Origin of the sequence: Streptomyces sp. DH10 (assembly GCF_029813805.1) — a bacterium.
In the GTDB taxonomy this organism is placed as follows: Bacteria; Actinomycetota; Actinomycetes; order Streptomycetales; family Streptomycetaceae; genus Streptomyces; species Streptomyces coeruleofuscus.
The window spans coordinates 57,672-98,281 of sequence record NZ_JARVKU010000028.1; the positions used below are offsets into that span (position 1 = coordinate 57,672).

Consider the following 40,610-nt stretch of genomic DNA (forward strand, 5'->3'; position numbering starts at 1 on the left):
TATCTTCAGGTCGGCGCGGCACGGAGCGCCGGGAATCTCCCGGAACGCTCGCGCGTTATGCCCGGTGACGGAAAGCTCGCAGCGCTCCGTCGCCGTAAACGGTTTCCCAGCTACGTAAGGATCCAATGACCTCCTCTTCTTCCCCTTCCCAGGACACCAAGCGCTTCGCGCACAGCCACCCCGAGGGTCTTCGGGCCGATGCCCTGATGGAAGAGGACGTCGCCTGGAGCCACGAGATCGACGGAGAGCGGGACGGCGATCAGCTCGACCGCTCCGAGCGCGCGGCTCTGCGCCGTGTGGCGGGCCTCTCCACCGAGCTCGAGGACGTCACCGAGGTCGAGTACCGCCAGCTCCGCCTGGAGCGGGTCGTGCTCGTCGGCGTCTGGACCACGGGAACCGCGCAGGACGCGGACAACTCCCTCGCGGAGCTCGCCGCCCTCGCGGAAACGGCCGGCGCGCTGGTGCTCAACGGTGTGATCCAGCGCCGCGACAAGCCCGACGCGGCGACCTACATCGGCTCCGGCAAGGCCGAGGAGCTGCGCGACATCGTCCTCGAATCGGGCGCGGACACCGTCATCTGTGACGGTGAGCTCAGCCCGGGCCAGCTGATCCACCTCGAGGACGTCGTCAAGGTCAAGGTCATCGACCGGACCGCTCTGATCCTGGACATCTTCGCCCAGCACGCCAAGTCCCGAGAGGGCAAGGCGCAGGTCGCGCTCGCGCAGATGCAGTACATGCTGCCGAGGCTGCGCGGCTGGGGTCAGTCGCTGTCCCGGCAGATGGGCGGCGGCAAGGGCGGCGGCCTCGCCACCCGTGGTCCCGGTGAGACCAAGATCGAGACGGACCGGCGGCGGATCCGCGAGAAGATGGCGAAGATGCGCCGGGAGATCGCGGACATGAAGACCGGCCGCGAGATCAAGCGCCAGGAGCGCAAGCGCCACAAGGTGCCCTCGGTCGCCATCGCGGGCTACACCAACGCCGGCAAGTCCTCGCTGCTCAACCGCCTCACGGGCGCGGGCGTGCTGGTCGAGAACGCCCTGTTCGCGACCCTCGACCCGACCGTCCGCCGGGCCAAGACCCCGAGCGGCCGGCTGTACACGCTGGCCGACACGGTCGGGTTTGTGCGCCATCTGCCCCACCACCTGGTCGAGGCGTTCCGCTCCACGATGGAGGAGGTCGGCGAGTCCGACCTGATCCTGCACGTGGTGGACGGTTCGCACCCGAACCCGGAGGAGCAGCTGGCCGCCGTGCGCGAGGTGATCAGGGACGTCGGCGCCACCGGCGTACCCGAGATCGTCGTGATCAACAAGGCCGACGCGGCCGACCCGCTGACGCTCCAGCGGCTGCTGCGTGTCGAGAAGCGGTCCATGGCCGTCTCGGCCCGCACCGGCCAGGGCATCGACGAGTTGCTCGCGCTCATCGACAACGAGCTGCCGCGCCCGTCGGTCGAGATCGAGGCGCTCCTGCCGTACACGCACGGCAAGCTGGTCGCCCGTGCCCACGACGAGGGCGAGGTCCTCTCCGAGGAGCACACCCCGGAGGGCACGCTGATCAAGGCGCGGGTGCACGAGGAACTGGCGGCGGAGCTCGCGCCGTACGTTCCGGCGCCGGCGCTCTGACGGCTTCGGCGTGAGCGAGTCGTCTGCGTGAGCGAGCCGTCGGCTTGGCGCGTCTCAGTCTGAACGCGTGGAGGCCCGCTCCCTGTCCGCAGGGAGCGGGCCTTCAGCATGTCCCGGTCACCGACCGCCGTACGTCTTGCTCATGTTCTGGTAGAGCGCCTCGGCATCGCGGCCCAGCTGCGGACCGGCCAGCCAGCTGTTGTCGGCCGGGCCGATCGAGGTGTTGGACACGAGGACGGACTTGCCGTTCACCACCCAGAACCAGCCGCCGCCGGAGGAACCGCCGGTCATGGTGCAGCCGATGCGGTACATCGTCGGCAGGCTCGGGCTGAGCGAGAACCGGCCCGGGACGTCGACGCACTTGAACATCTTCAGGCCGTTGTAGGGCGGCGCCGCCGGGTAGCCCCAGGCGCCCATCTTGGCGGCCTCGGCCGCGGACGGCGCGGAGAAGTCCACGTCCAGCGCGGCACCGACCGTCTCCTCCAGGGACTTGGCGCCCTGCTCGGGCTTCACGTGCAGCACGGCGTAGTCGTACGCGGCGCCGTCACCGCCCGTCTCCGAGCCGCCCTGGATCCACTGGTTCGAGGTCGAGGCCCAGTCCGCCCACCAGTTGCCGTACGGCGCGACCTCCGCCGGGTTCGCGTTGCTCAGCTCCGCCTCGGACTTGCCGAGGTCGTTGTAGGCCGGGACGAACACGAGGTTGCGGTACCAGCCGCCGTTGCCGCCGGCGTGCACGCAGTGGCCCGCCGTCCACACCAGGTTGGACTCGCCCGGGTGGTTGACGTCCTTGATCACCGTGCCGGAGCAGACGGCCGGGCCGTCGGGGGAGTCGAAGAAGACCTTGCCGACCGGGGCGGCGTTCCGGTGGTACGGCGTCCTCTCGGCCTGCGCACGGACGGGCGCCGGGGCCGGATCGCTGACGCCCTGGCCGGCCGACGCGTCCTTCGTCGTGACCGTCTTGTCGGCCTCCTGCGCGGACTGCATCCGCTCCGGCTTCCAGAGGCCCTCGATCACCGGGTTGACGAAGTCCTCGGCCTCACTGAGCCAATTGTCCTTGTCCCAGTCCTTCCAGCCGCCGTCCTTCCACCGGTCGACGTCGACACCGTGCTCCTCGAGCCTGCCGGCGAGGTCGGCCGGGATCTTGACCTTGCCGGCGCCGTCCGCGGCCTGCGAGGTGGTGGCGTCGGGCTTGTCGCTCGCCGAGTCCGCCGAACCCTCACAGGCGGTCGCGGTGAGCGCCAGGGCGGCGACGAGCCCGGTTGCGGCGAGAAGGGAGCGCCACCCGCGCCTCGGTGCCGCGGGCGTACGTGTGGAACGCATGGTGCGATGACCCCCGTTGGTGCATAACCGTGTGCTGCTGCGTGTGCATGTCATACCTGGCGCCGGAACCCCCGGCGCAACACCCCACTACGCCCGTGGAGTTGAGGGCGTACCGGGGTGGGGCAGTGAAGGTTTCCGTGAGCCCACGGGCCATCGCTCCAGGTGGGCACGGGCACGGGCCCGGGTCACCGCCCCACGGCCGAAGGTGTTCAGCGGGCCGTCACCGGCCCGCGAACTTCTCGCTGACCGAGTCGTACACGCCCTTCGCCGCCTCGCCCAGGCGCGGACCGGCCAGCCAGCCCGACGTCACCGGGCCGATCGAGGTGTTGGACACCAGCGCCGGCTTGCCGTCCGAACCCTGCGCGACCCAGCCGCCGCCGGACGAACCGCCGGTCATCGTGCAGCCGATGCGGTACATCGTCGGGTCCGAAGCGGTGACCGACAGCCGGCCCGGCCGGTCCTGGCACCGGTACAGCTTCTGCCCGTCGTACGGAGGCGCGGCCGGGTAGCCGATCGCCGTGACGCTCTTCACCTTCGGTACGGCGGGAGCCTTGAAGTCCACCGGCAGCGCCGAACCGACCGTCTCCTCCAGCGACTTGCCGCCGCTGCCCTTCTCCGGCGTCACATGGATGACCGCGAAGTCGTAGGGTGCACCGTCCCCGCCGGTCGAGCCGCCCTGCTCGATCCACTGGTCCGAGGTCTGCGCCCAGTCTCCCCACCAGACGCCGTAGGGAGCGACGTCCTCCCTGGTGGCGTTCTCCAGCTCCGCGACCGGCTTGCCGTCGTCGTTGTACGACGGGACGAACGCGATGTTGCGGTACCAGCCGCCCTTCTTGCCCGCGTGCACGCAGTGGCCCGCCGTCCACACGAGGTTGGACTTGCCCGGGTGGGCCGGGTCCTTGACGACCGTCGCCGAGCAGACGGCCGAGCCCTTGGGGGAGTCGAAGAACACCTTCCCGGCCGTGGGCGCGTTGGCGTGGTACGACGGCGGCACGGTCTGCGCTCGAACCGGCTCGGGGGTGGGATCGGTCACGCCCTGGTCACCGATGAGGTCGCTGTCGTCCACGCCCTGGTCGGGCTCCTCGGCCTCCCGCATGCGGTCCGGGTCCCAGAGCCCCTCGATGATCGGGTTGATGTACTCGTTGGCCTCGCGCAGCCAGTCGTCCCGGTCCCAGTTCTTCCAGGCGCCGTTCTTCCACTTGTCGATGTCGATCCCGTGCTCGCGCAGCCGGTCCCTGATGTCGTCCGGGATCCTCAGCTTGCCGTCGTCGGAGGCGCCGGCCGACGCGGAGGCCTCACCGCCCGCCGCGGCGTCGCCCGACTCACAGGCGGTGGCGGTCAACGCGAGCGCCGAGGCGAGGGCGACGGCGGCCAGCACGGGGGAGTTCCTGCGGCGCGCCCTCCCCTCTCGACTGGCGATGGACGACGGCCGTGTGGATCGCATGATGTGACTCCCCCTGATGTGGAACGAACATGGACGAACCGGTGCTTCAGCCCTGCTTTCCGCCAGTTGATGGGGAGTTCAGGCCAACCTCACGGCGTCCGGGAACGGCACCACACACTATGCGGTGGCTGTGGGGGCGGCCCGACGGAACCGCAACAGTTCCGTCACGGAAAGGATCTTGAGGCAACCCGTAACCCGGTGAGCGGATCGGGGTTGGTAGCGGTTGGGGGCCTGCTGTCTGTGTGCGGTCCTCTGTGCCCGTGCCCAGTGGGAGGTCAGGGAAGTCGTGACGGAATCCACCCAAGGGGGATGTGCGTCCGAGGAGGCCGCTGTGGGGCGTATGCCGGTGAGGGCCCTCCCAAGTGCCGTCGACGACACGGCGCCGGGAGCGCGCGCCGCGCACGAGGGAATTCTGCGCCGCCAGTCCGCGCGCGAGTCCGCCGCCCGCACCTACGCCCGCGCCCTGCCGATCGTGCCGGTGCGGGCCAGGGGGCTGACCATCGAGGGCGCGGACGGCCGCCGCTACCTGGACTGCCTCTCCGGCGCCGGCACGCTCGCCCTCGGGCACAACCACCCGGTCGTCCTGGAAGCCATCCGCAGGGTCCTCGACTCCGGCGCGCCCCTGAACGCCCTCGACCTGGCCACACCCGTCAAGGACGCCTTCATCACCGAGCTGTTCCGCACCCTGCCCCCAGGGCTCGCCGACCGGGCGCGCGTACGGTTCTGCGGACCGGCCGGCAGCGACGCCGTGGAGACCGCCTGCGAGCTGGTGCGCGCGGCGACCGGCCGGACCGGCCTCATCGCGTTCACCGGTGCCTCCCACGGAAGGACGGCCGGGGCACTGAACGCGTCCCCCGGTGCCCACGCCGTACCCGTCGCCCGCCTGCCCTACCCGCAGGACTACCGCTGCCCCTTCGGCGTCGGGGGCGAGCGCGGGGCCGACCTCGCCGCCCGCTGGACCGAGTCCGTCCTCGACGACTCCGGGCCCGGCGCTCCGCTCCCCGCCGGGATGATCGTCGAGCCCGTCCAGGGCGAGGGCGGGGTGATCCCCGCACCGGACGTCTGGCTGCGGCGCATGCGGCAGCTCACGGCCGACCGGTCCGTCCCCTTGATCGCCGACGAAATCCAGACGGGCGTCGGGTGGACCGGCGCCTTCTGGGCCGTGGAGCACAGCGGAGTGACCCCCGACGTGATGGTTCTCTCCAAGGCCATCGGAGGAAGCCTGCCGCTGGCCGTCGTGGTCTACGACGAGGACCTCGACGTCTCGGAACCCGGCGCCTCCGCCGGCACCTTCCGCGGTAACCAACTCGCCATGGCCGCCGGCACGGCGACCCTTACCCACGTCCGGGAAAACCACCTCGCCGAGCGCGCGGCGACGCTCGGGGCACGCATGCTGAGTCAACTCCAGGGACTGGTCGCGGAGTTTCCGTGCGTGGGGGATGTGCGGGGGCGGGGGTTGATGATCGGGGTGGAGTTCGTGGATCCCGAGGGAGAGGCCGGGAGAGCCCGGCAGGTGGTCGAGGCGGCGGGGACGCCCCTCCCCGCCGCCCCCGAACTGGCGGCCGCCGTCCAACGGGAGTGCCTGCGGCGCGGCCTCATCGTCGGACTCGGCGGCCGTCACGCCGGCGTCGTCCGGCTGCTGCCGCCCCTGACGATCACCGACGAACAGGCGGCCGCCGTGCAGGACCGCCTGGCCGACGCCGTCCGGGCGGCGGCTCGGTGTGACGGGCGCGCGGCAGTGGAGCCGCTCGCACCGTGAGCCTTGCCCGTGACTGCTCAGGCCCTGTGCCTCCGCACAACGAGTTTTGACCCCGCGAGCCCGTGTAGCCCCCCGCTCGCGAACCCCCAGCGCACGTCCCGGAACCACCCGACGAGGTACCTGTCTTGAACGCCGTCTCCGAGCCCGACGACCACGCCACGACACCGGGACGAGGCTCTGCTGACGTCCGGGACTCGGAGGCGGCGGTGAACCCGGTGGCCCCGGCGGTGCCGTGTCAGAGGCACGGGGTGGCGCAGCTCGCCGAGGTCCAGCCCGCCGCAGTGCAGGGCGGTGAGGTGAGGGACGGTGAGGCGCAGGATGGCGCGTTGAGGGCCGGAGGAGCCACCGCCGACCTCCTGGAGCATCCCGACCCGCACACCGCCGCCCAGGCAGCAGCGGTGGAGACGCTGCTCCGCTGCTGGGTGCGCGAGACCAACCAGCCCGCCCCCGGCGACGGCATTCTCCGCATCCCCCTTCCCGCCAGCGGCACGGCCCTGCTCGTCCCCGTCCCCTACTGGTCCCCGACGGGCTGGCACCGCTTCGGCCATCCGCGTCTGGCCGATGCTCCCGACGACGCCCCACCGGCCGACGCCGTCACGGTCGCCGCTCTACTCTCCAGGGAAACACTCGCGGACAGGAACGGCCGCAGCCACGGCAACCGCGGCAGTAATGGCAACCGCGGGAGTAACGGCGACTGCGGCAGTAACGGCGACGGCGTCGGAGTCGTCGCGGGCGTTGCCGATTCTCTCCGCCGCGTCACCTCTTTCCTCAGCGACCGCCGTGAACACCCGGCCGACGGCCCCGACCTCTTCCTGGCCGCGGAGCAGTCACTCGTCCTCGGACACCCCTTGCACCCGACCCCGAAGAGCCGCGAGGGCCTCACCGAGGCCGAAGCACGGCTGTACTCGCCCGAGCTGCGCGGATCCTTCCCCCTGCACTGGATGGCTGTCGCCCCCTCTGTTCTCGCCACCGACTCCGCCTGGACCGAACGCGGTCGCCATGTCGCCGCGTCCCGGCTCACCGCCCGCCTGGCGGGTAACGGCCTGCCGTCACCGGACGGTTACGCCCTACTGCCCCTGCACCCCTGGCAGGCACGCGAGATTCGGCACCGCCCCGGGACCGCTGCCCTGCTCGACAGCGGACTGCTCCGCGACCTCGGCACCCACGGCACCCCCTGGCAACCCACCTCCTCCGTACGGACCGTCTACCGAACCGGTGCCCCCGCGATGCTCAAGCTGTCGCTGGGCCTGCGCATCACCAACTCCCGTCGCGAGAACCTCCGTAAGGAGCTCCATCGCGGTGTCGAAGTCCACCGCCTGCTCCGCAGCGGACTCGCGCAGCAGTGGCGGGCCGTGCATCCGACCTTCGACATCGTTCGGGACCCGGCCTGGATCGCTGTCGACGGATGCGATGGCTACAGAGGGTCCGACGGCGTCCCGTTGCCCGGATTGGACGTGGTGATCCGCCACAACCCGTTCAGCCCCTCGGACGATGTCTCCTGCGTCGCCGGACTCGTCTCGCCGCGTCCCTGCCCACCTGCCCGGCCGGGAACCGCTCCCGACCACCCGGAGACCCATGGCCCGGTCCTTCGGTCCCGGCTCGCCGAGGTCGTCACGCGTCTCGCCCGCCGGACCGGCCGGCCCCGCGGAGCCGTCGCCGCCGAGTGGTTTCTGCGCTACCTTGAGCACGTCGTGCGTCCCGTCCTGTGGCTGGACGGTGAGGCCGGCATGGCCCTGGAGGCTCACCAGCAGAACACTCTGCTTCTGCTGGACGCCGAGGGGTGGCCAAGGGGCGGCCGCTATCGCGACAACCAGGGCTACTACTTCCGCGAGTCCCGGCGCGCGGACCTCGACGCCCGGCTGCCCGGTATCGGAGAGCGGAGCGACACGTTCGTCTGTGACGAGGTCACCGACGAGCGGCTCGCCTACTACCTGGCGGTCAACAACGTCCTCGGCCTCATCGGAGCGTTCGGCTCCCAGCGACTGGCCGACGAGCGGCTGCTGCTCGCCGCCTTCCGCCGTTTCCTCGGAAACGTCGCCTCCGGACCGGCCAGGCTGCACTCCGCGCTGCCGGCCCGGCTGCTGGACTCACCCGTACTGCGCTGCAAGGCCAACCTGCTGACCCGGCTCCACGGCCTCGACGAACTCGTCGGCCCGGTCGACACCCAGTCCGTCTACGTCACCATCGCCAACCCCCTGTACCGCTGATCGCCTTGACCGTCCCTGACCACGACCGACCTCCTGCCTCCCTGAGGACCTCCCTCAACCCCCCTTCCTGAGAGGAGCGTTTGGTGCCCTCCGCCGACCCGACCGCCCACACCGGTACCGCTGACCCCGCCACGGCCGACGTCGACGCCGGTACTGGCTCCGAGGCCCACTTCCGTGCCGGTTCCCACGCGGGCCCCAGCGCGGGAGTCGACGCGGACCTGGGTGCGGATGCCGGTGCCGGCGGTCTCGGCGAGGACACCATGGACCTACGGCTGCCGGACGAACTCTTCGCCCTCATCGCGGACGAGTCGTCCGACGATCACGGAGCACGGCGGGCAGACCAGGGCACGGCACAGCCCTCCGTCTCCATCGCCACGACCCGTGCGGCCTCCGGCCCCTCGTTCCCCTCCCTTGTCCCGGCCGAGGACGATCTCCTCGACCGTGTCGCCGACTGGGGCCCGGCCGACACACCCGTGGGTGTCTTCCAGCTCGTCCCCGTGCGCGTCGAACGTGATCTTCCGCTCATCAGCCGCTGGATGAACGACCCCGCCGCTGCGGCGTTCTGGGGGCTGTCCGGACCCCAGAACGTGACCGAGGGCCATGTGCTGACCCAGCTAGCCGGCGACGGGCGCTGCGTGCCGTGCATCGGCGTGTTGGACGGAACGCCGATGAGCTACTGGGAGATCTACCGGGCGGACCTGGATCCGCTGGCCCGCCACTACCCGGCCCGGCCTCATGACACGGGGCTTCACCTTCTGGTGGGCGCTGTAGCCGACCGAGGACACGGTCTCGGCGGTCTGCTGCTTCGCGCAGTAGCCGATCTCGTACTCGTGCGGCGGCCCTCCTGCGCACGCGTCATCGCGGAACCCGACATTCGCAACACACCCTCCATCGCCGCATTCCTGACCGCCGGCTTCCGGTTCTCCGCCGAGGTCGACCTGCCCGACAAGCGAGCCGCCCTCATGGTCCGAGACCGGGCCATTCGGCATCTTCTGTAGCGCTGTGTCACCGCGCCATCACTCATTGAACGCGGCGCGTGCCGCCGCGGTTCCCACTCGTGCCGCAGAGATTTCTCGAGCCGCTCGCCGGCCCACCCGTGCGGCCGCAGTGCGGGGCCGGCCGCTCCCACCCCGCCCACGCATTCCGCTCGCGCCACGCCGCCGTGTCAGCCCGATCCTTCCGGCAGCTCGTGCCGCCCGGCCGTATCAGTCCGCCCACGCCGACAGCTCGCGCCGCCCCCCATGCCAGCCCGTCCTTGCCGCAGCCCGGGCCACCAAGCCGCGCCGCCCACAGCCCGCGCCACCCCACCCCTCCCGAATGGTCCGAACCGGTCTGTCCCCCGGGCCCCGCCACACGTCCGCTCACCCGACCCACCCCACCGAGGAGCCAAGGTCTTGATCCCGTCCCCCGTCCCCGCCTTGATCGCCCGTTTGTCAGTGCTGGGTCGTAGGGTGGTCGCGCTATGACGAAGCCCTCACTCCCCGAACTCCTGCATGCTGCCGTCACTGCCGTCGGCGGTACGGAGCGCCCCGGTCAGGTGGCCATGGCCGAAGCCGTCGCGGAAGCGATCGACGACGGCTCCCACCTGCTGGTCCAGGCCGGCACCGGCACCGGCAAGTCGCTGGGCTACCTGGTGCCCGCGCTCGCGCACGGGGAGCGTGTGGTCGTCGCGACCGCCACCCTCGCGCTTCAGCGCCAGCTGGTGGAGCGCGACCTGCCGAGAACGGTCGAGTCGCTGCACCCGTTGCTGCGCCGGCGCCCGGAGTTCGCGATGCTCAAGGGCCGGTCGAACTACCTGTGCCTGCACCGCCTGCACGAGGGTGTCCCGCAGGACGAGGAGGAGGGCCTCTTCGACCAGTTCGAGGCGGCGGCGCCCACCAGCAAGCTGGGCCAGGACCTGCTGCGGGTGCGCGACTGGGCCGACGAGACCGAGAACGGCGACCGGGACGACCTCACGCCCGGCATCTCGGACCGGGCCTGGGCCCAGGTGTCGGTGTCGTCGAGGGAGTGCCTGGGCGCCTCGAAGTGCGCCTACGGCGCGGAGTGCTTCGCCGAGATGGCCCGCGAGCGCGCCAAGCTCTCGGACGTCGTCGTCACCAACCACGCACTGCTCGCGATCGACGCCATCGAGGGCGCCCCGGTCCTTCCGCAGCACGAGGTTCTGATCGTCGACGAGGCCCACGAGCTGGTCTCGCGCGTCACCGGAGTCGCCACCGGCGAGCTCACCCCCGGCCAGGTCAACCGGGCGGTGCGCCGGGCCGCGAAACTCGTCAACGAGAAGGCCGCGGACCAGCTCCAGACCGCTGCCGAGGGCTTCGAGCGGCTGATGGAGCTCGCGCTGCCCGGCCGCCTGGAGGAGATTCCCGAGGACCTCGGCTATGCCCTCATGGCTCTGCGCGACGCGTGCCGCACGGTCATCTCCGCCATCGGCACGACCCGCGACAAGTCCGTCCAGGACGAGGACGCGGTCCGCAAGCAGGCCCTGGCGGCCGTGGAGAACGTGCACGACGTGGCGGAACGGATCACGAACGGCTCCGAGTGGGACGTGGTCTGGTACGAGCGCCACGACCGCTTCGGCGCCTCCCTGCGTGTCGCCCCCATGTCCGTCTCGGGGCTGCTGCGGGAGAAGCTCTTCGCGGACCGCTCCGTGGTCCTGACCTCCGCGACGCTGAAGCTGGGCGGGGACTTCAACGGGGTCGGCGCGTCCCTCGGGCTCGCACCCGAGGGGACCGAGGGCGATGACCTCCCGCAGTGGAAGGGCATCGACGTCGGCTCGCCCTTCGACTACCGCAAGCAGGGCATCCTGTACGTCGCCAAGCACCTGGCGCGCCCCGCGCGGGACGGCGACCGCGGCGACATGCTCGACGAGCTCACGGAGCTCATCCAGGCGGCGGGGGGCCGGACCCTGGGGTTGTTCTCCTCCATGCGGGGCGCCCAGCTGGCCGCCGAGGAACTGCGTTCCCGGATCCCGGAGTTCCCGATCCTCCTCCAGGGAGAGGAGACCCTCGGCGAGCTCATCAAGAACTTCGCGGCCGACCCCAAGACCTGCCTGTTCGGCACGCTCTCGCTGTGGCAGGGCGTGGACGTCCCCGGCCCCAGCTGCCAACTGGTCGTCATGGACAAGATCCCGTTCCCACGCCCCGACGACCCTCTGATGAGCGCCCGCCAGAAGGCCGTGGAGGACGCGGGCGGCAACGGCTTCATGGCGGTCGCCGCCACGCACGCCGCGCTCCTCATGGCCCAGGGCGCCGGCCGTCTCGTACGGGCATCGGGCGACCGCGGTGTGGTCGCCGTGCTGGACCAGCGTCTGGCGACCGCCCGGTACGGCGGCTATCTGAAGGCGTCACTGCCCGACTTCTGGTACACCACGGACCGGAACCAGGTGCGGAAGTCGCTGGCGGCGATCGACGCGCTGGCCAAGCAGACGGAAGACGATTGAGCCTCGGGGCCGGTCTGCGGCGGAGAAGCCGCGGGCCGGCCCCACTCGTGCACCGGGCCCGGACAGCGCAGGGCCCCGGAACCGGCGCAGGGGTCCCGGGGCCCGGTCAGAGGGCGGGCCGACTGGGCCCGCCTGACGGGGTGCGCGGTGTCAGACGCGGCGCAGTACGGCCACCACCTTGCCGAGGATGGTCGCGTCGTCGCCGGGGATCGGCTCGTAGGCCGCGTTGTGCGGCAGGAGCCAGACGTGGCCGTCCTCGCGCTTGAACCGCTTGACGGTGGCTTCTCCGTCGAGCATCGCGGCCACGATGTCGCCGTTCTCGGCGACCGGCTGGCGGCGGACCGTGACCCAGTCGCCGTCGCAGATGGCGGCCTCGATCATGGAGTCGCCGACGACCTTCAGGACGAACAGCTCACCATCGCCGACGAGCTGGCGGGGGAGAGGGAAGACGTCCTCGACGGACTCCTCGGCGAGGATCGGTCCACCGGCGGCGATGCGGCCGACCAGCGGGACGTACGAGGCGGCCGGCTTGCCCGCCGTGTCCGTGGGCTGCACGGAGGCGGCCTGATCGGAACCGCGCACCTCGTATGCGCGCGGGCGGTGCGGGTCACGGCGCAGGAAGCCCTTGCGCTCCAGTGCCATCAGCTGGTGTGCGACGGAAGAGGTGCTGGACAGGCCGACGGCCTGGCCGATCTCGCGCATCGACGGCGGGTAGCCGCGCCGCTGCACCGAATCCCTGATGACCTCGATGACGCGACGCTGGCGGTCGGTGAGTCCGGAACTGTCCGCCCGGATGCCGGGAGGTCGTCCCGGCAGAGAGCGCTTGTGCCCCTCCGGGTTCGTGGCTTCGTTCATCGCGTGCACCGGCTCCAGTCGGCCCTGGGAGCGCTCCTGGGCAGTGATGGCGGCACTGTCTGCGGTGGTGGTCACGTCGGCCCCTCTCGATGGTCTCCCTGCTGGACAACGGTAGTTGCTTTCGAAAGGTTGCGCCAAACACACGTTCGAGTGAAAAATCGCGAATCGGCTGACGCGATCATGTGTCCGGGTGTATTGGCTACCGCTCCACCTGGCGGGCAAATGCGCCCATTGCTGTACTCTTCACCGCCGGGGTGATCGCCTCGGGGGCTGTTGCCCCAGTCTGCCATCCGGCATTCCCCTGCCCCGGGACCAGCCCTCATCTGTGCGGGAGTCCCACCTCCCCTCCTCGCGGCGCCCACGGTATCTCCGCATGTGCCGCAGCGATACGGCTGTGCGTGTACGGATGCCGCCGGCGGGTGTGGCGGACAGTGCCCGGCGGTGCCGCCGCGGGCTTACGAGGTCGACGCGGCGCGGTCGGTCGCGCGTCACCTGCGTCTACGCGCGCGACACGCGTGTACGACGTGGATGTATGAGCCAATCCCCACATCTAGTGGTTGGATTGCAGCAGCAGCCCACAAGTTGTGGTCCCCCGGGTCTCCGCGCCCATGGTCATCGCCTATGCTGGGGGCTGCTTCGTGGGGCGCAAGAGACCCAGCGAGGCTATTGAGTCTGCTGTGAGGAGGGTTGGAGTTCATGCACTGCCCCTTCTGCAGGCACCCCGACAGCCGTGTCGTCGACAGTCGTACGACCGACGACGGCACGTCGATCCGCAGGCGCCGCCAGTGCCCTGACTGCTCCCGTCGTTTCACGACCGTGGAGACGTGCTCGCTCATGGTGGTCAAGCGGTCCGGAGTCACCGAACCATTCAGCCGCACCAAGGTCATCAATGGTGTGCGCAAGGCGTGTCAGGGGCGGCCCGTCACCGAGGACGCGCTCGCCCAGCTCGGCCAGCGGGTCGAGGAGGCGGTGCGGGCCACCGGAAGCGCCGAGCTGACCACCCACGACGTGGGGCTGGCCATACTCGGCCCGTTGCAGGAGCTCGATCTCGTCGCCTATCTGCGATTCGCCTCCGTCTACCGGGCGTTCGACACGCTCGAAGACTTCGAGGCGGCCATCGCGGAGCTCAGGGAAGAGGCGGGACCCCCCGGCACGGACGACGGAGACCGCGAGGGCGCAGGGGCGGGGAGCCAGGAAGACGACCGCGGGCCCGGAGGGACGTCACACGTCCCCGAGCCCGCAGGCGCCGCCGACTGACCGGCGGGCCGGACCCGGACGGCAGCTCCGGGCCCGGCCGGGCGGCGGCGATGTGAAGACCTGTTGCGGGCGAGGTGAGTGGGTGCCCGCAACACCAGACAGAACAACGTGCCACGGGAACATCGGGGCACTTCAGGGCGTTTTCGCCCGTACAGGGAGGCGGCATGACAGAGACGGCGAGTGGTCCGGCACGGAGTTCCCGCGCCAAGAGCACCAAGGCGAGCAAGGGCCTGCGTATCGAGCGCATCCACACCACCCCTGGGGTCCACCCGTACGACGAGGTGGCCTGGGAGCGCCGTGACGTCGTCATGACCAACTGGCGCGACGGCTCGGTCAACTTCGAGCAGCGCGGCGTCGAGTTCCCCGACTTCTGGTCGGTGAACGCGGTCAACATCGTCACCAGCAAGTACTTCCGCGGTGCCGTCGGCACCCCGCAGCGCGAGACCAGCCTCAAGCAGCTGATCGACCGCATCGTGAAGACGTACCGGAAGGCCGGAGAGGACCACAAGTACTTCGCCTCGCCCGCCGACGCCGAGATCTTCGAGCACGAGCTGGCGTACGCCCTCCTGCACCAGATCTTCAGCTTCAACAGCCCTGTCTGGTTCAACGTCGGCACCAAGCAGCCCCAGCAGGTCTCCGCCTGCTTCATCCTGTCCGTCGACGACTCCATGGAGTCGATCCTCGACTGGTACAAGGAAGAGGGCATGATCTTCAAGGGCGGCTCCGGCGCCGGCCTGAACCTCTCCCGGATCCGTTCCTCCAAGGAACTGCTGTCCTCCGGCGGCAACGCCTCCGGTCCGGTCTCCTTCATGCGGGGTGCCGACGCCTCCGCAGGAACGATCAAGTCCGGTGGCGCCACCCGCCGCGCCGCCAAGATGGTCGTCCTCGACGTGGACCACCCGGACATCGAGGACTTCATCGAGACCAAGGTCAAGGAAGAGGAGAAGATCCGCGTCCTGCGCGACGCGGGCTTCGACATGGACCTCGGCGGCGATGACATCGCGTCCGTCCAGTACCAGAACGCCAACAACTCGGTCCGTGTGAACGACGAGTTCATGACGGCCGTCGAGCAGGGCGGCCAGTTCGGCCTGCGGGGCCGGATGACCGGTGAGGTCATCGAGGAGGTCGACGCCAAGTCGCTCTTCCGCAAGATCGCCGAGGCCGCCTGGGCCTGCGCCGACCCCGGCATCCAGTACGACGACACCATCAACAACTGGCACACCTGCCCCGAGTCCGGCCGGATCACCGCGTCGAACCCGTGCAGCGAGTACATGCACCTGGACAACACGTCCTGCAACCTGGCCTCGCTGAACCTGATGAAGTTCCTGAAGGACGACGGCAAGGGCAACCAGTCCTTCGAGGCCGAGCGTTTCCAGAAGGTCGTCGAGCTGGTCATCACCGCGATGGACATCTCGATCTGCTTCGCGGACTTCCCGACCCAGAAGATCGGCGAGAACACGCGCGCGTTCCGCCAGCTCGGCATCGGCTACGCCAACCTCGGCGCCCTGCTGATGGCCACCGGCCACGCCTACGACTCCGACGGGGGCCGCTCCCTCGCCGGTGCCATCACCTCCCTGATGACCGGCACGGCGTACCGCCGCTCCGCCGAGCTCGCCGCGGTCGTCGGCCCGTACGACGGCTACGCCCGCAACGCCGACGCCCACAAGCGCGTCATGAAGCAGCACTCCGACGCCAACGACAAGGCCGTCCGCATGGACGACCTGGACACTCCGGTGTGGGCCGCCGCCAGCGAGTCGTGGCAGGACGTACTGCGCCTCGGTGAGAAGAACGGTTTCCGTAACTCCCAGGCGTCCGTGCTCGCCCCGACCGGCACCATCGGCCTCGCGATGTCCTGCGACACCACCGGTGTCGAGCCCGACCTCGCGCTGGTCAAGTTCAAGAAGCTGGTCGGCGGCGGCTCGATGCAGATCGTCAACGGCACGGTCCCGCAGGCCCTGCGCCGCCTCGGCTACCTGGAAGAGCAGATCGAGGCGATCGTCGCCCACATCGCCGAGCACGGCAACGTGATCGACGCGCCCGGTCTCAAGCCCGAGCACTACGAGGTGTTCGACTGCGCCATGGGCGAGCGGGCCATCTCCCCGATGGGCCACGTCCGCATGATGGCCGCGATCCAGCCGTGGATCTCCGGCGCCATCTCCAAGACGGTCAACATGCCGGAGACGGCGACCGTCGAGGAGGTTGAGGAGATCTACTTCGAGGCCTGGAAGCTGGGCGTCAAGGCGCTCGCGATCTACCGCGACAACTGCAAGGTCGGTCAGCCGCTCTCCACCAAGAAGTGGGAGGAGAAGACCGAGGAGCCCGCCGCCGTAGAAGCCAAGGTCGAGAAGGTCGTCGAGTACCGCCCGGTCCGCAAGCGCCTTCCGAAGGGACGTCCCGGCATCACCACGTCCTTCACCGTCGGCGGTGCCGAGGGCTACATGACCGCCAACTCCTACCCGGACGACGGACTTGGTGAAGTCTTCCTGAAGATGTCCAAGCAGGGCTCGACCCTCGCGGGCATGATGGACGCCTTCTCCATCGCGGTCTCCGTCGGCCTCCAGTACGGCGTCCCCCTGGAGACGTACGTCTCGAAGTTCACGAACATGCGCTTCGAGCCGGCCGGTATGACGGACGACCCGGACGTGCGGATGGCGCAGTCGATCGTCGACTACATCTTCCGCCGCCTGGCGCTTGACTTCCTGCCGTTCGAGACGCGCTCCGCGCTCGGCATCCACTCGGCCGAGGAGCGTCAGCGTCACCTGGAGACCGGTTCGTACGAGCCGAACGAGGACGAGGTCGACGTCGAGGGCCTGGCCCAGTCGGCGCCGCGGGCCCAGGAGCTGAAGGCCGTCTCCGCGCCGAAGAACGAAGAGGCGGTCAAGCCCGCCCCGCAGCAGGCCCACACCAGCGCCGAACTGGTGGAGATGCAGATGGGCATCCAGGCCGACGCCCCGCTGTGCTTCTCCTGCGGTACGAAGATGCAGCGCGCCGGTTCCTGCTACATCTGCGAAGGCTGCGGTTCGACCAGCGGTTGCAGCTGAATGTGAGCGCTTTTCAGGCGTGAAGTGAGTGCCAGAGGGGGAAGTCGGCGAAATGCCGGCTTCCCCCTCGGCTGTCGTGTTGTCAACGCTTCATGTCCCCCGGTGCCCCGAGTGCTCTTGCTATGAGGTCGGTATCGCAGTACTCGGTCAGTGCTCGCAGATTTCCGTCTTCGATGTGGCAAACCCAGCAGTACGTGTTGTGATAGGGCTTTCCATCCGTGGTTGTGGCGCGACCTCTGCATTCCACGACGACGCAATCGCCAGCGGCGACGAACCGTTGTGGGGTGTTCGTGTATGTGTCCGCGAACTGGGCGAGCAGCGGCCGAAACAGCTCGTTGAGGACGGTCTGTTTACCTTCATAGGTCCCTGACCATTTTGTCGTACCGATGATCGTCCAGCGGAAGTCGTCAGCGAGACTGTCGGCGAGAGGCCGACCGTCCCCTTGCGCCAGCCCGGCGAAGATGCGCTGCATCAGGCGCGTGTTCTCGGTCTCGCCCATGACCCCTCCGTTACCTCATGTCTTGACGGTCTGCCATTCAACAGGCCGGAGTGCCGTCGCGGGCGACCTTTCTAGGGAGAGGCCGGGCATCGCGGGAGCGATGCGCAGGCACCCGGGAGGTTGGGACCGACCGGCCAGGCGGCGAGTAATAGCGCACACCGGGATTAAGTGCTCTGCGCCAGTACGCCCAGCGCCTTGAGGAGATGACAGAGGGGCACCGCCTTCGGGCGGTGCCCCTCTTGTCGTCACGGGCTACGGAAACCGGGCGCGTGTCCGGTACTCAGGGGTTCACCCGAGTCCGGGCGAGCTCATCCCTGACTCTGCGGGCTTCCCCCCGGTGGAGTGCTCACGGCTGGCGCGCGGCACCCATCGTCCTGGCGAAGTCCGCAGGGTCATCCTCGAAGCCACGGACGCCGGGGCGGAAGTCCCAGGGACCGGAACCGTCCCGGACGAACTCCGCGACCGTCGCCGCAGTAGCCCCCAGCACGCCCCCGAAGTCGTCCTCGGTCAGGACCGTGTACCCCTCGCGGATGCGCAGTCCGGGGTTCACCACACTGACGAAAGTGCGCTCCGCCGGACGCTGCTGGATGACGACGCCGACCACCACGCGCGCGTACCGGCCGTCGAGCCGGTCGAGCTCCAGCGTCATGACCTCGTCGTAGCCGAAGCCCTGGCCGTCCTTGCTGTCCCGGTTGAGATAGATGGTGCCGTCCGGGGAACGGCTGTCGAAGTGCACCACGTAGGCGGGATCGCCGTGTGGATCGTCCGCCGGATAGGTCGCCGCGACGAGGTCCAGGTCGGTGGACGGCTGCCCCGCCGGACTGGGATCCCACCGCACCGCGATCTCGACCTTGCGAAGCCCCTTGTTGAGCCCGTCCACCGGCGTCCCCTTCCCCGTACCGACTTGCCCGTCCACTTCAACTGCCGGGCCGTCACGACTGTTTGTCCATCCTGCCACGCGTGCGGGTGCGCGCGCCGGAGAGCGGTCCAGCCGAGAGTGACCGACGCCACGCTCCCTGGCCTTACCATGGCGCGGTGCTGGTCAAGTGGATTCGCTGCACCGTGGTGGACCGCCGCGGTTTCGAGCGGGGGCAGCGGAAGTGGGCGGGGCTTCTGGGGGAGCCGGGGTTTCGGGGACAGGGGGGTGGCTGGAGCCGGGGGCGGCCGGACGTGGCGCACATCTTCGCGTTCTGGGAGAGCCGCGCCTTCTACGACTCCTTCATGGCGCGATCTCACGACCGGCTCGCGTCGGCCCAGTCGGGTACGTTCAAGGACGCCCAGGTCAGACTCTTCGACTACCGCTTCGATGTGAAGACCGGCTTCGAACCGCGCTTCACGGACGCCGACCTATTGCGGGTCGCGCTCTGTCGTGTCCACGAGGAGCGGGTCGAGCACTTCGTGCTGATGCAGGAGAAGGTCTGGAATCCGGCGATGGCCGGCTCGCCCGGCATGGTGCGCGGACTGTTCGGCGAGGCGCCCGGGAACGAGTTCATGGTGCTGTCGATGTGGCGGTCGGCCGCAGAACACGGCAAGTACCGCTCCGAGCGCGTGGAGCGGCTCACCCTGCGGGCCCAGACGGAGGCGGACGTGGCGGCGCTCACCGGGGACGTCGTGGACATGGAGCCGAGCTGGACGGTCTGACGTCTCGGGTGAGTCCGACGGGCCTGAACCGATGCATTCCGGTCGGACGGACGTGCGACCTGTGTGATCTGTGGTGCAGGATGTGTGTGACCTACGTTGTATGGGCGCGGTACGAGTGCTCGACGGGCCCTCACCCGATCTAGGGTTTTGGCATGGCACGACCACGGCGCATCGTCCTTGTCCGGCACGGCGAGTCAACGGGCAATGTTGATGACTCCGTGTACGAGCGTGAACCCGACCACGCCCTGGCGCTGACCGAGCGGGGCCGGCGGCAGGCGGAGGCGACGGGCGAGCGGCTGCGCGAGCTGTTCGGCGGTGAGCGCGTCAGTGTGTACGTCTCCCCGTACCGCCGCACCCACGAGACGCTGCGCGCCTTCCGCCTCGACCCCGGGCTCATACGGGTGCGCGAGGAACCCCGGCTGCGCGAGCAGGACTGGGGCAACTGGCAGGACCGGGACGAGGTCCGCCTCCAGAAGACCTACCGTGACGCGTACGGCCACTTCTTCTACCGCTTCGCCCAGGGCGAGTCCGGCGCCGACGTCTACGACCGGGTCGGCGGCTTCCTGGAGAGCCTGTTCCGCAGCTTCGAGGACCCCGACCACCCGCCGAACGTCCTGATCGTCACCCACGGTCTGGCCATGCGGCTGTTCTGCATGCGGTGGTTCCACTGGACGGTCGCCGAGTTCGAGTCGCTGTCGAATCCAGGGAACGGCGAGGTGCGGATGCTCGTTCTCGGAGACGACGGCAAGTACACGCTTGACCGGCCGTTCGAACGCTGGCGTGATCCCGAGCCCTACGGGATCACCGGATAGAGTGGCAGGGCGATGACCGCTGATTCCTCCCCTGAGGGGCGCCTGGACCGCGCCCTGGCCAGCCTGCGCGGACTGTCCGTCGGGGACGCCCTGGGCTCCCAGTACTTCGTGCCGGTGAACTACCCGCTGCTGAAGCGCCGAGAGGTGCCGTCCGGGCTGTGGCAGTGGACCGACGACACGGAGATGGCCGCCTCTGTGGTCGCCGTCCTGGTCGCCCACCGCCGCATCGACCAGGACGCCCTGGCGCGCTCCTTCGCCAAGCACCACGATTTCGACCGGGGCTACGGTCCCGCGGTCAACCGCATGCTGCGGCTCGTCCGGGAGGGCGGCGACTGGCGTGAACTCGCCGCGGCGCTCTTCAACGGACAGGGGTCCTGGGGCAACGGCGCCGCGATGCGGATCGCTCCGCTGGGCGCCTGGTACGCGGACGACCCGGAGCAGGCGACCCACCAGGCGGAGATCTCGGCCTACACGACCCACCAGCACCGCGAGGCCGTCGTCGGCGCCATGGCCGTCTCCGCGGCCGCCGCGTTCGCCGCCGCCCCGGGAGGGCCGCCCGGTGCCGGGGCCCTCATGGACGGGGTCATCGACTTGGTGCCGAAGAAGAGCGCGGTCGGTGCGGGGCTGCGCCGGGCCCGGGACATGCTCGACTACGGCGACCCGGCCACGGTCGCCGCTGTCCTGGGATGCGGGCGGCGGACGACCGCCCACGACACCGTGCCGTTCGCCCTCTGGTCGGCCGCGCGAAGCCTCGGTGATTACCAGCAGGCGTTCTGGACGACCGCCCAGGCCGGTGGGGATGTCGACACGACCTGTGCCATCGTGGGCGGCGTGATCGCTTCAGGGAAGGCGGGGGCGCCGCCCGCCGAGTGGGTGGAGCGGACGGAGTCGCTGCCGGACTGGGTGCCCGTGTCGGTCTAACGGTCCGAAGTCTCAGATGTCGGTGTCACGGTTGGACGTTTCCAGCGTCGGTCTGGCGGTCGGAAAACTCGCCGGCGTCGGCCTGGCGGTCGGAACTCTTCCGCGTCGGGTCTGAGCGATGAGAAGTCTCCCGCGTCGGTCTGTGCGATCAGAACTCTCCGGCATCGACCCAGGGACCAGAACTCTCCGTGCGCGTTGGGAACTCTCCGTGACCAGCTGCTCGTTGTCGCGACATCCGCTGTGCGAGCCATGAGGCCGCACACGCTGGACGTACGTGCATTGAGCGCGAAAGGGGGGTGGCCATGGGGGTCCTGCTCACTGTTCTGATCCGCTGGTGGGGCGCCCTCGCACGCCGCGTGGGACATGCGCGGAAGACAGGCCCGCTGCCCTCAAGGCCCGGCCCCTGGACACGGTCCGCCCATCCGCGGCCGGTCGCGGCTCGGCCCGGCGGCAGCCGCCGGCCGGCCTGCGTCAAGCCCGCCGGCGAGCCGCCTGAGTCGTCTCGCGATGCCTTTGCGTCAGCCCAGCCCAGGCCCGGCCGAGCCGGAGAGCGCCTCCAGGTCGCTCTTGCGGACCCGGATCACCAACCAGGCGGTGGCCAGGGCGAGGACGGCCATGGCCGCTGCCGGGATGAAAGCAGCGGAGATGCCCTCGGCCAGCACCTCGTGCCCCCACGGCGCGGGCAGCTGATGCGTCGTGGCGAACTCCGCCTTCTGCTCCGTGGAGCCCTCGGCCATGAACTGCGGAAGCTGCTTCTCCGCCTCGTCCCTCGTCGCCGTGCCGAAGACGGTCGTCAGGATGGACAGACCCAGCGATCCGCCCACCTGCTGCGTGGTGTTGAGCAGCCCGGACGCGGCGCCGGCCTCGTGCTGGGCGACACCGGAGACGGCGGTGAGCGTGAGCGTCACGAAGTTCAGGCCCATGCCGAAGCCGAACACCAGCATCGGCCCGAGGATCCCGCCGACGTACGAACTGTCGGAGCTGATGAGCGCCTGCCAGGCCAGTCCGAGCGCCGCGAGCGCCGAACCGAGGACCATGAACGGCTTCGGGCCCAGCACCGGCAGGAACCGCTGCGAAAGACCGGCGCCGAGCGCGATGACGACCGTCACGGGCAGGAAGGCCAGCCCCGCCTCGATCGGGCTGTAGCCGAGCACGTTCTGCACGAACAGCACGATGTAGAAGAACATGCCGAACATCGCCGCCGCGAGACTCAGCATGATCACGTACGTTCCCGAGCGGTTCCGGTCGGTGAACATCCGCAGCGGGGTGATCGGCTCCTTGGCCCGGGACTCGATGATCCCGAAGGCCAGCAGCAGGACCACCGAGGCGGCGAAGGACCCGATGGTGAGGCTGTCCCGCCAGCCCTCGTCCGCCGCTCGGATGAAGCCGTAGACGAGGGACGCCATGCCCGCGGTCGAGGTCACCGCGCCCGCTATGTCGAAGCGGCCGGTGTGCCGTTCGGACTCGCCGATGTAGAGCGGAGTGAGCACGGCGATCAGCACGCCGATCGGCACGTTCACGAAGAGCACCCAGCGCCAGTCGAGCCACTCGGTGAGCATGCCGCCCGCGAGCAGGCCGATGGCACCACCACCCGCGGACACCGCGGCGAAGACACCGAAGGCCCGGTTGCGCTCCGGGCCCTCGGGGAACGTGGTGGTGATGAGGGCCAGCGAGGTGGGCGACGCGATCGCGCCTCCCACGCCCTGGAGGACCCGCGCGGCCAGCAACTGCCACGGCTCCTGGGCGAGCCCGCCGAGCAGCGAGGCGAAGGTGAAAAGCAGGATGCCGGCCATGAACACCCGGCGGCGCCCGAGGAGATCACCGGCGCGGCCGCCGAGGAGCAGCAGACCGCCGAAAGTGAGTGTGTAGGAACTGACGACCCAGGTGAGGTCGGTGGTGCTGAACTCGAGTGTGTCTTGAATGTGCGGAAGCGCGATGTTCACAATCGTCGCGTCGAGTACCACCATGAGCTGGCAGGCCGCGATGACGGTGAGGGCGATGCCGGGGCGCCCCTCCCGGCGCGCCGCGCCTGGCTTCTGGTCCTTGAGCAATGGAGAGGTTGTCACTATGGGTCCCCCAGGAGTGCGTTAGTGAACGCTCGCGTTCACTGCCGCGTCAACGGTAGTGAGTCCCCGACAGTGAACGCAAGCGTTCACTTATGGCGTCGTCGTGCGGCACGTCCCCCTTTGCCGCCGCTCGGCACGTCCCCCGTCCCCGAAATCCCCGCTTCCTCTGCTCGTTGGAGAGAGTCCGATGGTTACCCCGAGCTGGGCGGACGCCCCCGCTCAGACGGCCGCCCGCCGCCGCGGCGCCGTACTCGAACGCGCGATCCTCGACGCCGCGCTGGAGCAACTCAGCACCGTCGGCTGGAACGGCCTGACGATGGAAGGCGTCGCCGCCGGCGCCCAGACCGGAAAGGCCGCCGTCTACCGGCGCTGGCCGTCCAAGGAGGACCTCGTCGCCGACGCCCTGCGTGCCGGACTGCCGCGGTTCGACGCGGTACCGGACGAGGGGAGCGTGCGTGAGGACCTCTTGGCGCTGTGTCGGCGAGCCCGTGACGCGATGTTCTCCCGTCCGGGTTTTGCGCTTCGCTCAGTGATTCACGAATGCGACACAACGCAGGCCGAGCGCTTCCATGCCGTGATTTTCGACGGGGTCGTGGAGCCCACGATCAAGATGCTGCGTGAGGTCATCGAGCGGGGGATCGCGCGAGGCGAGGTGCGTTCCGACGCTGCGAACGGCTACGTCTTCGATGCCATCCCGGCGATGATGATGTACCGCTCCAAGATGTGCGGTTGCGAATGGAGGGATCAGGAAGTCGAGGAGATGATCGACCAGTTGATGGTTCCGCTACTGCGGTCGAGCAGCGGCTGACAGGGTCCGCGGAGAGGCGTGACGCCGCTCGGCCCGACCGGGGTGTCGCGGCCGGTTCCGGGCGGCGTAACCTAGGGTCGCCATGCCGTACGAACCGCCTACTCACACCGTCGAGCGCTCCCTTCGAGCCACGACCGGAGCGAAGATCGTTGCAGGTGTCGACGAGGTGGGGCGCGGCGCGTGGGCCGGTCCCGTCACCGTCTGCGCGGCGATCACCGGACTGCGCCGGCCGCCCGAGGGTCTCACCGACTCGAAGCTGCTCACCATCAAGCGACGCACCGAACTCGCCGAGGAACTGCGGAAGTGGGTGACGTCGTACGCCTTGGGGCACGCCTCCCCGGAGGAGATAGACGACCTGGGGATGACGGCCGCGCTGCGGCTCGCCGCGGGCCGTGCCCTGGACGCCCTGCCGGTCCGCCCCGACGCGGTCATCCTCGACGGGAAGCACGACTACCTCGGCGCTCCGTGGCGGGTCCGTACGGTGATCAAGGGCGACCAGTCATGCGTGGCGGTAGCGGCGGCCTCGGTGATCGCCAAGGTCCAGCGCGACAAAATGATGGCCGAACTGGGTATCGACCATGCAGACTTCGGTTTTGCGGACAACGCCGGGTATCCCTCACCCGTGCACAAGACCGCACTGGCGGAGCGGGGCCCCACCCCCTACCACCGGTTGTCGTGGGCGTATCTTGATGCGCTGCCCCAGTGGCGGCACCTCAAGAAGGTCCGCAGCTGTACGGACGGAAGCGTTCCGGAAATCGAGGGTCAGCTCGGCTTTGATTTCTGACGGTTTCGTTCGCACGCATGCGCCACCCGCCGAAGCGGGCCGTACCAACGTTTGATAAATATCAACCCATGCCTCTCATTCCCGAGGAGCCTCAGATTCACGAGAGTGCCCAGGGTCCCCGCGCCACTCCGGCCAGCGGCCGTACCGCGCCGACCCCTCGCCCCGTACCCGGTCCCCGTCCCGCGGCTCCGTCGCGTCCCGGTCGTCCCGGTCCTCTCCGGCCCGCGCCGCCGGTGCAGCGCACGCCGCGGGACGCGGCCGCCCAGCCCGGTCCGTCGGCTCCCGCTGCCGGTGCCGCCGCTCCGGCAGCCCCGCAGATCCAGTTGATCCCGGCTTCAGCCGAAGGTGCGCTCGACGCCGCCGAGGAGGCCGTGGACCTGCTCCTGGAGTCCGGTCGCGCCCCCGGCGACGTCCTGGTGATCACGACCGGTGAACAGCACCCGTGGGCCGCCCACGAGCTGTCCTTCGGCGAGACCTCCTACTGGGCCCAGCACGACGCCGGTGACGACGTCTTCTACACGGACGCCACCGTCGCCGACCGCGCCGCCTCCCGTTCGGTGGTCGTCGTCGCCGTCAACGGCGGTGCCGAGGCCGCAGCCGCGAGCGCCCTGTCCTTGGCCCACTCCCGGGCCACCGCCCTGCTGATCGTCTGCGGTGACCCGCAGCGGATCAACTCGGTGCTGGGCACGAGCGTCTGAGTCGCTGCCGCTGCGTCCGGTCGGGCGCCGGTGGCTGACTTCGGGCGCCGCTCCGGGGGGCTCCGCACAGCGGCTGGTTCGGCCTGCCCGGAGGACTGAAAGGCGGGGCTGCGTACGGGATTTGCCCGGGTGGCCTCAGCCTGGTCCTCGGGGCTCATTCCGAGTGTCCGACGAGGCGTCCGTGGCGGATCCTGCTGCTAGCCGCCCGGCCCGCCCCCTTCCGTGCGACGGCGTTCGCGCCCCGAGTCCGTGCGGAGCGGTCTGCCCAGGGCCTCAGCGTGCCGCCGCAGCGCGGCGCAGCACCTCGGAGGCGGCGCCACCGGTGCGCGGCAGCGGCGGCGGTGCCTCCGACGTGTCGAACGGCTCCGGTGCCGAGGCCGAGTGAGGGCGGCGTCCGCCGCGGCCCTCGCCGAGCACCTGCCAGCCGTCACGGGTCAGCGTGATGTACGCCCCGCAGCGCAGCCCGTGCAGGGTGCAGGCGTCGCGCAGCCCCCACATCCACGCGCCGTCCTCCTCCGTCCAACGGGCGTCGCCCTCACGGCAGTAGAGCAGCACGGCGGTGCGCACCGGAGTGCGGCGCCGCAGATCGTGCGGGATGATCAAGCGCAGCTGCGCCAGCAGCACGTTGCGGAACATCCAGCCGTCGGCCGGGGCCGGGCGGCGGACGAACGAGGCGCTCGCGCGCAGCCGCTCGTCCGGGTCGAGCACGGCGATGACTGCGGTGGCCGGCTGCGGGTGGTGCCGGGCGTGCAGTCCGCTGACGACTTCACGGGGGTTGCGGAGCAGCGGGATCCCGGCGGCGGCCCATTCCGCGGGTTCGAGCAAGCGGTTGGCGGAAGCGGCGGATGTCGACGCCGCTGCCGAGGCCGGAGCGAATCCGAAGGTCACGGTCCTCCCTTCGGCTACGCGCCCACACTGCGGGCGGGGTCGGATTCTGGGAGCGCGCACCGCAGCGAAGCCCGACCGGGTCGGCGGTCGTACCGTGCGGGAGCGGACCTCAATTCTTCCTGTCGAACTTGAATGCGGCAACGAGCAATTGGGGCAGCCGACCGTTATCAGATGATGCGCGGCTAATATCCCCACCCTGTGTGTCGCCGGGCCACCCATGGGGCGTTCGAGCACGACACGTTCGTACGTTACGGCGGTGCGCGGCGTCCAGAGGTATGCGCGACCGGGCCAGGCGGCGGCGCCCGGACAGGGGGCCGATGCCCGGCCAGGTCATGGCTGACGTGGCTCCCGATGCACGGTCAGCCCTGCACGGCCAGCACCAGCGGCAACACCCCCTGCGCACCGGAGCGCCGCAGCAGGCGGGCCGCGACCGCGAGGGTCCACCCGGTCTCGGTGTAGTCGTCCACGAGGAGCACCGGGCCCTCGGCCTCGGCGAGGGTGGACGCGAGAGCGGGCGGTACGGTCAGTGCCCCGTCGAGCGCCTTCAGCCGCTGGGCGCTGTTGCTCCGGGGTCCCGGGTACACGTCGCCCGTGTATTCGACGGTGCCCAGCAGCGCCAGCCGGCCGACTTCCGCGATGCGCGCCCCAAGTGAGTGGATCAACCGGGGCCGGGTGCGCGAGGCGACGGTGACCACGCCCACCGGGCGGGGCTGCGGGTCCGACACATTCGGGGCCCAGCCGCCGGGTCCCTTGGCCCAGTCGGCCAGCACACCGACCACAGCCTTCGCCACGTCGTCCGGCACGGGCCCGTCAGGTGCCTGGGGCGCGAGCATCGGCCGCAGCCGGTTGCCCCAGCCGATGTCCGACAGGCGCCCCAACGCACGTCCGGGTGCGGCCTGTTCGCCGACCGGGATACGTCCCTTGAGGTCGACTCCGATCGCCGGCAACCCGGTCGGCCACATCCGGCGGGGCTCCACCTCGACACCCGCCCGACCCAGGTCCACGCGCGCCGCGTCGAGCGCTTCCGTGGACATGTCCGCGGTGAAGCGCGGGCCCGCGCAGTTGTCGCAGCGACCGCACGGCTTGGCGGCCTCGTCGTCCAGCTGGCGTTGCAGGAACTCCATCCGGCAGTCGGTCGTCGAGGCGTACTCGCGCATCGCCTGCTGTTCGGCCTTGCGCTGACGCGCCACCCACGCGTACCGCTCGGCGTCGTACGTCCAGGGCTGTCCGGTGGCGATCCAGCCTCCCTTGACCCGCTTGACCGCCCCGTCCACGTCGAGGACCTTGAGCATCGACTCCAGGCGGGATCGGCGCAGCTCCACCAAGGGCTCCAGGGCGGGCAGCGACAGAGGCTTCTGAGCGTGCGCGAGGATGTCGAGCGTGCGGCGCACCAGCTCTTCCGAGGGGAAGGCGAGCGACGCGAAGTACTCCCAGATCGCCTCGTCCTCCTTCCCGGGAAGCAGGAGCACCTCGGCGTGCTCCACACCGCGTCCCGCGCGGCCCACCTGCTGGTAGTAGGCGATGGGGGAGGAGGGCGAACCGAGGTGCACCACGAAACCCAGATCGGGCTTGTCGAAGCCCATGCCGAGCGCGGAGGTGGCGACCAGCGCCTTCACCTTGTTGGCGAGCAGATCCTCCTCGGCCTGCTGACGGTCGGCGTTCTCCGTCTTGCCCGTGTACGAGGCGACCGTGTGCCCGCGCTGCCGGAGGAAGGCGGTGACCTCCTCGGCGGCGGCCACGGTGAGCGTGTAGATGATCCCGGAACCCGGCAGGTCGTCGAGGTGCTCGGCGAGCCAGGCCATCCGGTGCGCGGCGTCGGACAGCCGTAGCACGCTCAGACTCAGGCTGTCCCGGTCCAGCGGGCCCCGCAGCACGAGGGCGTCCGAACTGCCGCCGGTGCCGAGCTGCTCCGCGACGTCGGCCGTCACGCGCGCGTTGGCGGTGGCGGTGGTTGCGAGCACCGGCACACCGGGCGGGAGGTCGGCGAGCATCGTGCGCAACCGGCGGTAGTCCGGCCGGAAGTCGTGGCCCCAGTCGGAGATGCAGTGTGCCTCGTCCACCACGAGCAGCCCCGTGGCGGCCGCGAGCCGGGGCAGCACCTGGTCCCGGAAGTCCGGGTTGTTCAGCCGCTCGGGACTCACCAGCAGGACGTCGACCTCACCCGCGGCGATCTCGGCCTGGACGGCCTCCCATTCCTCGGTGTTGGAGGAGTTGATGGTCCGGGCGTGGATGCCCGCCCGGGCAGCCGCCTCGACCTGGTTCCGCATGAGCGCGAGCAGCGGGGACACGATCACGGTCGGACCGCTGCCCTGGGCCCGCAGCAGCGAGGTCGCCACGAAGTAGACCGCGGACTTGCCCCAGCCCGTGCGCTGGACGACCAGGGCGCGGCGTCTGTCGGCGACCAGTGCCTCGATCGCCCGCCACTGGTCCTCGCGCAGCCGGGCCGTTCCCGGGACGTCCCCGACGAGACGGGTGAGGACCGCGTCGGCCGCCGCCCGGAGATCCGCGTTGCTCGTGTGCTCCATGCGTTCCATACAACAGGACGGCACTGACAGTGCGAGCGGTGCGCGGGGTAATCAGGCGCCTCGCGTTTCGAGTGACGTGTCCCTGATCGGAGTTATCCACAGGGTCAAGCGGAGCTTCGGATTCCGCGAGATCGTCTTCGCATGACGAACCACAGCGAAACGACTGGATCCTCTGAAAACGGCGACATCACCGGGCCCGACGCGCACGACAGGCACAGGGACGGTGGACAGGAGAAGCGGGGAAGCGAAGGAACCGGGCCGCACATCCCCAGCCCCGCGTACGACGGCCACGGCGGCGAGCACCAGGTCACCCTGCGTACCCCGGCGGAACTGGCCGACGCCCTGCCGTATCTGCTCGGATACCGTCCAGAGGACAGCATCGTCCTGGTCGCCCTGCACGACAGGGACGGGCGCGGGCGGTTCGGGGGCCGGGCCCGGCTCGGCATCCCCGCGAACCCGGACGACTGGCCGTCAGCGGCCCGGCAACTGGCCCACGGCCTGGTGAAGGGCAGCGAGCGCCGAGGGGCCCGCCCCGAGTCGATGGTCGCCTTCCTCTGCCAGGAACCGGAGAAGGGGGAGTCCGGCCGGCAGGTCATGGAGCGGCTCAGGCCGCTGGCCCACAAGCTGCGTGTGGAGTGCGGTTCCCTGGACGTGACGGTGGTCGAGGCGCTGTGCATCTCCGACGGCCGTTACTGGTCCTACTGCTGTGACAACACGACATGCTGCTCGCCCGAGGGAGCTCCCATGGGCCTGCCGGGTACATCGGTGCTGGCCGCCGCTGCCACCTACGCGGGAATCCAGGTACGCGGCACACTGAGGGAGCTGCGGGCCCGGCTGCTCCCCTGGGAGAACGCCGCCGCTCTCGAGCAGGAGGCCGCCCTGGACACCGCCAGCCTCGCGCTGGTCCCGAGGATCCTGGACGACGCCGGCCGTGCCGAGGTGGCCGACGAGACACTGGAACTGGCCGGGCGGATCCTGGACCGCTTCGCCGGGGCACAGCCCGTCTCCGGCATGCTCCTGGCGGATCTCCGCGACGACGAACTTCTCCGGCACGACGAGGCAGCCCGGCTGATCCTCGGCCTCCAGGACCGCGCGACCCGTGACCGCGCGGCCGAGTGGATGGAGGGCGACGAGGCCGGACGCGCCCTGCGCCTATGGCGGTCGCTGGCCCGCCGCTGCGTCGGACCCTACGGCGAGCACGCCGCTGCTCCCCTCACCCTTGCCGGCTGGGTCGCATGGTCAACCGGCGACGAGCTGGAGGCAAGGGAAGCCCTCGCCATGGCCCTGAGCGCGGATCCCGACTATCTCTTCGCCCGCCTCCTGCACCAGGCCTGCAACGAGGGCCTGGACCCGGAGTCGATCCGCAGCTGCCTGCGAGCGGAGCGCGTAGGCCGGGAGTGCCCGGGAGCTGTCGGCTCGGATGCTCGGGCCGTCGACTCGGACCTTCGGACCGTCGGCTTGGATGCTGGGACGGGCTGCTCCCCGGCCCGGGCGGAGGGGGGTGTCGAGCCGGCGGGCTGCTCCCCGGTCCGGGCGGACGGGTGTGCCGAGCCGATGGACCGTCCCCTGGCTGAAGCGGAGGACTTTACCGAGCGGGTGGGCAGGTCCCCGGCCAGGGCGGACGACTCCGTCGGGCGAGTGGACAGCTCCGTCGCGGAGCAGGCCGGCCCCCCGGCTCGGCCGGACGCCGACGAGGTCGCCACAGGTGAGGTAGCCGCGCCCGAGCCCGAGCCGGAGCCCGCACCCGCGTCCACAGCGGTGCCCTCACGTCGTCGACGCCGTACCCGTCCAGCCCGGTCCGCCGGTGCCGTCGGCGCGGCCCCGAGTGGTGCCCGTGCAGGAGGCCGCGTGCCGAGCGCACGGGTGCCCCGTCGGCGTACTCCGACGGGCACCACGCGCCCTGCCAGGGTCGTAGAAGCCGGCACGCGTACCGGCCGGCTGACCGCGGGTGCTGCGCGGTCCGCCAGTGCCCACCCGGGCGGCACGCGTGCGCGTACGTCGCGGAAGGCGGCCCTGCCGTGCCACGACACGAGCAAGGAAGGCGGACAGCCCGGCCAGGGCACGGAGACGGAGGGGGAGGAGTGAGTGTCCTCCTGACGGCCTCGACGCGCCCGGGGCGGGGACGCGGGCGTGACCCGGAGGAGGTTCACGCCGTTCACCTGAGTGGCGGAACGCCTGGATGGGACGTGACGTCGCACTGCCCCTGCCCCGTCGGAGCCCTCCGGCACCGGCGCCGAACTCGATCGAGGCGCACAGAGCGCAGAGGAAGCCTCTCCATGCATCAGCCGACTCCGCCCTCCTCCGCTGCCGACGACCGCCACGCCCCGGGCGGGGCCCCGCCGCCCCGGGCGTCGGACCCCGGCCGCGGGCTGCCTGGGGCCGGATCCGGGGCCGGGACTCCGAAGCCAGGAGCCCATGACGCCCCTCCGCGGCCGGCGGCACACGTCGACGGATTTGGGCCCAGGTTCCCCGGGGAGGCCTCGCCCGCCTCGCTGCCCACCGGCCCGGGCTCGTGTCCGCCCTCGACACCGGACCGGGGCCGTTCGTCTCCCTATGGGGCGGGCCGGAACCGTCGTCCTGGTGCCGCGTCGGAGTACGGCTCGCCCCCGCCGCCCTTGCCTCAGAGCCGGGGCCCGTCCTCCGCGGGGCAGCCCGCCGGGCCTCCGCGGGGTGCCACTATCCCCGGACTGCGCTGGTCTGACGACCTGCCGCCCGCCCACACCATGATGATCTGCGTCGCGCTTCCCGGTCTGGCCATCTCGACGGAGGGAGGGCAGATGACCGGCCGGGGGCTGGAAGGCTTCTATCGCGCCGGCCGGCGCGTGCTCTCGCGGTGCGAGATCCGCGTGGCCGGGCGGGAACCGCTCGCCGTGCAGGCCCGCATGGCTGCCGCCGACCGGGCCAGGTTCGTGGGCACGCTCCGCACGTCACCGCAGGCAGGCCCGGATCCGGACGTCGTCGTGGAACGCAACCGTCTCGCGGACGGCACGGAGTGGATCACCTTCCACAGCGCGGCACCCCGTCCGCTGCGTCTGCCGGTCGAAGTGTCCCTGGGCACGGACCTGGCCGACCTCGGGTCGATCGCCTCGGGCCGCCCCGGACCCGAACTCCCCGCGAGTGTCCACGACTCCGGACTGCGGTGGTCCTGCGCCACCGGCAATGCGTCCGTCACGGCCGCACCGCCTCCCTCGGACGCACTGGCCTCGGCCGGGCTGCTGCGGTGGGAGCTCGACCTGCCGCCGGGCGGCAGCAGAAGCGTGGAACTGCGGGTGCGGCCGGACGGTGTCGGTCCCCTCCGAGCCGTGGGCCGTGCGGCGACCAGCCCCCTTGCCGCCGCGCGAGGCGAAGGCGACGACCCGAGAGTCCCCGTATTCCTGAGAACGAGCATCGAGGACCTCCAGGCCCTCCTGCTGCGTGATTCCGCGAACCCCGCCGACACCCACCTCGCGGCCGGTGCACCCTGGCGCTGCGGTCTCGCCCCCGCCGACGCGCTCGTGGCCGCCCGGATGGCCCTGCCGCTCGGTACGGGCCTGGCAGCGGGGACGCTGCGGATCCTCGCCCGTACCCAACTCACCGGCCCGGGACCGCAGTCCGGGATGATTCCCGGCCCGAGACGGGACGCAGGCCCGCACCTTCCGCCGCAGTGCACCGGCACGGAGGCCACGCTGCTCTTCCCGGCGCTGCTCGCAGAGGCCCGTCGCTGGGGCCTGGGCGAGCAGGAGACGGAGGAGCTGCTGCCGGTCGCCGAGCGCTGTCTGACCTGGCTGCGAACCACCGCGGGCGACGACCCGTACCTGCGCGATCCGCACCCCGGCGATCCCGTCCGCTGCGAGACACAGGCGCACGCCCACCGTGCCGCGCTCCTCGGCGCAGACCTGCTCGACGCCTGCGGTCGCACGGGCGGAGTGGCACTCCGGCAGTGGGCGCAGGCCTTGAGAACCGCCTTCCGCAGGGACTTCTGGGTCGACGACCTCGCAGGCGGCCGGCCCGCGGCTGCCCGTGCCCCGGACGGCAGACCCGTGCCTCATCTGGGCGCGGCCGCCGTCCACCTCCTCGACACCGGCCTGCTGGGCGAAGGCACCTCGGCCCCCGGTCTGCTCGACAAGGTGCAGACCGAGAAACTCGCCCGGTTGCTCGGTAGTCCTGTCATGGACTCGGGCTGGGGCCTGCGCGGACTGGGCGTGAAGGAACCGGGGTTCAATCCGTTCGGCCACCGTGCCGGGGCCGTACGGGTCCAGGAGACCGCACTCGCCGTCGCGGGCCTGGCCGCCACCGGCTACGAGAAGGAGGCGACCTCCCTGCTGCACGGCGTGCTCGCGGCCGCCGAGACCTTCGCCCACCGGCTACCTGACATGTACGCAGGGGAACAGCGCACTGAGGGGAGCGCTCCCCTCCCGCATCCGGCGGCCTGCCGTCCGGCAGCCACATCGGCGGCCGCCGGAGTGCTGCTGCTGACCACGCTCGTCGGCATCCGCCCCGACGCCCCGGCAGGGACGGTCACCCTGCGCCCCATGCGCAGCGCACCCCTGGGCGAGGTCGGCTTCACGGGACTGCGGATCGCGGGCGCCCCCTTCTCCGTACGGGTCAGTCGGCTCGGCCTCGCCATGGTCGAGGAAGCGGCCGACGGACTTCAATTGGGGGCGTGACCTGGTGCGACGTTCAACTTCTGGACGACCGGGCCGGAGAGTGAAGTTCCCATCCGGCCGAAGTGGATCAGGCGCCGATGCGACCGGTGAAAGGAGTGTTTATCGTCAGGCAGACGACTATGATCGCCGCATGCCCTACGACCCGTCAGCGTTCCCGCCCTTTGCCGTCACCGTGGACCTGGTCGTGCTGACCGTGCGCCGCCATGCCCTGTGCGCGCTGGCGGTACGCAGGGGCGAACCCCCCTTCCAGGGGCGTTGGGCACTGCCCGGCGGTTTCGTCAGGGCCGACGAGGACCTGGCGCAGGCCGCGGCGCGCGAGCTGGCCGAGGAGACCGGGCTGCGTGTCCACGACCCGTCCGTCCCCGCCCAGGACAACGGAGCGCACCTGGAGCAGCTCGCCACCTACGGCGACCCCAAGCGGGACCCCAGGATGCGCGTCGTCAGTGTCGCCCACCTGGCGCTCGCTCCCGACCTGCCAGCGCCCAGGGCAGGCGGCGACGCCAGCAACGCCCGTTGGGCTCCGGTGGAGGAACTGTTGCGGCAGGGCGGCTACGGGCGGGATGCCGAACCGGTCGCACCGCTCGCGTTCGACCACGCGCAGATCCTGTCGGACGGAGTGGAGCGTGCTCGCTCCAAGATCGAGTACTCGTCGCTGGCCACTGCGTTCTGCCCGCCCGAGTTCACCGTCGGAGAGCTGCGCCGTGTCTACGAGGCGGTGTGGGGCGTGGCGCTCGACCCGCGCAACTTCCACCGCAAGGTCACGGGCACGCCGGGCTTCCTCGTCCCCACCGGTGGGACGACCACCCGCCAGGGTGGCCGCCCGGCTCAGCTTTTCCGTGCCGGTGGGGCGACTCTGCTCAACCCCCCGATGCTGCGCCCCGAGGTGTGACCCCGAGTCCGGAGCACCACGGGCCCGCTGCCCGGACAGGGGTGACGGTCGTGCCCGAGGCAGGCCTCGTGCTGCCCGAAAAACCGGACATAGCGCGCTATCTTGCTGCGAGTGATCCAGGCCTTCGGACTGACCAGCAACCCCCGCAAAGAGCTTCCGCCCGCAGCCGACGACGTCTCCTTCGAGGCGCGAGCGGGCCGCGTCACCGCGCTGCTCGGAGCACCGGGCGCCGGTAAGACGACAGTTCTCAGACTCATGCTGGAACTCCAGCAGGGCCGTGGGTTCACCTACTTCCGGGGCCGCCCCCTGCACCGCATCGCTCATCCGTCGCGCGAGGTCGGTGTGCTGCTGGGCGACGTGCCGGGGCACCCGGCCCGCACGGTCCGCGGTCATCTGCGCATGCTGTGTGCGGCCGCAGGTGTCCCGGTCCGGCGCGCCGACGAAGTGCTCGAGGCGGTCGGGCTCGTGAGCCTGCGCGACGAACGCCTCGGCGCCCTCGCGCGCGGCATGGACCGCCGCCTGGGCCTCGCCTGCGCCCTCCTGGCCGACCCGCACACGCTCGTCCTCGACGGCCCCGCCGACGGGCTGTCCGTCCGCGAGAGCCACTGGCTGCACGGCATGCTGCGCGCCCACGCCGCCCAGGGCGGCACGGTCCTGTTCACCACGGCCGACCCCAAGGAGGCCGCGCGCTCCGCCGACCGCGTCGTCACGCTGGAACAGGGCAGGCTCGTGGCCGACCAGGAGGCCGTGGAGTTCTCGCGTACCCGCCTGCGCCCCCGGGTCGCCGTACGCAGCCCGCACGCGGCCCGTCTCGCGGCCCTCCTGGCCAAGCAGGCCCGCACCGCTCAGCGCTCCGTCGAGGTCGTACGAGAAGGCGGCAACCGCCTCTCCGTGTACGGCAGTACCTGCGCGGAGATCGGCGAGACGGCGTTCCGCCACGGCATCGTCGTACACCAACTGGCCGACGAGATCGGTGACATGGGCCCCGGGGCGGGAACCGTGCACGCAGACGAGCCGCAGGGCGGCAGCGCCCCGGGCCTGGGCAAGGCGGGGCAGGCGGCGCGCGAATTGCACAGGACCGACGCGGCGCAATCGTCTGCCGACACGATCGAGATCGTCCGTGTGGAGCCGGATGGCACGAGTGCCGAGGCGGGACACGTCACCGAAGCGCCTGGCGCGACGGTTGCGCCCCCAGCCGCCAACGATGAGCCGCGACCCACCCTCGACGCGCCGAAGCCGACCGCGGTCACCGCCGACCCGGATAACGCTGATCCGCTCCCAGCGCTCCCAGCGGTCCCCGCAGCCCCCGTGGCCGTCGCCGTTGAGCCGCCACGCCCGGCTAAGCTACGGCCCACTGCCGACGCGGCAGAGCCAGTCACCGTCGAGCCCTTGCTCCCCGCCGGGCACGCGCAGCCCGCCGCGGAGCCGCACGAGCGTCCGGACGCCCTCTCGACCGGCCACGCGTCCAATGTCGAGGCCCATCCTCACGAAACGACGACACCCCGCACGTTCCACCCCGCCGACACCCGCACCGCACGCACAGCCCGCACACTTGACGCGCTGCCCCCGCTGCCGCCTCCCATCTCCGTCCGCCCCGCCCCCAGCCCCCTCCGCCCCCTCCGCTACGAAATCCGCCGCGCCGCCGGGATCGGCACCGGGTTCATCACCGGGGCCGCGGTACTCGTCGTGTCCGCCGTGACCGCCGTCGTGCTCGCCCGTATCGGGCACACCCCTCAGCCGCGCCTGCTGGCCGCGTGGCCGCAGGAACTGCCCCTGCCACCCGCGGCGCTCGGTGCCGGCCTGCTCGGCGCGCTGGCCTTCGGCGACGAGTTCCGCCACCCCGCCCTGGCTGCGGACGGCGGCACCGTGCCCCGTCGGCTGGGGCTGCTGGCCGCCAAACTGCTCGTCGCCACGGCCACCGCGCTGATGCTGGCCGCCCTCACCGTCGGCTGCGACGCCGAGGTGCTCTATCTCGTCTACGGACGGGAGCTCGCCCAGGTTCCCGCCGACTGGCTTCCGCTGAGTGCGAGTTGGATCGGGCTGGTGGTCGGCTGTGCCTGGGCGGGCGTGCTGGCCGCAGGTGTCTTCCGTTCCACCACGGCCGGACTGGCCGCCGTGGCCGCCGTGCCGCTCCTCGTCGTGCCCGCGGTGCACAAGGTTCTGGAAGGGCCGTCCGTGCGGACCGCGGCGGGACTTCCCGTGCGGCTGCGCGAGGCGCTGCTGCCGCGATGGCCCTTCGGTGGAGAGCGCTACCTGGAAGCCGCGCTCAGCGTGGTCTCCCAACCTGTCGGCGGCGCACTGACGTTGTCGCTGACCGCGCTGCTCTGCGCGTATCTGCTCACCGCACTGCGGAGCCGATTCCGGTGACGACTGTCCGTAACCCTTAGTCCGGCCATGCGCACAACTCCCCGCAGAACGCCCATTTCTTTCCGATAAGGCGTCAATTGCGACGGGGTGAGCGATCACCCTTTCGTGTGCTTTTCACCAAAGACCTCAAGGGAGTTGGAGACGGCGCCGACAAAGGATGCGTGAGTACCCTTGCGCACACCATGATGACCGCCGCCCGCTCCGCTGACTCCGGCCTCGCGAGCCCGGGCGAACTCGACCGCTACCCCTACGCAGAGGCGCCCGCCGTCGACCGCGTCGGTGCCCCTGTCTGGGACGGCGGGGACCCCGAGCTGGGCCGGGTCGGCCGGCGCGCCGCGGGCAGCCGCGGACGCGGGCTGCACGGCCAACTCGTCCAGCAGTTGGGTCAGATGATCGTCTCCGGCGACCTGGGCGCCGACCGTCCACTGGTGCCCGAGGAGATCGGCCAGCGGTTCGAGGTCTCCCGCACCGTCGTCCGCGAGTCGCTCCGCGTCCTGGAGGCCAAGGGCCTGGTGAGCGCCCGCCCGAACGTCGGCACGCGCGTGCGCCCCGTCAGCGACTGGAACCTCCTCGACCCGGACATCATCGAGTGGCGGGCCTTCGGGCCGCAGCGCGACGATCAGCGCCGCGAGCTGAGCGAGCTGCGCTGGACGATCGAGCCGCTCGCCGCCCGCCTCGCCGCCGGGCACGGACGCGAGGACGTCCAGCAGCGCCTGGCGGACATGGTCGAGATCATGGGGCACGCGATGGCCCAGGGTGATGCGCTCACCTTCTCCCGCGCCGACTCCGAGTTCCACTCGCTGCTCATCCAGGTCGCCGGCAACCGCATGCTGGAGCACCTCTCCGGGATCGTGTCCGCGGCCCTCCAGGTCTCCGGCGGTCCGATCGCGGGCTGTGACCGGCCGACCGAGGCGTCGCTGGCGCACCACGGCCGCATCTGTGATGCCCTCGCCGCCGGCGACGGGGCCGCGGCCGAGGCGGCGATGCGGCAACTTCTCACGGTCCACCCAGAGGTGGAACGCGTCGTGCCCGCTCCGCGCGAGCACTGACCGCGTTCCACGGGCGGCGCGGCCGGGTCTGCCACCCCCCTCCTGTGGCAGTGCCCGCTCGGTGAACCGCCTCCCGTCGGACCCCGCGGATCCACGCGATCCCGCGGGGTCCGACGGCGCGAAGGGCCGCGGATCCGCCGGAGCGGCCGGTTAACGGCCAGGTCTGACCATCTTTGCCCGCGTCTGTCCGCCTATGTTCGCTTACGGGGTGTGACTCGGGCCACGCGAATTGGGCGTAACGCTCGCGGGAAGAACGCGATGACCTAAGAGGTGACAGCCGCGGAGGGAATACGGACGCCGTTCACGGCGCTGTGCATCTTCCCGGCCCCCCGCGCCGTCGGCCCACCCCCAAGCCGGCGGTCGGCTCCTGTCCGCTGTGGACGGGGCCGGAAGCCGTTTTCCAACGTTCCGAGAGGTTGTTCGTGTCGGCCAGCACATCCCGTACGCTCCCGCCGGAGATCGCCGAGTCCGTCTCTGTCATGGCTCTCATTGAGCGGGGAAAGGCTGAGGGGCAGATCGCCGGCGATGACGTGCGTCGGGCCTTCGAAGCTGACCAGATTCCGGCCACTCAGTGGAAGAACGTACTGCGCAGCCTCAACCAGATCCTCGAGGAAGAGGGTGTGACGCTGATGGTCAGTGCCGCAGAGCCCAAGCGCACCCGAAAGAGCGTCGCAGCGAAGAGTCCCGCCAAGCGCACCGCCACCAAGACGGTCGCGGCCAAGGCGGTGACCACCAGGAAGGCCACCGCCACGGCCACGCCGGCGGCGCCCGCAGCCGAGCCCGCCGCCGAGGACGAGGCCCCCGCCAAGAAGGCGGCTGCCAAGAAGACGACCGCCAAGAAGGCGGCCGCCAAGAAGGCGCCTGCCAAGAAGACCGCGGCGAAGAAGACCAGCGCCAAGAAGGACGACGCCGAGCTTCTCGAAGAGGAGGTGCTCGAGGAGGCCGCTCCCGGCAAGGCCGGCGAGGAGCCCGAGGGCACGGAGAACGCCGGCTTCGTGCTGTCCGACGACGACGAGGACGACGCGCCCGCCCAGCAGGTCGCCGCCGCCGGTGCCACCGCCGACCCGGTCAAGGACTACCTCAAGCAGATCGGCAAGGTCCCGCTGCTCAACGCCGAGCAGGAGGTCGAGCTCGCCAAGCGCATCGAGGCCGGTCTGTTCGCCGAGGACAAGCTGGCCAACGCCGACAAGCTCGCGCCGAAGCTCAAGCGTGAGCTGGAGATCATCGCCGAGGACGGCCGCCGCGCCAAGAACCACCTCCTGGAGGCCAACCTCCGTCTGGTGGTCTCCCTGGCCAAGCGCTACACCGGCCGCGGCATGCTCTTCCTGGACCTCATCCAGGAAGGCAACCTCGGTCTGATCCGCGCGGTCGAGAAGTTCGACTACACCAAGGGCTACAAGTTCTCCACGTACGCCACCTGGTGGATCCGTCAGGCGATCACGCGAGCCATGGCCGACCAGGCCCGCACCATCCGTATCCCAGTGCACATGGTCGAGGTCATCAACAAGCTCGCGCGCGTGCAGCGCCAGATGCTCCAGGACCTGGGCCGCGAGCCCACCCCGGAGGAGCTGGCCAAGGAGCTCGACATGACCCCTGAGAAGGTCATCGAGGTCCAGAAGTACGGCCGTGAGCCCATCTCGCTGCACACCCCGCTGGGCGAGGACGGCGACAGCGAGTTCGGTGACCTCATCGAGGACTCCGAGGCGGTCGTCCCGGCCGACGCGGTCAGCTTCACGCTCCTCCAGGAGCAGCTGCACTCCGTCCTGGACACCCTGTCCGAGCGCGAGGCGGGCGTCGTCTCGATGCGCTTCGGTCTCACCGACGGTCAGCCGAAGACCCTCGACGAGATCGGCAAGGTCTACGGCGTCACGCGTGAGCGGATCCGCCAGATCGAGTCCAAGACCATGTCGAAGCTGCGCCACCCGTCCCGTTCGCAGGTACTGCGCGACTACCTCGACTAGTCGTCACGGTCGTACGACGCCGAAGGCCCGGTTCCCCTTCAGGAGGGACCGGGCCTTCGGCATGCCCCTCCGCGGATGCGGGCCGCCACGGGGTGGATCACGCTGGGTGTCTCGTCGGCATCACGGAGTGAGGAGGGTGTATGCGTCGTCGCCGTGCCCGAGCCCTGGCCCGACCGCTGGTCCTGGCTGCCGCGGCAATCGCCCTGTCAGTGGGTCCCAGCGGCCCTGTGGCCGCCGACCGGGTCGTCATAGGGGGATTCCCCGTCGACGCGTCGGAGAGCCCGTGGACGGTGGCCCTGTCCAGCCGTGACCGGTTCGGGGGTACGCGCGCGGGGCAGTTCTGCGGTGGCGTGGTGGTCGGCCGCAGCACTGTGCTCACCGCGGCCCACTGTGTGGACGAGGAGGTCCTCGGCGGGCCGCCGGAGCGCGTACCCGACCTCAGGGTCATAGCGGGGCGCACGGACCTGCTCTCGGACCGCGGCGGCCGGGAGGTCGCGGTGCGGGAGACCTGGGTGAACCCGGCCTACGACAGTGTCAGCAACGTCGGGGATTTCGCCGTACTCACCCTGGCCGAGCCTCTCCCCGCCGACTCGGTCATCGACATGGCGGCCGACGGTGACTCCGCGTATGCCGTGGGCGAAGCCGCGACGGTGTACGGGTGGGGTGATGTCTCGGGCGCCGGGGAGTACCCGAACAGTCTGCGGGCGGCACGCGTGCGCGTGCTCCCCGACGCTCTCTGTGAGGAGGCGTATCCGGGAGGTGAGGGCGGCGTCTACGACGCCGGGAGCATGCTGTGCGCCGGGGAGGCGAAGGGAGGCCGGGACGCCTGTCAGGGCGACAGTGGGGGGCCGCTGGTGGCCCAGGGACGGTTGATCGGCCTCGTGTCCTGGGGGATCGGCTGCGGTCGGGCCGGCAGCCCAGGGGTGTACATGCGTGTGTCCGACATCATGCGCACGCTCGGCTGGGCGCACACGTGAGGCTCATGCGCACGCTCGGTTGAGCGCATGCGTGAAGATCGTGCGCAATCTCGGCCGACACGGCGTGCAGAAACCACGCCGTGGCGTCCGGGCGGAGCCTTGGCGGACTCGCGAGAATGAGGACGGGCGGCTGCCTCC

Annotated in this window: 28 protein-coding genes; 20 read left to right on the forward strand and 8 right to left on the reverse strand. The window is 70.7% G+C overall.

Features of this window, described 5'->3' with window-relative positions; translation table 11 throughout:
• Positions 1-125: 125 nt before the first annotated feature.
• Positions 126-1,619 (forward strand): GTPase HflX, encoded by a 1,494-nt coding sequence (gene hflX / locus QC385_RS38395; protein ID WP_279546031.1) that lies wholly within the window; start codon positions 126-128, stop codon positions 1,617-1,619.
• A gap of 117 nt (positions 1,620-1,736) precedes the next feature.
• Here the strand turns inward: hflX and QC385_RS38400 are convergent, their stop codons facing one another.
• Both QC385_RS38400 and QC385_RS38405 read right to left on the reverse strand, forming a co-directional pair.
• Entirely contained in the window at positions 1,737-2,939 is a 1,203-nt protein-coding gene (locus tag QC385_RS38400) for a trypsin-like serine peptidase (RefSeq protein WP_279546032.1), read from the reverse strand.
• Positions 2,940-3,159: 220 nt separating this feature from the next.
• Entirely contained in the window at positions 3,160-4,383 is a 1,224-nt protein-coding gene (locus QC385_RS38405) for a trypsin-like serine peptidase (RefSeq protein ID WP_279546034.1), read from the reverse strand.
• A gap of 340 nt (positions 4,384-4,723) precedes the next feature.
• Here QC385_RS38405 and QC385_RS38410 point away from each other — a divergent pair, with 340 nt between their 5' ends.
• From QC385_RS38410 to QC385_RS38425, 4 genes are all read left to right on the forward strand, one after another.
• Positions 4,724-6,142: a diaminobutyrate--2-oxoglutarate transaminase family protein gene (locus QC385_RS38410; protein ID WP_279546061.1), complete on the forward strand. Its 1,419-nt coding sequence runs from the start codon at positions 4,724-4,726 to the stop codon at positions 6,140-6,142.
• 125 nt (positions 6,143-6,267) lie between these two features.
• Entirely contained in the window at positions 6,268-8,349 is a 2,082-nt protein-coding gene (locus QC385_RS38415; RefSeq protein WP_443033096.1) for an IucA/IucC family protein, read from the forward strand.
• 83 nt (positions 8,350-8,432) lie between these two features.
• Positions 8,433-9,347, forward strand: a complete 915-nt coding sequence (locus QC385_RS38420; protein WP_279546035.1) for a GNAT family N-acetyltransferase — start codon at positions 8,433-8,435, stop codon at positions 9,345-9,347.
• 464 nt (positions 9,348-9,811) lie between these two features.
• Complete coding sequence (locus tag QC385_RS38425) at positions 9,812-11,788, forward strand: ATP-dependent DNA helicase (RefSeq protein WP_279546036.1); 1,977 nt, start codon at positions 9,812-9,814, stop codon at positions 11,786-11,788.
• Between the two features lie 150 nt (positions 11,789-11,938).
• Here QC385_RS38425 and lexA read toward each other — a convergent pair whose 3' ends face one another.
• Positions 11,939-12,718 carry a transcriptional repressor LexA gene (lexA, locus tag QC385_RS38430; RefSeq protein ID WP_010034857.1) on the reverse strand — a complete coding sequence of 260 codons (780 nt, stop codon included), beginning with the start codon at positions 12,716-12,718 and terminating at the stop codon, positions 11,939-11,941.
• Between the two features lie 621 nt (positions 12,719-13,339).
• Here lexA and nrdR point away from each other — a divergent pair.
• On the forward strand, positions 13,340-13,900 hold the full coding sequence (nrdR, locus tag QC385_RS38435; protein ID WP_279546037.1) for a transcriptional regulator NrdR: 561 nt from the start codon (positions 13,340-13,342) through the stop codon (positions 13,898-13,900).
• 164 nt (positions 13,901-14,064) lie between these two features.
• On the forward strand, positions 14,065-16,941 hold the full coding sequence (locus QC385_RS38440; RefSeq protein ID WP_279546038.1) for a vitamin B12-dependent ribonucleotide reductase: 2,877 nt from the start codon (positions 14,065-14,067) through the stop codon (positions 16,939-16,941).
• A gap of 82 nt (positions 16,942-17,023) precedes the next feature.
• Here the strand turns inward: QC385_RS38440 and QC385_RS38445 are convergent, their stop codons facing one another.
• Positions 17,024-17,440, reverse strand: a complete 417-nt coding sequence (locus tag QC385_RS38445; RefSeq protein ID WP_279546039.1) for a nuclear transport factor 2 family protein — start codon at positions 17,438-17,440, stop codon at positions 17,024-17,026.
• 346 nt (positions 17,441-17,786) lie between these two features.
• The gene (locus QC385_RS38450; protein ID WP_279546040.1) at positions 17,787-18,356 is read right to left on the reverse strand and encodes a TerD family protein; all 570 of its coding nucleotides are present in this window, start codon (positions 18,354-18,356) and stop codon (positions 17,787-17,789) included.
• A gap of 119 nt (positions 18,357-18,475) precedes the next feature.
• Here QC385_RS38450 and QC385_RS38455 point away from each other — a divergent pair, with 119 nt between their 5' ends.
• From QC385_RS38455 to QC385_RS38465, 3 genes are all read left to right on the forward strand, one after another.
• Positions 18,476-19,081: a YdbC family protein gene (locus QC385_RS38455; RefSeq protein WP_279546041.1), complete on the forward strand. Its 606-nt coding sequence runs from the start codon at positions 18,476-18,478 to the stop codon at positions 19,079-19,081.
• 152 nt (positions 19,082-19,233) lie between these two features.
• Positions 19,234-19,893 carry a histidine phosphatase family protein gene (locus QC385_RS38460; protein ID WP_279546042.1) on the forward strand — a complete coding sequence of 220 codons (660 nt, stop codon included), beginning with the start codon at positions 19,234-19,236 and terminating at the stop codon, positions 19,891-19,893.
• Positions 19,894-19,905: 12 nt separating this feature from the next.
• A complete protein-coding gene (locus tag QC385_RS38465; protein ID WP_279546043.1) occupies positions 19,906-20,814 on the forward strand; it encodes an ADP-ribosylglycohydrolase family protein in 909 nt (302 codons plus the stop codon).
• Between the two features lie 518 nt (positions 20,815-21,332).
• Here QC385_RS38465 and QC385_RS38470 read toward each other — a convergent pair.
• Positions 21,333-22,880 carry an MFS transporter gene (locus tag QC385_RS38470; RefSeq protein ID WP_279546045.1) on the reverse strand — a complete coding sequence of 516 codons (1,548 nt, stop codon included), beginning with the start codon at positions 22,878-22,880 and terminating at the stop codon, positions 21,333-21,335.
• A 187-nt stretch (positions 22,881-23,067) separates the two neighbouring features.
• Here QC385_RS38470 and QC385_RS38475 point away from each other — a divergent pair, with 187 nt between their 5' ends.
• The 3 genes from QC385_RS38475 to QC385_RS38485 all read left to right on the forward strand — a co-directional run bounded on the left by QC385_RS38475 (position 23,068) and on the right by QC385_RS38485 (position 25,170).
• Positions 23,068-23,688, forward strand: coding sequence for a TetR/AcrR family transcriptional regulator (locus QC385_RS38475; RefSeq protein WP_279546047.1), 621 nt, complete (start codon positions 23,068-23,070; stop codon positions 23,686-23,688).
• Positions 23,689-23,770: 82 nt separating this feature from the next.
• On the forward strand, positions 23,771-24,472 hold the full coding sequence (locus tag QC385_RS38480) for a ribonuclease HII (RefSeq protein WP_059417404.1): 702 nt from the start codon (positions 23,771-23,773) through the stop codon (positions 24,470-24,472).
• A gap of 68 nt (positions 24,473-24,540) precedes the next feature.
• A complete protein-coding gene (locus tag QC385_RS38485) occupies positions 24,541-25,170 on the forward strand; it encodes a hypothetical protein (RefSeq protein ID WP_279546049.1) in 630 nt (209 codons plus the stop codon).
• Positions 25,171-25,443: 273 nt separating this feature from the next.
• Here QC385_RS38485 and QC385_RS38490 read toward each other — a convergent pair whose 3' ends face one another.
• Both QC385_RS38490 and QC385_RS38495 read right to left on the reverse strand, forming a co-directional pair.
• A complete protein-coding gene (locus QC385_RS38490) occupies positions 25,444-26,058 on the reverse strand; it encodes a hypothetical protein (protein ID WP_279546050.1) in 615 nt (204 codons plus the stop codon).
• A gap of 359 nt (positions 26,059-26,417) precedes the next feature.
• Positions 26,418-28,583 (reverse strand): RecQ family ATP-dependent DNA helicase, encoded by a 2,166-nt coding sequence (locus QC385_RS38495; RefSeq protein WP_279546052.1) that lies wholly within the window; start codon positions 28,581-28,583, stop codon positions 26,418-26,420.
• A gap of 141 nt (positions 28,584-28,724) precedes the next feature.
• On the opposite strand from QC385_RS38495, the gene QC385_RS38500 reads away from it, so the two are divergent.
• The 7 genes from QC385_RS38500 (at position 28,725) to QC385_RS38530 (ending at position 40,472) form a co-directional block, all read left to right on the forward strand.
• Positions 28,725-30,668: a DUF4192 domain-containing protein gene (locus tag QC385_RS38500; protein ID WP_279546053.1), complete on the forward strand. Its 1,944-nt coding sequence runs from the start codon at positions 28,725-28,727 to the stop codon at positions 30,666-30,668.
• Positions 30,669-31,360: 692 nt separating this feature from the next.
• Complete coding sequence (locus QC385_RS38505) at positions 31,361-33,229, forward strand: glycogen debranching N-terminal domain-containing protein (protein ID WP_443033098.1); 1,869 nt, start codon at positions 31,361-31,363, stop codon at positions 33,227-33,229.
• 130 nt (positions 33,230-33,359) lie between these two features.
• Positions 33,360-34,118, forward strand: coding sequence for an NUDIX hydrolase (locus QC385_RS38510; protein ID WP_010034909.1), 759 nt, complete (start codon positions 33,360-33,362; stop codon positions 34,116-34,118).
• A gap of 111 nt (positions 34,119-34,229) precedes the next feature.
• Positions 34,230-36,485 (forward strand): ATP-binding cassette domain-containing protein, encoded by a 2,256-nt coding sequence (locus tag QC385_RS38515; protein WP_279546063.1) that lies wholly within the window; start codon positions 34,230-34,232, stop codon positions 36,483-36,485.
• Between the two features lie 161 nt (positions 36,486-36,646).
• A complete protein-coding gene (locus QC385_RS38520) occupies positions 36,647-37,534 on the forward strand; it encodes a FadR/GntR family transcriptional regulator (RefSeq protein ID WP_279546055.1) in 888 nt (295 codons plus the stop codon).
• A 422-nt stretch (positions 37,535-37,956) separates the two neighbouring features.
• Positions 37,957-39,495: an RNA polymerase sigma factor gene (locus tag QC385_RS38525; protein ID WP_279546056.1), complete on the forward strand. Its 1,539-nt coding sequence runs from the start codon at positions 37,957-37,959 to the stop codon at positions 39,493-39,495.
• Between the two features lie 140 nt (positions 39,496-39,635).
• Positions 39,636-40,472 (forward strand): S1 family serine peptidase, encoded by an 837-nt coding sequence (locus QC385_RS38530; protein ID WP_279546057.1) that lies wholly within the window; start codon positions 39,636-39,638, stop codon positions 40,470-40,472.
• The last annotated feature ends 138 nt before the right edge of the window (positions 40,473-40,610 follow it).

Bases quoted from the DNA above. Each gene is read 5' to 3' on its own strand.
- hflX (WP_279546031.1), top strand. From the start codon at position 126: ATGACCTCCTCTTCTTCCCCTTCCCAGGACACCAAGCGCTTCGCGCAC.
- QC385_RS38400 (WP_279546032.1), bottom strand. From the start codon at position 2,939: ATGCGTTCCACACGTACGCCCGCGGCACCGAGGCGCGGGTGGCGCTCC.
- QC385_RS38405 (WP_279546034.1), bottom strand. From the start codon at position 4,383: ATGCGATCCACACGGCCGTCGTCCATCGCCAGTCGAGAGGGGAGGGCG.
- QC385_RS38410 (WP_279546061.1), top strand. From the start codon at position 4,724: ATGCCGGTGAGGGCCCTCCCAAGTGCCGTCGACGACACGGCGCCGGGA.
- QC385_RS38425 (WP_279546036.1), top strand. From the start codon at position 9,812: ATGACGAAGCCCTCACTCCCCGAACTCCTGCATGCTGCCGTCACTGCC.
- nrdR (WP_279546037.1), top strand. From the start codon at position 13,340: ATGCACTGCCCCTTCTGCAGGCACCCCGACAGCCGTGTCGTCGACAGT.
- QC385_RS38440 (WP_279546038.1), top strand. From the start codon at position 14,065: ATGACAGAGACGGCGAGTGGTCCGGCACGGAGTTCCCGCGCCAAGAGC.
- QC385_RS38445 (WP_279546039.1), bottom strand. From the start codon at position 17,440: ATGGGCGAGACCGAGAACACGCGCCTGATGCAGCGCATCTTCGCCGGG.
- QC385_RS38460 (WP_279546042.1), top strand. From the start codon at position 19,234: ATGGCACGACCACGGCGCATCGTCCTTGTCCGGCACGGCGAGTCAACG.
- QC385_RS38465 (WP_279546043.1), top strand. From the start codon at position 19,906: ATGACCGCTGATTCCTCCCCTGAGGGGCGCCTGGACCGCGCCCTGGCC.
- QC385_RS38475 (WP_279546047.1), top strand. From the start codon at position 23,068: ATGGTTACCCCGAGCTGGGCGGACGCCCCCGCTCAGACGGCCGCCCGC.
- QC385_RS38480 (WP_059417404.1), top strand. From the start codon at position 23,771: ATGCCGTACGAACCGCCTACTCACACCGTCGAGCGCTCCCTTCGAGCC.
- QC385_RS38485 (WP_279546049.1), top strand. From the start codon at position 24,541: ATGCCTCTCATTCCCGAGGAGCCTCAGATTCACGAGAGTGCCCAGGGT.
- QC385_RS38495 (WP_279546052.1), bottom strand. From the start codon at position 28,583: ATGGAGCACACGAGCAACGCGGATCTCCGGGCGGCGGCCGACGCGGTC.
- QC385_RS38500 (WP_279546053.1), top strand. From the start codon at position 28,725: ATGACGAACCACAGCGAAACGACTGGATCCTCTGAAAACGGCGACATC.
- QC385_RS38505 (WP_443033098.1), top strand. From the start codon at position 31,361: ATGACCGGCCGGGGGCTGGAAGGCTTCTATCGCGCCGGCCGGCGCGTG.
- QC385_RS38510 (WP_010034909.1), top strand. From the start codon at position 33,360: ATGCCCTACGACCCGTCAGCGTTCCCGCCCTTTGCCGTCACCGTGGAC.
- QC385_RS38530 (WP_279546057.1), top strand. From the start codon at position 39,636: ATGCGTCGTCGCCGTGCCCGAGCCCTGGCCCGACCGCTGGTCCTGGCT.